Origin of the sequence: Micromonospora sp. CPCC 206171, assembly GCF_036906755.1 — a bacterium.
Taxonomy (GTDB): Bacteria; Actinomycetota; Actinomycetes; order Mycobacteriales; family Micromonosporaceae; genus Micromonospora; species Micromonospora purpureochromogenes.
Map to the genome: position 1 here is coordinate 1 of NZ_JBAKHT010000041.1, position 40,725 is coordinate 40,725.

30 protein-coding genes and 2 pseudogenes are annotated in these 40,725 nt (G+C 72.0%); 11 read left to right on the plus strand and 21 right to left on the minus strand.

Annotated features, from left to right (window positions below; all coding sequences use genetic code 11):
* Positions 1-117: 117 nt before the first annotated feature.
* The 3 genes from V6U89_RS28410 to V6U89_RS28420 all read right to left on the minus strand — a co-directional run bounded on the left by V6U89_RS28410 (position 118) and on the right by V6U89_RS28420 (position 4,526).
* On the minus strand, positions 118-1,431 hold the full coding sequence (locus V6U89_RS28410) for an MFS transporter (protein WP_334575883.1): 1,314 nt from the start codon (positions 1,429-1,431) through the stop codon (positions 118-120).
* A complete protein-coding gene (locus V6U89_RS28415; protein ID WP_334575887.1) occupies positions 1,431-2,006 on the minus strand; it encodes an ArsR/SmtB family transcription factor in 576 nt (191 codons plus the stop codon). The genes V6U89_RS28410 and V6U89_RS28415 overlap by 1 nt, the downstream gene beginning before the upstream one ends.
* A 1,293-nt stretch (positions 2,007-3,299) precedes the next feature.
* Positions 3,300-4,526 carry an epoxide hydrolase family protein gene (locus tag V6U89_RS28420; protein ID WP_334575892.1) on the minus strand — a complete coding sequence of 409 codons (1,227 nt, stop codon included), beginning with the start codon at positions 4,524-4,526 and terminating at the stop codon, positions 3,300-3,302.
* Between the two features lie 378 nt (positions 4,527-4,904).
* Between V6U89_RS28420 and V6U89_RS28425 the strand changes: the two genes are divergently transcribed.
* On the plus strand, positions 4,905-5,252 hold the full coding sequence (locus V6U89_RS28425; RefSeq protein WP_334575895.1) for a DoxX family protein: 348 nt from the start codon (positions 4,905-4,907) through the stop codon (positions 5,250-5,252).
* 84 nt (positions 5,253-5,336) lie between these two features.
* On the opposite strand, the gene V6U89_RS28430 is transcribed toward V6U89_RS28425, so the two are convergent.
* The 3 genes and pseudogenes from V6U89_RS28430 to V6U89_RS28440 all read right to left on the minus strand — a co-directional run bounded on the left by V6U89_RS28430 (position 5,337) and on the right by V6U89_RS28440 (position 10,110).
* Positions 5,337-6,773 carry a PKD domain-containing protein gene (locus V6U89_RS28430; protein ID WP_334575896.1) on the minus strand — a complete coding sequence of 479 codons (1,437 nt, stop codon included), beginning with the start codon at positions 6,771-6,773 and terminating at the stop codon, positions 5,337-5,339.
* A gap of 462 nt (positions 6,774-7,235) precedes the next feature.
* Positions 7,236-7,682, minus strand: a pseudogene (locus V6U89_RS28435) (SRPBCC family protein); the annotation flags it as partial.
* A 157-nt stretch (positions 7,683-7,839) separates the two neighbouring features.
* On the minus strand, positions 7,840-10,110 hold the full coding sequence (locus tag V6U89_RS28440; protein ID WP_334575900.1) for a right-handed parallel beta-helix repeat-containing protein: 2,271 nt from the start codon (positions 10,108-10,110) through the stop codon (positions 7,840-7,842).
* Positions 10,111-10,197: 87 nt separating this feature from the next.
* On the opposite strand from V6U89_RS28440, the pseudogene V6U89_RS28445 reads away from it, so the two are divergent.
* Positions 10,198-10,866 (plus strand): annotated as a pseudogene (locus tag V6U89_RS28445) (calcium:proton antiporter); the annotation flags it as partial.
* 102 nt (positions 10,867-10,968) lie between these two features.
* Here the strand turns inward: V6U89_RS28445 and V6U89_RS28450 are convergent.
* Both V6U89_RS28450 and V6U89_RS28455 read right to left on the minus strand, forming a co-directional pair.
* A complete protein-coding gene (locus V6U89_RS28450; RefSeq protein ID WP_334575904.1) occupies positions 10,969-13,587 on the minus strand; it encodes a right-handed parallel beta-helix repeat-containing protein in 2,619 nt (872 codons plus the stop codon).
* A 103-nt stretch (positions 13,588-13,690) separates the two neighbouring features.
* Complete coding sequence (locus V6U89_RS28455) at positions 13,691-14,164, minus strand: hypothetical protein (RefSeq protein WP_334575908.1); 474 nt, start codon at positions 14,162-14,164, stop codon at positions 13,691-13,693.
* Between the two features lie 119 nt (positions 14,165-14,283).
* Here V6U89_RS28455 and V6U89_RS28460 point away from each other — a divergent pair, with 119 nt between their 5' ends.
* Positions 14,284-15,564, plus strand: coding sequence for an MFS transporter (locus tag V6U89_RS28460; RefSeq protein WP_334575911.1), 1,281 nt, complete (start codon positions 14,284-14,286; stop codon positions 15,562-15,564).
* 266 nt (positions 15,565-15,830) lie between these two features.
* On the opposite strand, the gene V6U89_RS28465 is transcribed toward V6U89_RS28460, so the two are convergent.
* Positions 15,831-17,543, minus strand: coding sequence for a bifunctional metallophosphatase/5'-nucleotidase (locus tag V6U89_RS28465; protein ID WP_334575915.1), 1,713 nt, complete (start codon positions 17,541-17,543; stop codon positions 15,831-15,833).
* 317 nt (positions 17,544-17,860) lie between these two features.
* Between V6U89_RS28465 and V6U89_RS28470 the strand changes: the two genes are divergently transcribed.
* Complete coding sequence (locus V6U89_RS28470) at positions 17,861-18,658, plus strand: alpha/beta fold hydrolase (protein ID WP_334575918.1); 798 nt, start codon at positions 17,861-17,863, stop codon at positions 18,656-18,658.
* Positions 18,659-19,112: 454 nt separating this feature from the next.
* Here V6U89_RS28470 and V6U89_RS28475 read toward each other — a convergent pair whose 3' ends face one another.
* Both V6U89_RS28475 and V6U89_RS28480 read right to left on the minus strand, forming a co-directional pair.
* Positions 19,113-19,742 carry a histone deacetylase gene (locus V6U89_RS28475; RefSeq protein WP_334575921.1) on the minus strand — a complete coding sequence of 210 codons (630 nt, stop codon included), beginning with the start codon at positions 19,740-19,742 and terminating at the stop codon, positions 19,113-19,115.
* Between the two features lie 10 nt (positions 19,743-19,752).
* Positions 19,753-20,532, minus strand: coding sequence for a phosphodiesterase (locus tag V6U89_RS28480; protein WP_334575924.1), 780 nt, complete (start codon positions 20,530-20,532; stop codon positions 19,753-19,755).
* 254 nt (positions 20,533-20,786) lie between these two features.
* Between V6U89_RS28480 and V6U89_RS28485 the strand changes: the two genes are divergently transcribed.
* Entirely contained in the window at positions 20,787-22,163 is a 1,377-nt protein-coding gene (locus V6U89_RS28485) for a diguanylate cyclase (RefSeq protein ID WP_442933998.1), read from the plus strand.
* 206 nt (positions 22,164-22,369) lie between these two features.
* On the opposite strand, the gene V6U89_RS28490 is transcribed toward V6U89_RS28485, so the two are convergent.
* On the minus strand, positions 22,370-23,431 hold the full coding sequence (locus V6U89_RS28490) for an aspartate-semialdehyde dehydrogenase (RefSeq protein WP_334575929.1): 1,062 nt from the start codon (positions 23,429-23,431) through the stop codon (positions 22,370-22,372).
* 5 nt (positions 23,432-23,436) lie between these two features.
* On the minus strand, positions 23,437-24,702 hold the full coding sequence (locus V6U89_RS28495) for an aspartate kinase (RefSeq protein WP_210776048.1): 1,266 nt from the start codon (positions 24,700-24,702) through the stop codon (positions 23,437-23,439).
* 250 nt (positions 24,703-24,952) lie between these two features.
* Here V6U89_RS28495 and V6U89_RS28500 point away from each other — a divergent pair, with 250 nt between their 5' ends.
* Positions 24,953-25,738: a hypothetical protein gene (locus V6U89_RS28500; RefSeq protein ID WP_334575936.1), complete on the plus strand. Its 786-nt coding sequence runs from the start codon at positions 24,953-24,955 to the stop codon at positions 25,736-25,738.
* 85 nt (positions 25,739-25,823) lie between these two features.
* Positions 25,824-26,354, plus strand: a complete 531-nt coding sequence (locus V6U89_RS28505; protein WP_334575938.1) for a nitroreductase family protein — start codon at positions 25,824-25,826, stop codon at positions 26,352-26,354.
* A 49-nt stretch (positions 26,355-26,403) separates the two neighbouring features.
* On the opposite strand, the gene V6U89_RS28510 is transcribed toward V6U89_RS28505, so the two are convergent.
* Positions 26,404-27,393 carry an ArsR/SmtB family transcription factor gene (locus tag V6U89_RS28510; RefSeq protein WP_334575941.1) on the minus strand — a complete coding sequence of 330 codons (990 nt, stop codon included), beginning with the start codon at positions 27,391-27,393 and terminating at the stop codon, positions 26,404-26,406.
* 77 nt (positions 27,394-27,470) lie between these two features.
* Between V6U89_RS28510 and V6U89_RS28515 the strand changes: the two genes are divergently transcribed.
* Both V6U89_RS28515 and leuA read left to right on the plus strand, forming a co-directional pair.
* Positions 27,471-28,751, plus strand: a complete 1,281-nt coding sequence (locus tag V6U89_RS28515; RefSeq protein WP_334575943.1) for an MFS transporter — start codon at positions 27,471-27,473, stop codon at positions 28,749-28,751.
* A 236-nt stretch (positions 28,752-28,987) separates the two neighbouring features.
* Complete coding sequence (gene leuA, locus V6U89_RS28520) at positions 28,988-30,739, plus strand: 2-isopropylmalate synthase (RefSeq protein WP_334575946.1); 1,752 nt, start codon at positions 28,988-28,990, stop codon at positions 30,737-30,739.
* A 56-nt stretch (positions 30,740-30,795) separates the two neighbouring features.
* Here the strand turns inward: leuA and V6U89_RS28525 are convergent, their stop codons facing one another.
* On the minus strand, positions 30,796-30,999 hold the full coding sequence (locus V6U89_RS28525; RefSeq protein ID WP_280837376.1) for a DUF1737 domain-containing protein: 204 nt from the start codon (positions 30,997-30,999) through the stop codon (positions 30,796-30,798).
* Positions 31,000-31,051: 52 nt separating this feature from the next.
* On the minus strand, positions 31,052-32,485 hold the full coding sequence (locus V6U89_RS28530; protein ID WP_334575949.1) for an MFS transporter: 1,434 nt from the start codon (positions 32,483-32,485) through the stop codon (positions 31,052-31,054).
* A 107-nt stretch (positions 32,486-32,592) separates the two neighbouring features.
* Here V6U89_RS28530 and V6U89_RS28535 point away from each other — a divergent pair, with 107 nt between their 5' ends.
* Entirely contained in the window at positions 32,593-33,252 is a 660-nt protein-coding gene (locus tag V6U89_RS28535; RefSeq protein ID WP_334575951.1) for an HNH endonuclease family protein, read from the plus strand.
* Positions 33,234-33,695 carry a hypothetical protein gene (locus V6U89_RS28540; RefSeq protein WP_334575952.1) on the plus strand — a complete coding sequence of 154 codons (462 nt, stop codon included), beginning with the start codon at positions 33,234-33,236 and terminating at the stop codon, positions 33,693-33,695. The genes V6U89_RS28535 and V6U89_RS28540 overlap by 19 nt, the downstream gene beginning before the upstream one ends.
* A 51-nt stretch (positions 33,696-33,746) precedes the next feature.
* On the opposite strand, the gene V6U89_RS28545 is transcribed toward V6U89_RS28540, so the two are convergent.
* The 5 genes from V6U89_RS28545 to V6U89_RS28565 all read right to left on the minus strand — a co-directional run bounded on the left by V6U89_RS28545 (position 33,747) and on the right by V6U89_RS28565 (position 39,710).
* Positions 33,747-34,844, minus strand: a complete 1,098-nt coding sequence (locus tag V6U89_RS28545) for an ABC transporter ATP-binding protein (RefSeq protein ID WP_334575954.1) — start codon at positions 34,842-34,844, stop codon at positions 33,747-33,749.
* A complete protein-coding gene (locus V6U89_RS28550) occupies positions 34,841-35,827 on the minus strand; it encodes an ABC transporter ATP-binding protein (protein WP_334575956.1) in 987 nt (328 codons plus the stop codon). Before V6U89_RS28550 ends, V6U89_RS28545 begins: the two co-directional genes overlap by 4 nt.
* A 76-nt stretch (positions 35,828-35,903) precedes the next feature.
* Positions 35,904-36,932 (minus strand): ABC transporter permease, encoded by a 1,029-nt coding sequence (locus tag V6U89_RS28555; RefSeq protein WP_334575958.1) that lies wholly within the window; start codon positions 36,930-36,932, stop codon positions 35,904-35,906.
* Positions 36,929-37,936, minus strand: a complete 1,008-nt coding sequence (locus V6U89_RS28560; protein WP_334575960.1) for an ABC transporter permease — start codon at positions 37,934-37,936, stop codon at positions 36,929-36,931. Before V6U89_RS28560 ends, V6U89_RS28555 begins: the two co-directional genes overlap by 4 nt.
* Before the next feature lie 100 nt (positions 37,937-38,036).
* The gene (locus tag V6U89_RS28565; RefSeq protein WP_334575962.1) at positions 38,037-39,710 is read right to left on the minus strand and encodes an ABC transporter substrate-binding protein; all 1,674 of its coding nucleotides are present in this window, start codon (positions 39,708-39,710) and stop codon (positions 38,037-38,039) included.
* Positions 39,711-40,725: the final 1,015 nt, after the last annotated feature.

Genomic DNA, 40,725 nt, shown 5'->3' on the forward strand with positions numbered 1-40,725 from the left:
CCCGCCGAACCCCAGCCTAGAACACCCCTCTTGATCATCACTTGACACAGAGGGGTGCCAGATGAGTGCACTGGCCGGTTCGTTTGTGCGCCTCTCTGAACGAGAACCACTGCCCGGTCAAGGATTGCATTCCGTCCCTGCCGCAGGCTCGTGGATCGCCGGCGTGTGGCGGTGTTGCTTGGGTTCACGAGGGCGCTGACTCGGCACGGCTGGTCGTGAGTGGTCAGCGCGCAGGGCCATGGCGAAGGTGATCGCGCCGAGGGCGGCCAGGGTTGCTATCGCGGCGAAGACTGTGCGTAGCCCGCTGAGTTGCAACGCCGGTCCGGCGGCGGTGTATCCGACGAATGCCCCCAGGTTTTCAGTGGTCGTCACTGCGGTCATCACGTGAGGTCGGATAGGTGCCGGGGTGCGTAGGGTGACGCGGGTGTTGATCGTTGCGGCTAACAACGGCGTGGCCAGTCCTACCAGGAACAGTCCGCTGGCCATGATGAATGTCTGATCGACGAGTAGTAGCCACAGCGGGGCGCATTGCAGCATGGCGCCGCCGGTGAGGGCGGTGTTGTTCATCCGGCCCAGGCCGGTGACGGCCACCAGGCTGCCGATGGCGAGGCCGGCGCCGTTTGCCGCGATGAGTAGCCCTAGCGTCCGAGGGTCGCCTCCCAGGTCATCCATGACCAGCACTGGTAGGCAGATGAATATGGCAGGGACCGAGATGGTCACCAACGTCAGGGCGAGCACGAAGAGCCGAAGTGCTCGGTGGCGAAGCGCGTGGCGTAGGCCCGCGAACGTGGCGGCCTGCTCGTGGCTCGCACGAGAGGACTCCCTGTCCGTGCCTGCCTCGACGGTGGCGGGCGGCCGGACGAAGGCGGCCAGGATGACGAAGGAGACGAGGTACGTGCCGGCGTCGATCCAGAGGACCTGGGCTGGTCCGAGCAGGGCGATCAGCAGGCCGCCGAGGGCGGGTCCGGCGAGGGCGGCGATTCTGGTCGCACCGTCGATCAGGCTGTTGGCGCGGGCGAGGAGTTTCTCGTCGGTACCCCGTGTCGGGCCGAGGAGGTCGGCCAGGATGAGCCGCTGCGAGGAGACGTAGGGAGCGGTGAACGCACCGAGACTGAACGAGACCGCCAGCAGGGCCGGTAGGCTCAGCCATCCCGTCTGATGCAGCAGCGGGATCAGCGCCATCAGCGGTACGCGCGCCGCGTCGCAGATCAGCATGGTGCGCCGCACACCGAGCCGGGCCACGACCTTGCCGCTGGGCAGGCCCAGTGTCGCGACGCCGAGGAACTCTGCGGCCAGAACCGCGCTCATCTTCACCGGCGAGCCGGTGGTCACCAGAACGAACCATGGCAGCGCCAGGAGGGTGAGCCAGGAGCCGAAGGTGGACAGCAGCTTCGCGACGAACAGGGCGAGTAGTCCCGGTGTGTGCAGCATCAGCTTGGACCGTCGTGCGTGGGGACGGCGTATCCGAAGAAGGCGACGCGGCGGGCGTTCGCCGTGCGGGGCCGTGTGGCGGCGGTGTACTCGCCGATGAGGGCTTTGATGCGCTCGGTTACCTCTACCAGCTCGTCGGGGTCGAGGTAGCCGATGTCTTCGCCGACCCAGGCCGCCTCCTGCCAGGCGGTGTCGAAGTCGTCCTGGTGGCGTTGGTAGGCGTCCAGGGCGGCGAGCCGCTGGGCGATGAACTGCTCTCGCAGCGCCCGAGAGGCGGCGGCGAACTCCGGTGAGCCGTCACCGGTCGCTGACCAGGTGATCCCTCGGCTGGTTGCTCGCCACGGCCGTTCGCGTCCTTCAGCCAGGTCGGGGGCTGGCTCGACGAGGCCCCACTTGGCCAGCTGGCCGATGTGATAGCTGATGGATGCCGTGGACTCGCCGGTCTGATCGGCCAGCTTTCGCCCGGAGGCCGGACCGTCGACGGTGAGCAGTTCGAGAAGCTTGAGCCGGATGGGATGGGCGAGCGCGCGCAGCGCCTGTGGGTCGGTGAGTTGCTTCTTCTGACCGGACGACATTGACCCAACATAGCTTGGCCAACACTTCTTGGCCAAGCTATGTTGGGAGCATCGCAGCGAAGCTGGCTACGACTTGATCCGTTCGGGCGTGGGGCCCAGCAGCGTCGTTCGTCGCCGCCCGCGCGGCGATCAACGGAGAGCAGGCCCACCGAGGGTTGCCGATGCGGCGCGCGAACATCCAGCTGCTACTCGAGTTTCGGGGACTGCGCCCAAGATGGGGGCCGCCGAGGGCACCGGCGAAGGCTCGTGATCGATGTCATCCGTTGCGCATCCTCAGCCGAGTTCGGCGCACTCATCTCGGCAGAAGCGGATGTCGCCGCATCCGCGTCTTCGGCCAGAGGTTCACAGTCGGTAGCCCAGCGGATCGGGGACCGCGCAACCCATCAAGCGGAGTCAAGGTGTAACGCATCAACCGGAGTTGGACATCGCCGCCGGTTCGCCGCCGGTTCGCCGCCGGTTCGGCCCGGTGAGAACTTTCCATACGTCTTCAAGGCGGGCCGCAAGCGGCCCGCTGCGCGCCGCTCGGGGCACGCCGCGCCTTGCCGCTTCGCTACCGGCGCGGCGACCCCGGCTGCGCGCGACCACCAGCGGGCATGACGGAGCCCGGCACCGCCGAGGTTCAGCGATCGCCGGGCTTTCAGGTCAGCGCGTCGAGGACTACGGCGGCGAGCTGCCCTGCCGCTCCGGCCAGCCAGACGACGACCGCGCCGCACGGGTCCGGGCCGACCGGCCGGGGGCGGCAGCGCACCGCTCCGGCCGGTCGGGGCCGCGCCGATCCGTGGCCGCAGGGGCGATGCCTCCGGCGGGCAGGGCCTCCGGCCCTACGACCCGGGGATGGCCTCCGGCGGCCGGGGCTACTCGCCCCGGACCCTCGGCGACTCTGGGATGCCCCGGCCGCGACCGGGGACCCGTCGCACACCAGAGGCCACCAGACCGCGCCGACCTGGTCCAGGTCGTACGTCCAGTGGGGCGCTCCACCTGGACCAGGTCGGCGCGGCCCGGCAGGGCGGAGCCTGCGCGACGGGATGCCGGTACCGGTAGGAACCAAGTACAGGCCCCTCCTCCTGGGAGAGAACGGGGAGACGATCTTGCCTGCGGACGCTGCTTACACCTCGCCAAACCAACAAGCACCAACGCTCTGAACAGCACGAATAGGCAGACGTGCATCTCGCGTACGGAACTTGACCTTGTTCGGGACGAAGAGGTCGTCGGTTCGAATCCGGCCACCCCGACCAGAGGTAAGCAAAGATCAAGGCCCCTCCACCGAGGGGCCTTGATCCGTTCCTGGGTCGGTCAGCGCAGCGACCGGAAGGCGGTGCGCAGCTCTTCGGACAAAATCTGCGGCTGTTCCCAGGCCGCGAAGTGCCCACCCTTCTCCACCTTGTTGTAGTGGATGAGATTGGGATACGCCTGCTGTGCCCAGCTCTTCGGGGCCTGGTACATCTCCGTCGGGAAGACGCTCACGGCAACCGGGACGGTGACGCCCTTGGCGGCGAAGAACGAGAGCTTGTTCTCCCAGTAGATGCGGGCCGCGGAAACTCCCGTGTTCATCAGCCAGAAGAGCGTGACGTTGTCGAGGACGTCGTCCCGCGTGAGGCCGACGTTCTTCCCGGCGAAGGCCTGGCAGATCAGGTCCAGGCTGGCCGCGTCATGGTCGATCATGTAGCTGGCCAGCGCGATCGGTGAATCCGCGAACCCGGTCAGCGTCTCCGGACGCGTCCCCATCATCAGGGCGTAGGCGGAATGCTGCCAGAAGAAGGCCAGCTTCTCGCAGCATCGCTTCTCCTCGTCGGAAAGGTTGGCCGGCAGCGAGGCCAGCGGGTCGGTGGCTCCGGAGATGCCGCTCTGGAGCAAAGTGTCGATGTCGGGCGGGACGACACCGGGCATGTTGGTGTGGACGCCAGCCAGTTCCGGCGGCCTCTGCAGGGCGATGACGTCCGTGATGAGCGCTCCCCAGTCGCCGCCCTGCGCGACGAACCGCGAGTAGCCGAGCCGCCTCATCAGCTCGATCCAGGCGCTGGCGATGCGCTCCGGGCCCCAGCCGGGCTCGGTCGGCTTGCCGGAGAAGCCGAAGCCGGGCAGCGACGGGATCACCAGGTGGAAGGCGTCCGAGGCGTCCGCGCCGTGCGCCGTCGGGTCGGTGAGCGGACCGATGATCTTCAGCTGCTCGATGATCGAGCCCGGCCAGCCGTGCGTGACGATGAGCGGCAGCGCGTCCTCGTGCTTCGACCGGATGTGGAGGAAGTGGATGTCCAGCCCGTCGATCTCGGTGATGAAGTTCGGTACGGCGTTCAGCCGCGCCTCGACCTTGCGCCAGTCGTACTCCTTCTCCCAGTAGCGGGCGAGCGCCTGGCTGGTCTCGAGCGGCACGCCCTGGGACTGATCGTCGACGGTCTGCTTCTCCGGCCAGCGGGTGGCCGCGATACGCGCACGTAGCGCCTTCAGATCCGCCTCGGGCACCTCGATGGTGAACGGCCGGATCTCCGCGGTCCTCGTGCGCGCTTCGGTCTTGACAGCCATGTGGCCACCTTCCGTTCGAGGTGATGAGAGGTCGAGCGGGAGCCTTCTGACCTCGTGTGGCGACAAACGGCAAAGCACCCCGCTCCTGCCTCGCGAGGGCAATTTCGATGACGGCACTACCCGGACTTGCGGCAGGTCACAGAGGTGCGCGGCCCATCTGCCCAGAGCGTAGGACGGCTCTTTACAGGGCGCGGGCCATACCACCGATCCGGCCCGACGCTGTGGGCCGAGTCCGCCGGGGTGTCCGAATACCGGTCCCGCGGCGCTGATCCGTCGCGTTTCCTGGCGCTTGTCACAACCGCGCGCGGCCCGGTGTCAGTGCGGTGAGGGACCCCGGACGACCCGCCCGGGTGAGCCGCACACCGAGGAGATCTCCTGATGTCCACCACGCACGTCGTCGTGACCCTGCTGGCCGCCGCCATGGTCGGCTTCTCCGCCGCCTCCGTCTTCCTCCGCGCCCCGTGGGTCGTGCAGCCGCTGGCCGACTACGGCGTACCCCGCTCGTGGTGGCCCTGGCTCGGCACCGCCAAGGCGGCCGGCGCGGCCGGTCTGGTGGCCGGCCTGTTCGTGCCGGTCGTCGGCGTGCTGGCCGGGATCGGCCTGGTGCTCTACTTCACCGGCGCCGTCGTCACCGTGCTCCGGGCGCGCTCGTACTCGCACATCCCGTTCCCCCTGCTGTACGCGGCGCCGGTGGTCGGCTCCCTGGCGCTGCTGGCCGCCTCCTGAGCGGCGCGGAAGCCCCGGACAGACCCCGGACGGGCCCCGGACGGCGCGGTCGCGGTGCGACCGGCCGCCCGGGGCGTCGACGGTTCAGGCGACCTTGACCGGCGCCGAGCGCAGTTCGTTGTCGTACGGGAGCGCGTCCCGGGCGTCGAGCAGTTCGGCGACCGCCCGGAAGGAGACCTTGCCGACGGCCAGGTCCTCCGCCGTGACCGGGTAGTCGATGACGAAGCGGGTGGTCTTCCCGCTGTCCGACGCCGGTACCGGACGGGTGGACGAGCCGACCGACACGTAGCCGGTGGGGGTGCTCCGCTCGAGGTCGACCCGGACGTTCTCGTCGTACCGGGTGTTCCGGACCTGGACGGTGACCCCGATGGTCTGCCCCACCCGCGCCGTCGCCGGCACGGTCAGCTTCACGACGGCGACGTCGTGGGTCCGGACCGACACGACGTGGCTGACCGACGCGGTGCGCCCGTCCACGGTGCGCACGGAGAGCCGGACGGTCCAGTCGCCGTCGCCGGGGAACCGGTGCACCGGGTACGGCTCGGTCGACGTCGTACCGTCGCCGAAGTCCCAGGCGAAGGAGGCGATGCCGGCGCCGGCCGGGTCGTAGGCGGAGCTGCCGAGGCTGACCTGGTCGTACGAGCTGGGTTCGCTCGGGTAGTGGTAGAAGTCGACGGTCGGGTCGGCCGCCACGTCGAGCTGGAAGGTGTGCGCGGAGCTGCCGTCCGAGCCCACCTGGAACAGGTACGTCCGGCCGGCCTGCGCCACGAAGGTCAACGGGTCGTAGTCGTAGAGGGACGTGTAGCCCACCAGGGACAGCGTGGTCAGCGAGGAACCGGTGTAGGCGGCGATGCCGGCGTAGCCCGGGTTCGTCCGGGCCGTGACCGAGCCGGTGCTCGTCGGCGTGTACGCGTACCAGGCCGTGTGGGCGGAACTGACGTGGAACGAGGGCTCGCCGGTCTCGGCGGTCGCGCCGGCGTAGTTCCGGGTGTCGGCGTACGGCAGTGCGCCGACCGTGATCGCGTCGGCGAAGTCGTCGTTCGCCGGGGCCACGGCCTGGTCGAGCGAGAACCGCAATGAACCGCCGATGCTGTCGCCGAAGCCGCCGGTGCCGACCATGAGGTGGTACGTCGTACCCGCGGTGACCGCGAAGCGGATCCTCGACCGCTGGCTGCCGTTGTCGTCGTTGCAGGCCACCCGCGTGAGGGAGCCCTGCTCACCGGTCCAGGCCGAGAGCACGCTGTAGTAGTCGCTGCCGTACGTGTGGGCCTCGACGCGGCCGTCCACGGTCGGCGTGAAGTTGAACCACACGGATCCCCGGTTGGCGCACCCGGTCGGGTCCGTCGGGTCCGTGGTGGCGCCGGTGGTGTCGATGGTGGTGGTGAAGGGAGTGGTCCCCACCGTCGTCGCGGCGGAGAAGTCGTCGTTCGTCGGTGCGGCGTAGGCGGCGGTCTGCCCTGCGACGAGCAGGGCGACCACCCCCGTGCACGCGACGGCGAGCCGGGCGACACTGCGTCTGATCACTGGAATCCTCCTGGGCCCCGTATCCCAACCTGGATGGTGACCGTCCGACCGTACGGCGGAGGACGCAGCGCGATAGTTAAACGGATCACTGGTTTCGGTTAAGGAGCACAGGCGCGGGGCCGGGCGGTCCGACCGGGTGGTCGGTCCGCCGGGCCCCGCATGGGTACGTCAGAGCGGGCGGTTCGGCTCGCTGACCGGGCCACCGGGGTACGTGGTGGCAGCCGGGTCGGGCACGACCTCGACGTCGGTCACCACGTACTCGGTCTCGGTGGTGGTGGTCGGCGTCCGGTCCTCGTCGTCGCCCGTGCGGTGCTTGGCGGCGGCGATCCCGGCGGCGGCAGCGGCGCCCGCGGCGGCAGCGCCGGCCGCGACCGCGGTGCCCGAGACACCGGCCTTGCCGCTGTCACCCGCAGACGAGGCCGCGTGCGCGACGCCCGGCGTGCCCACGCCGTGCCCCTCGCCGACCGAGCCGCGCCAGGCGCCGGTCTCGGCGCCCCGGGACTCGATGAAGCTCTTGAACTTCTCCAGGTCGGACTCGGCCTGCTTCTCGACGATGTTCAGCTTGTCGCCGGCCTTCTCGACCAGCCCCTCCGGCTCGTACTCCAGGTGCAGCCGCACCATGGTGCGGCCCGCGCCCACCGGCTGGAAGTAGACGGCACCGGCGTTGGTCGCGCCCTCGGTCGCCGCCCAGGCGACCTTCTGGTCCGGCACCTGCTCCAGGACCCGGGCGTCCCACTCACGCTTGACGCCGGCGATCTGGGCGACCCAGTGCATCCGCTGGTCGTCCAGCTGGCGCACCTCCTGCACGCCGCCCATGAAGCGGGGGAACTCCTCGAACTGCGTCCACTGGTTGTAGGCGGTGCTGACCGGGACGTCGACTTCGATCGACTTCTCGACCACGGTGGTCATGGCAATCCTCCTCGTTCCGGTCGACCTCCCTCCACGCGGGAGGGAGCAGCGTTTCTCGTCCACCAGAATCCCTACCCACCGTCGGACGGCTGAACCGGAAAATGCCGGAGCCGGCGACATCCCGCTGGTCACGGGGGTCGCCGCCTCCGGCCGTACGTCAGGACGCGGGTGCGATGAAGTAGCCCGCCTGGTCGACGATGAGGTCGGTCCAACCACTGCTCTGGTGGTACGCGCCGACCTTCATGCCCGTCCCGGTCCGCACGATCGCCAGGTTGGCGGCCGTCTCGCCGGCCACGAAGTTGACGTTCGACGCGGTGGGCGGTGCCGCCCCGGTCTCCGGGTACACGGTGAGCACGCCCGCCGCGCTCGGCCTGGTGACCGTCAGGTTGAGCACGGCGGCGGTGACCGCCGGGCAGCCGCCGGGGCAGCCGGTCCGCTGGGACGCGGGCAGGAGGGCGACCTTCTCGGCCGGGTTGAGCTGGCCGGTGAGCGTCCGGCCTTCCAGGCCGATGGACTGCCGGGTGTCGACGATGCGCTGCGGGCCGAGCGGCACGTAGGTGTCGGTGGCGCCGGAGGCGACCGAGCCGTAGAAGCCGGCCAGGTCGGCCACCACGTGGGTGGTGCCGGAGCTGGCATTGTGGATGCTCACCCTCCCGGCGACCACCGGCACGATCACCAGGTTGGGGATGGTCTGCCCGGCGACGAAGTTGAGGTTCGACGCCACCGGCACGGCGGCGCCCGCCGGGAAGACCTTCAGCACGCCGTTCGCGGTCGGCTTGGTCACCGTCACGTTGAGGATCGCCGCGGTGGCCCCGGCCGGCAGGCTGCCGGAGAGGTCCAGCTGCCGGGTGGTGTTGGCCGGGAACGGGCCCGCGGTGCCGGCGCGGGTGTCGAGCGCCCGGCTCGGCGCGAGCGTCTTCAGGCCGCTACCGCTCGCGCCGTACCAGCCCTGGAGATCGGCGACGACGTGCACGGTGCCGCTGCCGCTGTTCCGTACCCGGATCTTCCCGTTGCTCATCGGCACGGTGACCAGGTTCGGCACCGTCTCCTTCGCGACGAAGTTGACGCTGGAGGCGTTCGGCAGCGGGGTGCCGTCCGGGTACACGGTCAGGAAGCCGGCGGTGGTCGGCTGGGTGGCCGTCACGTTCAGCACGACGGCGGTGATGTCGGCGGCCGGCACGCCACCGATGCCGGGGATGGCGAGCTCGATCTCCGAGTTGCCGGGCACCGGCGTCCGGGTCGGCACCCCGATCGCGGCCCGGGTGTCCAGCACCCGGGTCGGGTCGACCGGCCGGTACAGCGCCCCGACGGCCGTGGACAGCTGCCCGAGGTTGACGTCACCCGCGGCGGCGACGACCGCCCGGTCCGCCTTGCGGAAGCCGAGGTAGTTGACCCAGGCGCTCACCGAGACCGGGCCGGCCCGCCGGAAGGTGTGGGTCGCCGCCGGGTCGTTGCCCACCCGCCAGAACCGTTCGTCGCTGAACTTGAAGGCGACCGTCCCGCCCGGACCGTCGGTCGGGTACGGCAGCTTCGGCGTGACCGTCGCGGCCACCTCCAGCGGGCTGCCGCCGACCGTGCGGCGGAAGCTCTGGCCCGCGACCGAGCCCGTGCCGACGTACTCGACCGCGCCACGGTCGTGGTAGCCCGCGCCGGTGCCGGTGTTGGCCACGTCGGGCAGGTCGGCGTGCGGGTTGCGGAGCAGGTCGGTGCCGAGGGCGCCGGGTGCCGTCGCGTCCGCCGAGTCGATCGCCGGCGACGCCGGGGTGGGCCAGTACCAGCCGAACGAGGTGCTCGCCGAACCGTCGATCCAGGCCCGCGCCACGATGTCGTGACCGCCCTGCCCGCTGGCCGCCTGGAACGCGGCGAGGCTGGCGTGGGCGGTGCCGGCCCAGTCGTACGGGGCGCCGCCGCCGGTCGGGTCGATCAGGTTGTGGTCGACCACCGTCCCGGCCGTGGACCCGGCCGACACCGTGATCGCTGTCGCCGCCGACGGGGTGGCGCACCGGGTGGGCGCGTTGGTCGCGCCGGCCGCCGCCTGGACGATGTTGTTGCGCACCGAGACCCCCGTCGAGGCCCCGGTGACCACGATGCCGACGTCGCAGCGGGTGACGATGGTGTTGCCGGTGAGAACCGTGCCGGGCGCGTCGGTGACCACCAGCCGGCTGTCCCGGAACGCGTTGCCGGTCACCACCGTCCCGGTGACGCCCGGGTCGACGGCGACGCCCGCCGACCCGCCGTAGAAGGCGAGGAAGCTCCGGCTGACCGTGACGTCACGCGACTCGCCGGTGATCCGTACCAGCGCCTTGGCGTCGAGGTAGTTGCGGACGGAGAGCCCGTCCAGGGTGATCCGGCTGGAGCCGTCCACCACCACGGTGTCGCCACTGCCCCAGGCGCTGACGTAGAAGCCCTGCAGGACGATGTCGTGCACCCGCCACAGGTCGAAGACCGTGTCGCCACCACGCCGAGGTGGTCGCGCACAAGGTCGGCGAACCGTACGGCTCGCTGGTGCTCGCCCCTCGCCACCCTGAGCCTGGTGGTGCCGAGCTTCACCACCAGCCGCCCCGGCCCCGAGTTCTCCCCCGCCCAGCTGACCTTCGCCGCGGTGGCCTCACTCGCGCTCTACGGGCTCTTCGTCATGGTGCAGACCGGCCGGCACCGCGACTACTTCCTCCCCGTGACCAGCGCGGGCAGGCTGCTGGACGCCGACGCGCACGCCGACCCCCCGTCGACGCGGACCGCGCTGGCCAGCCTGGGCCTGCTGCTCGTCTCGCTGGTCGCCGTGGTCGGCCTGGCGAAGACCGTCTCCCCCGCCATCGAGGCGGGCGTCGCCGCCGCGAACCTCCCACAGGCCTTCGTCGGCGTGGTCATCGCCCTGCTCGTGCTGCTCCCCGAGACCCTCGCCGCGGCGCGGGCCGCCCGCCGGGACCGGGTGCAGATCAGCCTCAACCTCGCCCTCGGCTCCGCGATGGCCAGCATCGGTCTCACCATCCCGGCGATCGCCCTCGCCTCGATCTGGCTGGAGGGGCCGCTGCTGCTGGGCCTCGGCGGCACCCAACTGGCCCTGCTGGCGCTGACCGCGGTGACCGGGGTGCTCACCGTCGTCCCCGGCCGCGCGACCGTCCTGCAGGGCGGGGTCCACCTGGTACTGCTGGCCGCGTTCGTCTTCCTCGCCGCCAGCCCCTGACCGCGCCTTCGGCCGTCGTCGGTGGCGGGGCAGACGCCGAACGGGCGCAGCGGCCGCGTCCGGGTCACGAGGCCGGGCGCGGCCGCTACGGGGCCGGGCTGGTCAGGGGGCAGCGATGAAGTAGCCCGCCTGGTCGACGACGACGTGGGTGCTGCCGCTGCTGTTGTTGTACGCGGCGATCCGGCCGTCGGCGCCGACCTTCACCACGGCCAGGTTGGACGCGGTCTCCTTCGCGACAAAGTTGACGTTCGACGCGGTCGGCACCGCCTGGCCGGCCGGATACCCGGTCAGCACCCCGGCAGCGGTGGGCGCGGTGACGGTCAGGTTGAGCACCGCCGCCGTCGGCTCGGGACATCCGCCGGCGCACTGCTGACTCACCAGGACGTCGGTCGACGCCTTCGCATACTTCGTGAACGGCCCGTCGTAGGGCTTGATCCAGCCGGTGCGGTTCCGGCTGTCGGCGATCCGGTGCGGTCCGTGCGGCAGGTAGGTCTGGTCGGCGCCCGACGCGGCCGAACCGAAGTACCCGGCCAGGTCGGCAACGACGTGGGTGGTGCCCGAACTGGCATTGCGGATCATCGCCCTGCCGCCGACGACCGGCACGATCACCAGGTTGGGGATCGTCTGCCCGGCCACGAAGTTCAGGTTCGAGGCCACCGGCACGGGTGACCCGTCCGGGTAGACCTTGAGAACGCCGCTCGCTGTCGGCCTCGTGACGGTGACGTTCAGGATCGCGGCCGTCGCGTCCGCCGGCACCCTCCCCGACAGGTCCAAGCGCCGCTCACCGTTCGCGGCCAGCGCCGCGCCGGTACGGGTGTCCAGCACGCGGGTCGGGGTGAACGGCTTCAGGCCCGAGCCCTGCCGGCCGTAGAACCCCTGCAGGTCGGCCACCAGGTGCACCGTCCCGCTGCCGGTGTTGCGCAGGCGGATGCGGCCGTTGGCCATCGGCACCGTGACGAGGTTCGGGACGGTCTCCCCGGCGACGAAGTTGACGTTCGACGACTGTGGCGCGCCCACGCCGTCGCCGTCCGGGTAGACGGTGATGAACCCGGCCGCGGTCGGCCTGGTGACCGTCACGTTGAGCACCACCGCGGTGATGTCCGCGGCCGGCGTGCCATTGATGCTGGGAATCGGGAGCACGATCTCGGAGTTCGCGGCGACCGGTGTGGTGGTGGCGGTGCCGACGGCCGCACGGGTGTCGAGCAGCCGCGTCGGCGTCACCGGCTGGTAGAGCGCACCGACCGTGGTGCAGTGGTAGTAGGTGTGTTCCGCCCCGTTCCGGAAGTCGGTGAAGCTGGCGTGCGTGGTGACGCAGGCCTCCCCACCCCGACGGAACGAGTGGTCCAGCGTCCGCGCGGCGGTGACCCGCCAGAACGGCTCGTCCCAGAACCGGTAGGCGATGGAGCCGCCCTCGCCGTCGGTCGGCCAGGCGTACCGGGGCGCGGCGATCGCGGTCACGGCGAGCGGGTCACTGCCCCGCTTGCGCTGGATGCCCACCTGACCGCCGTTGACGCCACCCTGAGCCTCCACCGCGCCCCGGTCGTGGTAACCCGGACCGGTGCCCGTGTTGGAGACGGCGGGGTTGTCGCTGTGCGGGTTGAGCAGCATGTCGGTGCGGGTGAGCCCCTTGGCGGCGGCGTTCGCCGAGTCGACCGCCGGTGAGGCCGGGTCGATCGGGAAGTACATCCGGGCTGCTCCCTGCCAGTTGCCGATGCGCGGGTCGGCGGCGATGTCGTGGCCGCCCTGCCCGGTGGCGGCGCGGAACGACGGCAGGTCGGGGTAGGTGGTGCCGGCCCAGGAGTAGGGGGCGCCGCCGCTGATCGGGTCGATCAGGTTGTAGTCGGCGACGGACCCCTCGGTCGACTGCGGGGAGACCGCGATCGCGGTGGCGTTCTCCGTGGTGGTGCAGGCCGCGCGGAGCCGGTTGGTGCGCACGACGTTGTTCTGGATCTCCACCCCGGGGGATGCCCCGGCCACGTCGATTCCCCGGGTGCAGTAGGTGAGCATCGTGTTGTTGGTGATCACCGTGCCGGGGACGTCGGTGGCCAGCAGACCCCCGTAGTAGAGCTGGTTGTGGACGACGACACTGCCGGTGACGCCGGGGTCGATCCGCACCGCCGGCTGCGGAGTCGCGGCGACGTTGCTGAAGAAGCCCCGACTGATGGTGACGTCGCTGGACCCTCCGGCGATGCGCACGACCTCGGGGCCGCGCGAAACGGAGGCCGTGACGCCGTCGATGGTGACCCGGGTCGAGCGGTCGACCACGAGGGGCGTCTTCTCCGGCTGGGTCGCCAGCCGGAAGCCCTCGATCACGACGTCGTGCACCCCGGTCACGGTGAAGACCGTGCCGATGGTGGCGTTACCGTCGAGGCTGCCCACGTCGACCCGGCCCTCCGGCCCGTTGACGGCGCGGAAGGTGATGGGCGCGTCCGCCGTGCCCGAGCGGTTGAAGGTCACCGCCTCCGCATAGGCACCGGGCTGCACCAGTACGGTCTGGCCCGGCTGGGCCACGGCCGCCGCCGCCGAGATCGTGCAGAACGGAGCGGTCATGCTGCCGTTGCCGCCCGGCGCGCATTGCTTGTTGCTCACGTACAGCTCGTCGGCCACCGCCTGGGTGACCGGTGCCGGCGCGGCGACCGCCGCGGGTGCCGCCGGGACCACCAGGCCCGCGCCGCCGACCAGTGGTACGACCGCGAGCCGCACCCATGCACGTCTGTCCATCAACCGCCCCCGTGACAAGTCGATTTGTGGGCGGAGCGTACCGCGACGTCGACCGATGTGAGCAGCGCCGATCGGTCGATGCCCCCGACTGTTCGTCCCGTCGTCAGTCCTGTCGTTCGGTGCGTTCGATCTCGGTGAACGCCGCCCCCAGGTAGCCCTCGACCGGCCGGCCGGTCACCGCGAGCAGGTCGGCGACGAGCAGCGGGGCGTGCCGGGCGATCGCCGCCGGATCGGGCGGGGAGTCGTCCTCGCCCGGGTCGTACACGCCGAGCGCGGAGGCCAGCAGGACCAGCACCACGTGCGGGTCGACCTCCGGCCGCCACGGGGCCGCCGCCCGGACGCAGTGCTCCAGCACCTGCCGGACGTCGTCACCGTCCAGCCCGTCCGGGTGGGTCTCCTCGAGCAGCAGCCGCACCACGGCGCCGAGGACCAGGCCGGTCCGCTCGGCCCCGCCGAGCCGCGCGGTCGCCGCCTCGTACGCTTCACCGTCGCGAACCCTCGTGGCCTCGACGGCGTCGGTGGCGGCGACGGCGATCTCGCGGGCCGATGCGGGCAGGTGTCGCCAGGTCACGCTCACCGGGCCAGCATGGCAGAGCCGACCGACAGCGCCCGTGGACGTGCGCTTGATCACGTGGCACGCGCGAGCGGCGGCAAAATGCGTCGCGACCTGTCAGACCCGGTGGAAAGAATCGCAGCATGCTGCGCCGATCCCTCCCCCGCCGTCCGGAAGCCCGACGCATCCTGCTCGGCACCCTGCTGTCGGCGATCGGTCGCGGCCTCACCCTGCCGTTCCTGTTCATCTACCTGACCGACGTGCGCGGGCTCTCCGATCCGCGCGCCGGCCTGGTCATCGGCTGGTACGGCGCGGTCACCCTGGCGCTCTCCCCACTGGGCGGGACGCTGATCGACCGGTTCGGCGCCCGCCGGGTGGTGCTGCCGTCCCTGCTGATCGAGGCGATCGGCACCGGGTCGCTCGCGCTGGTCGACTCGACCGCCTCCGCGTTCGGGGTGGCCACGGTGATCGCGATCGGCAGCTCCGCGATCTGGTCGGGGCAGAACACCATCCTCGCCTCGCTCACCGCCGACGACGAGCGGCAGCGGGTGTACGGGCTGAACTTCGCCCTGCTCAACCTCGGCATCGGCGTGGGCGGCCTGACCTCCGGCGCCATCGTCGACGTCGCCCGACCGGTGACCTTCCAGGCGATCTACCTGCTCGACGCGCTCAGCTACCTGACGCCGGCGGTCATCCTGCTGACCCTGCCGCACGTCGGGCACCGGCTCGCCGCCGGCGCGGCCGGCGCGAAGACGGGCGGCGGGGGTTACCTCACCGTGCTGCGGGACCGCCCGTTCCGCCGCCTGGTGATCTTCGGCCTGGTGCTCACCACCTGCGGGTACGCCCAGATCGAGGTCGGTTTCACCGCGTACGCGGTCCGGGTGGCCGAGGTGACCCCGCGGGTCGTCGCCTGGGCACTGGCCGGCAACACCCTGATGATCGTGCTCGCCCAGCTCCTGGTGATCAGGCGGATGGAGGGGCGCAGCCGCACCGGAGGGCTCGCGGTCGTCGGCGCGGTCTTCGCGACCGCCTGGCTCACCCTCGGCGCGGCCGGCTTGATCGGCACTGGCAACGCCCTGGTGGCGGCGCTCGGCGTGGTGGCCTGCGCGGCGATCTTCGGGTTCGGCGAGACCCTGCTGTCGCCGGTGATGCCGGCGCTGACCAACGCGCTGGCCACCGACGAGCTGCGCGGCAGGTACAACGCGATGAGCTCGATGATCTTCGGGATCAGCGGGGTGATCGGCCCGGTCACCGCGGGCCCGCTGATCGGCGCCGCCGACGGCAAGGTCTGGGTCGCCGTCGTGGTGGGTGGCTGCCTGGCCGCCTCGCTGATCGCCCTCTCGCTGCGTCCCCTGCTCACCGCCATCCAGGACGGCCGGCCCGCCGCCACCGCCGACCGCACCCCCGAACCCGCCCCCGCCTGACCCACCCCCACCTCGCCCCCCTCACCCCTCACCCCGCGCCCCTCACCCCGCAAACCCGCGCACTTTCACGGAAAGCGGGCCTATGGAGCGCGCCATAGCCCCGCTTTCCGTGAAAGTGCCGGGGCGGGGCGGGGCGGCGCGGGGCGGGGCGGGGCGGGGCGGGGGCGGGGGGCGCGGCGCGGCGGGTGGGGAAGGAGCGGGCGCGGGAACGGGGACGGGCCCCGGAGCGGGTGCTCCGGGGCCCGTTCGTGGGCGGGCTCCTGCCGTCAGGCGGCGGGGACCTCGGCGGTGGTGCGGATGCGGTCCAGGGCCGGCGCGCTGACCGGCGAGGACGCGGTCAGGTACGCCACGAAGGCATCCAGGTCGATCATGCCGGTGACCTGGTTGGTGCCGCTCTTGAGCGCGGTGAACCCGTCACCGCCGCCGGCCAGGAAGTTGTTCACCGTGACCCGGTAGGTGCCGGCGTCGGTGACCGTCACGCCGCCGAGGGTGAGGCTGCCCCGGACGACCCGGGTACCGGCGCACGGGTCGGCGGTGGTGCCGGTGGTGCCGTTCACGTCGACGGTGTAGCGGACCGTCGAGGACGGGTAGAGCGTGCGGCCGACGACGAACTGCTGCTCCAGCACGCAGTAGAGCTGCGCGCCGGTGAGGTCGAGCGTGACCAGGTTGTTGGCGAACGGCTGGACCGTGAACGCCTCCTCGTAGGTGACCTGGCCGGCGTCGAGGTCGGCGCGGACACCACCGGGGTTCATGAAGGCGCCGAGCGCGCCCTGCTCGTTGTCGGTCGCCGCGAACTGCGCGTCAGCGATCACGTTGCCGAGCGGGGACTCGCCCTTGGCCGTACCGAACAGGGTCTCCTGCACGCGGTTCAGCGGCTCGGCGGTCTCGCCGACGACCTTGGTGGCGACCGGGCCGAGCGCCGTCTTGTAACGGGTGATCAGCTCGGTCTGCGCCGCGTCCTTGGTGACGTCCCGGGTGACCACGACGTTGTTGGCCTTGGCGGTCAGCACGTCGCCGGTCTTCCGGTCGATCTGCAGGTCGATGTCGGTGACCAGGCGACCGAACGAGCTGGCGCTGGTGACCAGCTTGCCGTTGATCTCGCAGTTGTACGCCTGGTGGGTGTGCCCGCTGACCACGACGTCGATCGACGGGTCCATCCGGTTGGCGATGTCGACGATCGGGCCGGTGAAGCCCTTGCAGTCGTTGATGCCGCCGGTCGCCTCCTGCTGACCGCCCTCGTGCAACAGCACGACGATGGTCTGCACGCCCTGCGAGCGCAGAATGCGGGCGTACTTGTTGGCGGTCTCCGCCTCGTCGCTGAAGGTGAGGCCGGCGACGCCCTCCTGGGAGACGATCTGCGGAGTGCCCTCCAGGGTCATCCCGATGAAGCCGACCTTGACGCCGTCGACCTTCTTGACCGCGTACGGCGGCAGCAGCGGCTGGCCGGTCTCGGTCTTGAACGCGTTGGCGGAGAGGTACTGGAAGCCGGCGCCGGTGTACGGGGTGCCGTCGGCGCAGCCGTCGACCGGGTGGCAGCCGCCGTTCTGGATGCGCAGCAGCTCGTTGGCGCCCTCGTCGAACTCGTGGTTGCCGACGCTGGCGAAGTCCAGCCCGGCCATGGTGAGCGACTCGATGGTCGGCTCGTCGTGGAACGCGGCGGAGAGCAGCGGGGAGGCGCCGATCAGGTCACCGGCGGCGACCGTGATGGTGCGCTCCTGCTCCTCCTCGGTGGCGCCGCGCAGGGCGGCGAGCTGGGTGGCGAGGTATTCGGCGCCACCCGCGGGCTGACCGGCGATGGTGCCGCTGGAGCCGGTCGGCGGTTCGAGGTTGCCGTGGAAGTCGTTGAGGGCGAGCAGCTTGACGTCGACCGGCTTGGGGCCGGCCTCGGCCTGGCTCGGGTTGACGGCGACCGTGCTCAGCGCGGCCGCGGCGAGTGCGGTCAGGCCGATGGCGGCCCGACGCATCCCGGGGACGGACATGGAACTCCTCGTGAGGTTCGGCGTTGGACGCGGCACGGGCGATGGTTCGCCCGGCCACCCTGATCCGTGCCGTGACAGGGGGCGATCGCGGATGGCGGCGGTCGGGGGTCGCCGCTCCGTCAGGGGACAGCCTCTCATCTCCGCCACCGCCGGTCGACTGGGGAAGTCGAACAGAGCTGCGGATACGTGAGGTGACCCGGCCTGGACGTTCGGACCATTCCGACATGACGGGTAGGTGACGGCGGTACGGCGGTCGGCGTCGGATTCGCGTCGGTGGCACCGACCAGGATGGGAGACGACGAGGAGAGGATCCATGGATGACTGACGCGACCCTGGCGGTGGGCACGGTGCGCTCCGCCGACGGCACGACCATCGCGTACGAGCCCAGCGGCGACGGGCCGGCGATCGTGCTGGTGGGCGGCGCGTTCAACGACCGGACCACCACCCGCGCGCTGGCCGCCGCGCTGGCCGAGGACTTCACCGTGTTCGGGTACGACCGGCGCGGCCGGGGCGACAGTGGCGACACCGCCCCGTACGCGGTGCAGCGGGAGATCGAGGACCTGGCGGCATTGATCGGGGCGGCCGGTGGCAGGGCGTACCTCTACGGGATCTCGTCCGGCGCGATTCTCGCCGCCCTTGCGACCGCGGCCGGGCTCCCGGTCGCGGGGCTGGCCCTCTTCGAGCCGCCGTTCCGGGTGGGGCCGCACGACGGGGCGGGCGCGGCGCTCGCGCCCCGGCTGGCCGAGCTGGTGACGGCGGGCCGGCGGGGCGACGCGGTCGAGTGCTTCCTGCGCGACGCGGTGGGCCTCCCCGACGACCAGGTACGCGGCATGCGTGACCAACCGATGTGGCCCTGGCTGGAGATGCTGGCCCCGTCCCTGGTCCACGACGCCACGGTCACCGGGGACGGCACTCCTCCCGCCGACCGGCTCGCCAGCATCACCGCGCCGACGGTCGTGCTGGACAGCACGGGCAGCCCGCAGTGGCTGCGCGACGCGACGGGCGCGACCGCCGACGCGGTCCCGGGTGCCCGGCGGGTGAGCCTGCAGGGCGGTTTCCACGAGGTGCCCGCCGACCGGCTCGCCGCCGAGCTGCGCCGACTCCTGCTCGGCTGACCGCCCGCAGCGCCGGCCACCGGCCGAGGGGCGATCGCCCAAGACGTGGTCGGCCGCCCCGGGCAGGGGCGGCGGCTCCCGGTGCGGAGGAGCCGGCGCCCGCTGCCCGGGGCGGTCGGATGGCGTGCCGACTCCCGCCCCTTTTCGGGATGCCGGCCGCCCGGCCTGCGCGCGGTTCGGTGGCCCGCCCGGTGGTTGGTCAGCAGTCGGGCCGATCTCGGGGGTCGGCCGCGAAGTGGGCCGAGGCTATCGATGCGATGCGGCAATTGTGGACCGTGAAACCTCTGCGCCGGCAAACAGATCCGTGAGTCCCGGTGGGTCGAGACTGGACGGTGAGCCAGGTCAGCGCGATCGTCGGCCTCGGAGCAGCCCTTCCGCCGACGCCCGCCCGCCGACCGGCCGGCGACGCGACCCGATCGGCGCACCGTCCGTCGGCTGCCCGACGGCGATCAGGTCAGCGTGCCGGCACGGCCGCCACCAGGTCGGTCAGGTCGGCGCGGGTCCAGTGCCCGGTCACCCCAGGGCGGTCGGCCAGGTAGGCGACGGTCCGCGCGACCGACCAGCCGTGCGCCGCCCGCAGCCCGGCCGCGATCATCCCCAGGTAGACCGGCGCGGGCGCGGTCCACGCCACCTCGCCCGCCCGCCAGGGCGCGGTGAAGGTCAGCATCGGCACCCCGTCGCGCACGCCGACCCGCAGCAGCGTCTCGTACCGGCCGGGGCCCAGAGTGGCTCGCCCGGTCTCGACGGCCACGGCGATCAGGTCGAGGTCGGCGCCGGGCGGGCGGTACATCTCCTGCGCGGCGATGTCGGCGAACTGCCCGGCGGTGAGCAGGTAGCCGCGCGCCGCCGCCGTGCCCGGCAGTTCGGGATCGTAGAACGCCATCCCGCCCGTCCAGGCCCGGGACTCCCCGGCGAAGTAGACGCCGCCGGGGACCAGCACCGCTTCCGTCCGGCGCGGTGGCCGGCAGTCCCGACACCCGGGGTACGACCGCAGCCCGCCGGGTGGCCGGCCGCCGGAGAGGTACCAGCCGAGCCGTGCCGGATCCATGTTCGACCCGTACGCGACGTACCAGAGGAGCCGCACCCGGCGAGGATCAGTAGCCGCAGGTCTGACCGGCGGCGTGGCTGACCTGCACGGTGTGGGTGACGCAGCCGCCGTCGTCCACCGCGTGCAGCAGGAAGGCGGTCGGCTCGTCGACCCAGCCGATCTCGTCGTCGGCGTTCATGGTCAGCGACGCCTGCCGCCAGGTGCTCGGCGCGACGGTCAGCACGGTGCCGGCGTACCCGGTGGTCACCGGGCGGTGCAGGTGGCCGGCGGCGACGCGTACCACGTGGGGGTGTCGGCGGACGACCTCGGCGAGCGCGTCACCGTCGGCGAGCCGGACGGCGTCGGCGGCCGGGACGCCGACGGCGACCGGCGGGTGGTGCAGGCAGACCAGGGCGGGCACGTCCGGGCGGCCGGCCAGCACCCCGTCGAGCCAGCCGAGCTGGTCCTCGCCGAGCCGGCCGCCGCCCTCCCCGGGGGTCAGCGAGTCCAGCACCACGACGGTCACGTCCGGATGATCGACGTGGTAGTACGCGGAGAAGCCACCGCCCAGGTACGGGGTGCCGCCGAAGGCGTCCAGCAGCGACTCCCGGTCGTCGTGGTTGCCGGCGACCAGGTGCACCGGCAGCGGGTACCGCCCGATCACCTCGCGCAGCGTCGCGTACTCGTCGGGACGACCCTGGTCCACCAGGTCGCCCGTGATCACCACGCAGTCCGGGCGCGGGCGCAGCGCCAGCACCCGGCCGAGGGCGCGGTGCAGACCGGCGGCGGGGACGGCGCCGAGCACGCCGTTGGTCAGGTGCGGGTCACTCAGCTGGGCGATGAGCATGGCTCCTCCACTGCGACCGGGACCTTCACGCTAACCCGGCGAGCCGTCGCGGGCGGGCCCGTCGCGCAGCCCCACAGGCCGTGTCCACAGCCTGTGGATGGCACATGTGTACGAACAGGAGATGATCTTTCGCGTGGCGGACCGCCGTCGGCTGAGTACGCTTGATCGCAGCCCCGGCGCCGGCCGGGCCCACCCCCACCTGGAAGAACGTGGATCACGAGCGAGTCGTCCGCGACGTCACGGTCCGCCTGCCGATGGCGTCGACCGCAGTCGAGGCGTGCCAGTGGACCGTGACCGCGCTCGCCCGGTACGCCCCCGCGACGATCTCCGTGCTGCTCCAGGTCCACGACCGGCTGCGCTGCGTCGCCGCCACCGGATCATGGCAGGTCTTCTCCACCGTGCCGCCGAAGTCCGGCATCGTCGGCCGGGTCTACGCCTCCGGCGAGGGGGCCACGGTGCCCGACGTCAGCGCCGACCCGGACTACCTCCCGCTGCGCCCGGACGTGACCGCCGAGATCTGCGTACCGGTGCTCGACCCGGCGGGCCGCCCGATCGGGGTGCTCGACCTGCAGTGGAGCGGGCCGGCCGAGCTGGGGCGGTGGCGGCAGACCGCGGAACGGCTGGCCGGCCGGCTGGGCGCACGGATCGTGGCCCTCGGCGGACCGCCGGCCGAGAGCCGCAGCGAGAAGCTGCTGCGCCACGCCACCGCGTTCGCCGCCGCCCCGACCGGCCGGGACCTGATGGCCGCGGCGCTCACCGCGGCCCGGGACGTCTCCACCCTCTCCTGCGCGGTGCTGGTGCTCACCGGTCGCAGTGGTCCCCGCCTCGGCGACCCGACCGGTGCGCCGGGCGAGTTGGAGACGCGCATCCGGGCCGAACTGACCGAGGCCGGGGCCGGACCGCTCAACCGGATGGTGGCCCGGGCGCACCGGCACGGCACCGCGTACACGCTGGGCGAGGCGGATCATCCGCCCACGGACGAGTACGCCCCGCTGGCCCGGGCCGGGGTACGCACCCTGGTGTCGGTGCCGTTCGGCCGGCCCGACGCGGGCGGGGTGCTGCTGGTCGCCGACGAGCGGCTGCTGCGGCCCGACCCGACCACGGTCAACCTGATCGAGTTGCTGGCCGGGCAGGCCTGGGGTGCGCTGGACCGGCTCCGTACGCTGGCCCGGCTCCGCGAGCAGGCCAGCTCCGACCCGCTCACCGGGCTCCGGCACACCGGGCCGTTCGGCCAGCGGATCAGCGCGGCCACGCCGGGGCGTACCGCCCTGCTCGCCATCGACGTGGACGGGTTCAAGACGGTCAACGACACGTACGGCCACCAGGCCGGCGACCGGCTCCTGGTCGGACTGGCCCGGGCGCTGGAGGGCGCGCTGCGGCAGGGCGACGAGCTGTACCGGGTCGGTGGCGACGAGTTCGTCGCGGTGATCGAGGTGAGCCGCCCCGAGGAGGCGGTCCGGATCGCCGAGCGGCTGACCGAGGCGGCCCGACGTACCGGACGCACCATCAGCGTCGGGGTGGCCCTCCCCCAGGCCGGCGAGTCCCCGGAACTCACCCTCCGCCGCGCCGACCAGGCCCTCTACGCGGTCAAGCGCCACGGCCGCGACGGCGTCCGCCTGGCCGCCGCCTGACCCACCCCACCGCCCCCCACCGCCCCGCCCCAGCGACTCCCCGCCGCACTTTCAGAGAAAGAGGCCCTATCCAGGCGCGGATAGGGCCTCTTTCTCTGAAAGCGGCCGTCCTCGGGCGGGGGCGCGGTGGACGGGGGCTTGGTGGGCGAGGCCCGGTGGGCGGGCCGCCGGTGGGCGGCGCTCGGGGCGAGGCCCCGGGGGCGGGGTCAGGGGCGGGTCAGTTCCTTGGCGAGGAGCTCGGCGATCTGGGCGGTGTTCAGGGCGGCGCCCTTGCGGAGGTTGTCGCCGGTGACGAAGAGGTCCAGAGCGCGCGGGTCGTCCAGGGCGCGGCGGATCCGGCCGACCCAGGACGGGTCGGTACCGACCGCGTCGATCGGCATCGGGAACTCGCCGGCGGCGGGATCGTCGACCAGGATCACGCCGGGGGCGTTGCGCAGCGCCTCCCGGGCGCCCTCGGCGTCAACCTCGGTGGCGAAGACCGCGTGCACGGCCACCGAGTGGCCGGTCACCACCGGCACCCGTACGCAGGTCGCGGAGACCTTCAGGTCGGGCAGCCCGAGGATCTTGCGCGACTCGTTGCGAATCTTCATCTCCTCGGACGACCACCCGAAGTCGGCGAGCGAGCCGGCCCACGGCACCACGTTGAGCGCCAGCGGCGCGGGGAACGGGCCGAGCTCGTCGCCGACGGCCTGGCGCACGTCGCCCGGGCGGGAGCCGAGCACCCGGTCCCCGGCGATCTTGCCGAGCTGGAGGTGCAGCGCGTCCACGCCGGCCTGACCCGCCCCCGACACCGCCTGGTACGAGGAGAGCACCAGCTCGCGCAGGCCGTACTCGCGGTGCAGCGGGGCGATCGCCACGATCATCGCGAGCGTGGTGCAGTTCGCGTTGGCGATGATCCCCTTGGGCCGGTTGCGTACCTGCTCGGGATTGATCTCCGGGACCACCAGCGGCACGTCGCGGTCCATCCGGAACGCGCCGGAGTTGTCGACCACGACCGCCCCGCGGGCCACGGCGACCGGCGCCCACTCGACGGACACCTCGTCCGGCACGTCGAACATGGCGACGTCGACGCCGTCGAACGCCTCCGGGGTGAGCGCCCCGACGGTCAGCTCCTCGCCCCGGCAGCGCACCTTGCGACCGACGGAGCGTTCCGAGGCGAGCAGCCGGATCTCGCCCCAGACGTTGCGCCGGGAGGAGAGCAGCTCGCACATCACGGTCCCGACGGCGCCGGTCGCTCCGACGACGGCGAGCGTGGGCTGCGCCGACACGGGCGCTACCGTCCCGTCCCCGCGTAGACCACGGCCTCGGAGTCGCCGCCCAGCTCGAACTGGTCGTGGATGGCCCGGACCGCCTTGTCGAGGTCGGTGTCCCGGCAGACCACGGAGACCCGGATCTCCGAGGTGGAGATCATCTCGATGTTGACCCCGGCCGCGCCGAGGGCGGCGAAGAAGCCGGCCGCGACACCGGGGTGCGACCGCATGCCGGCGCCGATCAGCGACACCTTGCCCACGTGGTCGTCGTAGAGCAGGCCGCGGAACTTGACGACTTCCTGGATCTTGCTGAGCGCGGCCATGGCGGTGGGGCCGTCGGTCTTGGGCAGCGTGAACGAGATGTCCGTGCGACCGGTGCCCTCGGTGGAGACGTTCTGCACGATCATGTCGATGTTGATCTCGGCGCCGGCCACGGTGTCGAAGATCCTGGCGGCGGCACCCGGCTCGTCCGGCACGCCGACAATCGTGATCTTGGCTTCACTGCGGTCGTGGGCGACCCCGGTGATCAGTGCCTGTTCCACGGGAAGGTCCTCCATCGATCCGGTGACCATGGTGCCGGTGTTGGTCGAGTATGACGAACGGACGTGGATCGGCAACCCCGCGCGCCGCGCGTACTCCACGCTGCGCAGGTGCAGCACCTTGGCGCCGCAGGCGGCCAGCTCCAGCATCTCCTCGTAGGTGATCTGCTTGATGTGCCGGGCGTTCGGCACGATCCGCGGGTCGGCGCTGAAGATGCCGTCCACGTCGGTGTAGATCTCGCAGACGTCGGCGCGCAGCGCGGCGGCGAGCGCCACGGCGGTGGTGTCCGAGCCGCCCCGGCCCAGCGTGGTGACGTCCTTGGTGTCCTGCGAGACGCCCTGGAAGCCGGCGACGATCACCACCGCGCCCTCGTCGAGCGCGCCCTTGAGCCGGCCCGGGGTGACGTCGATGATCCGCGCCCGCCCGTGTACCGAGGTGGTGATGACACCGGCCTGCGAGCCGGTGAACGAGCGGGCCTCGTACCCCAGGTTGTGGATGGCCATCGCGAGCAGCGCCATGGAGATCCGCTCGCCGGCGGTGAGCAGCATGTCCAGCTCACGGCCCGGCGGCAGCGGGCTGACCTGGTTGGCCAGGTCGAGCAGCTCGTCCGTGGTGTCGCCCATCGCGGAGACCACCACCACGACGTCGTCGCCGGCCTTGCGGGCGGCGACGATCCGCTCCGCCACCCGCTTGATGCGCTCGGCGTTGGCGACGGAGGACCCGCCGTACTTCTGCACCACGAGTGCCACGACGGTGCACTCCCTCCCAGCGACGACCCTGAGCGTGCCGACGCCGCCGGTCAGATGGTCCGGCGGCGCGTGTCAGACCTGTCCAGGGTATCGGGCGGTACGCGAGGTCGGGTCGGGTGATCCCACCATCCGGCGGAAGCGCCCGGTCGACGCCCTGCCCAGGGCGGTCGCCCCGGCGCCCGCCGACACGCCGGGCGCCGTCGGCGGCACGGGTCCGTGGGCGGGGGGGCGGGCGGCGCAGAATGACCCGGTGCCTGCCCATCTGCGCGCGACGTACCGGTCGACCGGCGTCCTGGTCCTGCTCCTGCCGGCGCTGCTCACCGCCTGCACCGCCGACCGGCCGGCCCCGCCACCCACCGCCGGATCCGCCGACCCGGCACCGGCCGAGGTGGACGCGGCCCGGGACGAGCTGGCCGCGCTGGCGGCGGCGGCGCGGGACCGCCACCTGACCGCCCGCTACACGCTCACCGGCACCGACGGGCCGACCCGGGACGTCACGGTGACCAGCGCGGCGGACGGCACCTGGCGGGTCGACGTCCCGGGCGGCGCGCTCGGCGGCACGGCGGACGTCTCGCTGGCCACCACCGTCGACGGGCTCTTCCAGTGCGGCCTGCCGTCGGCCGGCCGCCCCGAGGCAGCCGGCTGCGTCCGCCTCGGCGACCGGGACGATGCGGTGCCGCGCCGACTGGACCCCCGGGTGCAGCACCCGTTCACCGACTGGCTGGAGGTGCTCACCGACCGACGCACGCCACTGGCGGTCTCCCCCGCCACCACGCCGGCGGGCGTGGCCGGCACCTGCTACGCGGTGGAGACCACCTCCGCCTCGCTCAACCCGCCGCTGGACGTCGGGATCTACTGCTACGAGCCGGACGGGACGCCCACCTACGTCCGGGCCGCCCTCGGCACGCTCACCCTGGCCGGGCCGCCCGGACCGGGCCCGGCCACCGCGCCGCTGGCCGGGCCGGTGGTGAACGCCGAACCGCTCGGCGTGGAGGCACCCGCGCCGAGCGACAGCACGGGCGCGGGAACGCCCTGACCTGGCGCGGCGTTACGGGTGCGATTGACCACATTTGCCCCCACCCGCCCTTCGGGGCGAATCACCTATACGGGACGCTCTTCGCATGGTCGACCTCACCCCGCTGCTCGCCTTCCGCTGGAGTCCCCGGGCCTTCGACCCGGCCGCCGAGCTGACCGGGGAGGAGGCGTCCTCGCTGCTGGAGGCCGCCCGCTGGGCCCCCTCGACGGGCAACGCCCAGCCCTGGCGGTTCGCCCTCGGCCACCGCGACGACGAGACCTGGAAGCGGACCCTGGTCAGCCTCCCGGAACCCGACCAGCGCTGGGCCCGGCACGCCGCCGCTCTGGTGGTCGGCGCGCACGCCGGCACCGACCCCGAGCGGGCCGCGTACGACCTGGGGCAGGCGATGGCCCACCTCACCGTGCAGGCCACCGCGCTCGGCCTGTACGTGCACCAGCTCACCCGCTTCGACCGCGCCGCGCTCTGCGCCGACCTCGACCTGCCGCCCGCCGTACGCCCGCTGGTGGTGGTGGCGGTGGGCCGGCTCGGCGACCCGCTCGACCTGCCGGAGGAGCTGCGCCGGCGGGAGATCGCGCTGCGCCGCCGACACCCGGTGCACGCCCTGCTGCTGCGCTGAGGCATCCACCGCCACCCGTCGGTCGGCGGCAGAACCGCCCTCGGGCGGGTCACTCTCCCCGGCTGGCCCGCAGCAGCACCGCCGCCGCGTCGGTTCCCCGGTAGAGCACGTGCCGCCCCTGCCGGACCCGGGAGACCAGCCCGGCGGCGTGCAGCGCGGCCAGGTGCTGAGAGACGTTTCCCGCCGACATCCCGGTCCGCCGGGCCAGGTCGCTGGTGGTGGCCGCGCTGTCGAGCAGGTGGAGCAGCGCCGCCCGGCCTGACCCGATCACCCGGGCCAGCGGGTCGCCGGATGGTGCCGGGGCCGCCTCCCAGAGGGTGGCCACCGCCCGCACCGGGTACGTCCCGCCGGGCGGCGAGTCCTCCAGCAGGTTCCACAGCACCCGCTGGGGCGTGAAGACCCCCGGATTCAACGCGATACCGCGACCGCCCAGGTGGAAGTCGAGCCGCCACGGGTCGTCGCTGACCACCCGGTCACCGGCCCAGCGCACGGTGGGGTGCAGCCCGGCGAGGGCCAGCCCGGCACCGCCCTCGGCGAGTTGGCTGCCCCGGTGCGCGATGTCCGCCTCCAGCAACGCCCGCATCCTCGGCCAGTCCGGGGCGATGGCCACGTCGTGCCACACCCGCAGCGCGGTGACCAGTGCCGGCAGCATGGCCTTCGGGTCGGTACGCAATGCCTGGCCGAACGGACCGAGCGGCCGTTTCGGGGTGGTGGCCAGCAGGTCCCGCACCACCACCGCCGGCGGCGTCGCCCGGACCTGCTCGAGACTCTCCTCGAAATCGACGTCCGGGCCGGGCGGGGGTGGTGTGAGGAAGTCGGGCAGCCAGGCGCGCGGGCGGGTCAGCTCCCGCAGGGGGCCCACCGCGACGGCCACCTCCGGACGTGCGACGAACGTCCGGGCCCGGTCGATCCAGGGCAGGTGGAGGGCGCTGCGGATCGGGTCCCGCAACACCCACAGGCTGGAGACCGTCTCCCACACGGGAGAAACCGCGAACCGCACCCCCGCGACGTCCGCGGTCTCGAACCGCAGCTGCGACATCCTCCACCCCCGTCGAGAATTCGGCCCAGCCTAAAAGGCTCGACCCGCGAGCGGGGGGCACGGTTGGCTCACCGGCCATGGGAACCAGGGACACCATCCGCACTGCCGTCCGGCACGTCGTGCCACCCGCCGGCCTGACCCGGGCCCTCGCCGTGCAGGCCATGGTCTACGCGGTCGGTAACGGCCTCTTCCAGGCGGGCAGCGCGGTCTTCTTCACCCGCGCGCTCGGGCTCAGCGCGACGCAGGTCGGGCTCGGCCTGTCCATCGCCGCCGGGGTGTCGCTGCTCGGCACCGTGCCGCTCGGCGGGCTCACCGACCGGTACGGCCCGCAGCGGGTCTGGCTGGCCGGCCTGGTGCTCGACGCGGCGCTCTTCTCGGCGTACCCGTTCGTGGGCGGTTTCGCCGGATTCCTCGCGGTGGTGGTGGCGCTGGCCGCGGTGGACGCCGCCACCGGGGTGGCCCGGCAGGTCTACTCGATCAACGCGCTGCCCCCGGCCGAGCGGGTCACCGCGATGGCGTACCAGCGCTCGTCGCTGAACGTCGGATTCGGGCTCGGGGCGGTGATCAGCGGCCTGGTGCTCGCGGTGGACACGACGGCGGCGTACCGGGGGATGGTGTGGTTCATCGCGGCGGTGTTCCTGGTCACGGCGGCCTTCGTCCGCCGGCTGCCCCGGCTGCCCGAGGTGGCCCGGCCGGCGGAGCCGATGAGCCGGCTGGCCGTGCTCCGGGACCGCCCCTTCATGGCGGTGTCCCTGCTCTCCGGGCTGCTCACCGCGCACCAGACGCTCTACCTGACGGTCATGCCGTTGTGGATCCTGACCCACACCGACGCCCCGAAGACGGTGATCGCCGGGCTGGTGCTGCTGAACACGATCCTGATCGTGCTGCTCCAGGTACGGGCCAGCCGGGGCGCCGACACCACCTCCGGCGCGGCCGGGGCGTCCCGCCGGGGTGCCCTGCTGATCGCCGGGTTCTGCCTGGTCCTGCCGCTCTCCGGGGTGACCCGCGGCGGGCTCACGGTGGTGGTGCTGGTGGCTGCCGCGACGCTGCTCATCGTGGCCGAGTTGATCGAGTCGGCGGGCACCTGGGGGCTGACCGCCACCCTGCCGCCCGCCGCCCAGCGCGGTGCGTACGTCGGGGCGTTCCGGCTCGGCACGCAGTTGCAGTACCTGATCGCGCCGGCCGGGCTGACCGCGCTCGGCGTCGCCACCGGCGGCTGGGGCTGGTACCCGACGGCGGCGCTCTTCGTGATCATCGGGTTGGCCGTGGTGCCGGTGGTCGCCTGGGCCGAGCGGACCCCTCGCCTCGGCGAGGCCGCCCCGGAGCCGGCGGTGGGTGCTGCGACTCCGATCTCATAGTCCGGACCTGCCTTCCCACCCCCCGTCTCACCACGTAGGGTGACCCTGTCATGTGGCAGGCGTACCTCCTCCTTGGTCGCCGCGACGAGGCCTGACCGGCCGGCACCTCGTCGCGGAGTCGAACCGCGCCGTCCAGCACATCCGAACTTCTCTGGCCCACCGGGCACCGTCGCCCGGCAGCAGGCCGACACCTTCCGATTGCTGACGCCCGACATGACCCACGGGAGCACTCCGCCATGGCTCAACCCGCCACTGACGCCGAGACCGATCCGATCGCCCGGCAGCGCCCCAGCCGGATGCCGTTCCACCGTTACCAGCCCTACCAGCAGCAGTTCCGGATCGACCTGCCGGACCGTGCCTGGCCGACCCGGCACGTCGACGTGGCACCGCGCTGGTGCGCGGTCGACCTGCGCGACGGCAACCAGGCCCTGATCGACCCGATGTCCCCGGAGCGCAAGCGCCGGATGTTCCAGCTGCTGGTGCAGATGGGCTACAAGGAGATCGAGGTCGGCTTCCCCTCGGCCAGCCAGACCGACTTCGACTTCGTCCGGCAGCTGATCGAGCAGGACCTGATCCCGGAGGACGTCACCATCCAGGTGCTCACCCAGTGCCGGGAGCACCTGATCGACCGGACCTTCCAGTCGCTGCGCGGCGCGCGCCGGGCGATCGTGCACTTCTACAACTCCACCTCGACGCTCCAGCGCCGGGTGGTCTTCGGGCTGGACCGCGACGGCATCACCGACATCGCCACCCAGGGCGCCCGGCTGTGCCAGAAGTACGCCGAGATCCACACCCCGGACACCGAGATCCACTACGAGTACTCGCCGGAGTCGTACACGGGCACCGAGCTGGAGTACGCGCTGGAGGTCTGCGCGAAGGTCATCGAGGTGGTCGACCCGACCCCCGACCGCAAGCTGATCGTCAACCTGCCGGCCACCGTCGAGATGGCCATGCCGAACGTGTACGCCGACTCGATCGAGTGGATGCACCGGCACCTGCCCCGGCGGGACAGCCTGGTGCTGAGCCTGCACCCGCACAACGACCGGGGCACCGGGGTGGCCGCCGCCGAGCTGGGCCTGCTGGCCGGCGCCGACCGGATCGAGGGCTGCCTGTTCGGCAACGGCGAGCGCACCGGCAACGTGGACCTGGTGACCCTGGGCCTCAACCTGTTCTCCCAGGGCATCGACCCGATGATCGACTTCTCGAACATCGACGAGGTCAAGCGCGCCGTCGAGTACTGCAACCAGCTGCCGGTGCACGAGCGCCACCCGTACGCGGGCGACCTGGTCTACACCGCCTTCTCCGGCTCGCACCAGGACGCGATCAACAAGGGCTTCGACGCGCTGGCCGCCGACGCGGCGGCCGCCGGGGTGCCGGTCGACCAGCAGCCGTGGGCGGTGCCGTACCTGCCGATCGACCCGAAGGACCTGGGCCGTACCTACGAGGCGGTCATCCGGGTCAACTCGCAGTCCGGCAAGGGCGGCGTCGCGTACATCATGAAGACCGAGCACCAGCTCGACCTGCCGCGCCGGCTCCAGATCGAGTTCTCCGGGGTGGTCCAGCAGGTCACCGACCACGACGGCGGCGAGGTCGACCCGGGCACCATGTGGGAGATCTTCGCCCGCCACTACCTGCTCGACCACCAGAGCGACCCGGCCGTCACGCTGTCCGGTTACTCGATCGGCACCGTCGACGGCAAGGTCGAGATCGAGGCCGAGGTGGAACTCGGCGGGGAGCGCCGCGCGCTCGCCGCGGTCGGCAACGGCCCGATCGACGCGTACGTCAACGCGCTCCAGGCGGTCGGCGTGGCGGTACGCGTGCTCGACTACCACGAGCACGCGCTCTCCTCCGGTGGTGACGCGCAGGCCGCCGCGTACGTCGAGTGCGACGTCGACGGTCGGACGGTCTGGGGCGTCGGGATGGACGCCAACATCGTCACCGCCTCGGTGAAGGCGGTCACCAGCGCGGTCAACCGCGCCCGTGCCTGAGGCTGAGGCGTTGCGGCAGGGTCCGGCTCCGGCCGGGCCCTGCCGTACCCGCCCGCTCAGACCGGGGTGACCCCGGCCGACCAGCCGTCGCCGAGCACCACCGCCTGGGCGACGACCACCCGCTCGCCGTCGAACGTGATGGCCGGGGAGCCGTGCAGCCGGTAACCGTCGGCCAGCGCCTCGCTGACCCGGCGACAGAAGTCGGCGTCGTCCGGCCCGGTCAGCAGCCGGTAACGCAGCCGGTCGTCATGATCATTCATCCGCCGACCGTAGCAACCGGTCTGCTGGGTCGAGGCGGCAGCGAGGGGCCCGCTACGACGGCGGGGCCCGCCGGGGTGGCCGGTGCACGAGCAGGCCGGCCGTCACCGCGCCGGCGAGCAGCAACCCGGCGCACCAGGCCAGCGCCCCCCGGTACGCGTGGGTCAGCTCGGCCCGCTGCGCGTACCCGGTGCCGGTAAGACCGACCAGCAGCGGCAGCGCGGCCACCGCGAGCAGGCCACCCACCCGGGACGCGGCGTTGTTGAAGCCGCTCGCCACCCCGGCGAACCGGTCCGCGACGGCGGCCAGCACCGACGCGGTCAACGGCGCCACCACCAGCGTCAGCCCCAGCCCGAAGAGGAGCACCCCGGGCAGCACGTCCACCCAGTACGACGCGCCCGGGCCGACCCGGCGCAGCAGCAGCAGGCCCGCGGCGGCGATCACCGGGCCGACGGTCAGCGGCAGCCGGGGGCCGATCCGCGCCGACAGGGCGCCGGCCCGGGCCGAGCCGACCAGCAGCAGCACGGTCATCGGGACGGTGGCCAGCCCGGTGCGGACCGCCGACCAACCGACGACGTTCTGGAGGTAGACGGCGAAGAAGAACATGAAGCCGCCGAGCGCCGCGTAGACCACCACGGTGAACAGGTTGAGCGCCGAGAAGAGGCGGCTGGTGAACAGCCCGGTGGGCAGCATCGCCGCCTCCCCCCGGCGTCGCTCCACCAGCACGAAGGCCACCGCGCCGAGAACGCCGACCAGCACGGCCAGCAGCACCGGCAGCGAGCGCACGCCCCGCGCCGGGGCGTCGATCAGGGCGTACGTGATTCCGGCCAGGCCGAGTGCGCCGAGCAGCGCCCCGGTCACGTCGAACCGCTTCCCCCCGCTGCGCGAGGCGTCCTCGTCGCGGCTCTCCGGCACCCAGCGCAGCGCGGCCAGGATCACCGCGACCGCCAGCGGGAGGTTGATGAAGAAGATCCACCGCCAGGAGAGCGCGTCGATCAGCCAGCCACCGAGGAAGGGGCCGAGCGCGGTGGTCACGCCGGCCAGCCCGGACCAGGCGCCGATGGCCCGGCCCCGGTCGTCGGGGTGGAAGCTCGACTGGAGCACGGAGAGCGAGCCGGGGGTGAGCAGCGCCCCGCCGGCACCCTGGAGGAACCGGGCGACGACCAGCCAGCCGGTGTCCTGGGCCAGGCCGCAGAGGACGGAGGTGACGGCGAACCCGACCACCCCGACCAGGAAGACGCGGCGCCGGCCGAAGCGATCCCCCAACGCCCCGCCGAGCAGCACGAACGCGGCCAGGGTCAGCAGGTAGCCGTTGACCGTCCATTGCAGACCGGCGACGGTCGCCTCCAGTTCGGCGCCGAGCCGGGGCAGTGCCACGTTGACGACCGTGCTGTCCAGGAAGACCATTCCGGAGGCGAGGATCGCCGCCAGCAGCGTGCCCCGACCCGCGCCGCTGCGGAGCCGGAGCGCGTGCGCGGGTGCCGTCATGGGTACCAATGTGCCCGCGCCGCGTGGGAGATTCCACGAAACGCCGAAACGGTGCCCGGGTACTGTGCGGGATCGCCGGGAGCCCGCAAGCTGGAGAGGTGTCGTCTGTGCGTACCAGATCAGGAGCCCGTGGGACGGCGGCCGCCGCGCTCGCCGCGGTGCTCGCCCTCGGCGTGGGCGGTTGCGAGGTTTCCCTCGACGAGCCGGAGGCGCCGCCGAGCAGCGCCGGCAACGTCGGTGAACAGCTGGCCGAGCTGACCGTCGCCAAGGCGGGCTCGATGCGGGGCTACAGCCGCGAGCGGTTCCCGCACTGGCGGGACACCGGCACCAACTGCGACGTCCGGGACAGCGTGCTCAAGCGCGACGGGGAGGACATCCGCCTCTCCGGCTGCAACGTGGTCGCCGGCCACTGGGAGAGCGTCTACGACGGGCGCACCTTCACCGATCCGTCCGACGTGGACGTCGACCACATGGTGCCGCTGGCCAACGCGTGGCGCTCGGGAGCGAACGAGTGGGACGACGCCAAGCGCGGCGACTTCGCCAACGATCTGACCCGACCGCAGCTCATCGCGGTTTCCGCGACCTCCAACCGGGCAAAGGGTGACCAGGACCCGTCGCAGTGGAAACCGGCGAACCGGTCGTACTGGTGCAAGTACGCGGAAAGCTGGGTGACGGTCAAGCATCACTGGCGGCTGACGGTGACCAGCGCCGAGAAGGCCGCCCTCAGCGACATGTTGGAGGGTTGCACATGGGCGAACAAGCCGTGACCGGTGCCGGGCCGACTCCCGCGCCGGAGCAGATGCCGGACGCCGGCGGGGACGACGCGGCCGCCGCCACCGGCAGCGGTGGCGGCACCGGCACGACGGCCGCGACCGCCGGAATGACCGCGGACGGCCACCCGGCGGCACCCGTCGCCGTGCCGGGAGCCGGGATGAGCGCCGATGACCGCCCGGACGCGTCACCCCGGGAGCTGACCGCCGACCTGGTGGCCGGGCCCGGCGGGGTGATGACCGACGAGGCCGGCGTGGTGACCGGCGAGCTGACCCTGAAGACCCGGTACGCCGACGGGCAGGTAACCCTCTCCGTGCAGTACAAGGACGCCGACGAGTGGTACGCGGTGACCGGCGGGAAGGCCGCGCTGGCCGACCCGGCCGGGTTGGACGCCGTCCACGCCGTCGCGGTCGCCCTCCTCAACCGCCCGGAGGGCTGATACACGCCGAGGCCCCCGACTCCCGCGGAGGTTGGGGGCCTCGGCACGCGCTCACGGCGTCGGGATCAGCTCACCGGTGTCGCCCGGCGCCCCGCCGTCGTCCGGCCGGACCAGCTCCGGCTCCACCTCGTGCGGACGGATCCGGCCGGCCGCGATCTCCTCGGCGTAGTGGCAGGCGACCTTGTGCCCGCCGACCACCTCGCGCAGCGCCGGCCGCTCGTCGGCGCAGCGGGTCGGCTGCGCCCACGGGCACCGGGTGTGGAAGCGGCACCCGGACGGCGGGTTGGTCGGCGAGGGCAGGTCGCCGGCGAGCAGAATCCGCTCCCGACGGTCCTCCACCAGCGGGTCCGGCACCGGCACCGCCGACATCAGCGCCCTGGTGTACGGGTGCATCGGCTCCCGGTAGAGGTCGTCGCTGGACGCCTCCTCCACCAGGCCACCCAGGTACATCACGCCCACCGTGTCGGCGATGTGCCGGACCACCGCCAGGTCGTGCGCGATGATCAGGTACGTCAGGCCGCGCTCGTTCTGAAGGTCCTCCAGCAGGTTGAGCACCTGCGCCTGGATGGACACGTCGAGCGCCGACACCGGCTCGTCGGCGACGATCAGCTCCGGGTTGAGCACCAGCGCCCGGGCGATGCCGATGCGCTGGCGCTGGCCGCCGGAGAACTCGTGCGGGTACTTGCTCAGCGCCGACGCAGGCAGACCGACCGCCTCCAGGGTCTCCCGCAGCCGCCGGCTCGTCTGCGCCTTGTCGTTGGCGAGGCCGTGCGCCTTGAGCCCCTCGACCAGCAGCGACTCCACCGACTGCCGGGGGTCCAGGCTGGACAGCGGATCCTGGAAGATCATCTGCATCCGGCGGCGGGCCAGGCGCATCTTCTCGCCCTTGAGCTGCCGGACGTCGGTGCCGTCGAAGAGGATCTCGCCGTCGGTCGGCTCGACCAGCCGCAGCAGGCCCCGGCCCAGCGTCGACTTGCCGCAGCCCGACTCGCCGACCAGCCCGTACGTCTCACCGGCCCGGATGGCGAGCGAGACACCGTCGACGGCGTAGACGTACCCGACGGTGCGGTCGAAGAGCAGGCCGCTCTTGATCGGGAAGTGGACCTTGAGGTCGCGCAGTTCGACCAGTGGTCCGGTCCGTTCGGTCACGGGACCGCCACCTCCTCGGAAACGGGGTTGTTGCAGCGAAGGTCGCCGCCGGTGGCGGTGGGCTCCAGCGGGGGCGGGCCCTCCAGGCAGGCGTCCACGACGTTGTCGCAGCGGGGCGCGAAGGCGCACCCCTCGACCCACGGGATGTTGTCGGCCACCGAGCCGCGGATGGCGTGCAGCCGCTCGCCGCGCGGCGAGTCCAGCCGGGGCACCGAGCTGAGCAGCCCGTGGGTGTACGGGTGCCGGGCCCGGGCGAACAGCTCGTGCCGGGCGGCCCGCTCGACCACCTTGCCGCCGTAGAGCACGTTGACCGTGTCGCAGAGGCCGGCCACCACGCCGAGGTCGTGCGTGATCATGATGAGCGCGGTGCCGGTCTCGTCGACCAGTTGCTTGAGCAGGGTGAGGATCTGCGCCTGGATGGTCACGTCCAGGGCCGTGGTCGGCTCGTCCGCGATCAGCAGCCGGGGCTTGCAGGCCAGTGCGATGGCGATCAGCGCGCGCTGCCGCATGCCGCCGGAGATCTGGTGCGGGTACTCCTTCAGCCGCCGGTCCGGGTCCGGGATGCCGACCGCGTCGAGCAGTTCCCGGGCCTCCCGCAGCGCCTTCTTGCGGTCCATCCCCTGGTGCCGCTCCAGCACCTCGGCCACCTGCACGCCAATCGGGATCACCGGGTTCAGCGAGGAGAGCGGGTCCTGGAAGATCATGCCGATGTCCCGGCCACGCCGGTCCCGCATGTCGTCGGCGCGGAGCTTGAGCAGGTCGGCGCCGTCGAAGAGCACCTCGCCGCTGACCTTGTTGCCCCGCTTGGGCAGCAGACCCATGATCGCGAGGCTGGTGACGCTCTTGCCGCAGCCGGACTCGCCGACCAGGCCGACCGTCTGGCCCGGCTCCACGCTGAAGCTCACCTTGTCCACGGCGGTGAACGGCCGCTCGCCCCGCCGCTGGAAGACCACGCTCAGGTCGCGTACGTCGAGCAGGCTCATCGGGTCACTTCCTCACTGCGCTGATGCTTCGCTCGCCGGCAGCCGACGCCGGCCGTGCTGGTCGGACGCACCGCCCTCACCGCCGGTTCTTCGGGTCGATGGCCTCGCGCATCGCCTCACCGAGCAGGGTGAAGCCGAGCGCGACCACGATGATCGCGAGCGCCGGGTAGTAGGCCAACTCCGGGCGGACGTCGAAGTAGCGCGGGCCGTCCACGCCGAGCATCAGACCCCACTCGGCGCGGTTGATGTCCGGGTCGCCCAGGCCCAGGAAGGAGAGCGCGGCCGCGTCCAGGATCGCGACCGCGAAGGTGAGCGTGGCCTGCACGATCACCGCGGTCAGCGAGTTGGGCAGCATGTGCCGCAGCACGATGTTGCGCTCCTTGACCCCGAGCGCCCGCGCGGCCAGCACGTGGTCGCTCTCCCGCTGGGCGAGCATCGACCCGCGCAGCAACCGGGCGAAGATCGGCACGTTGACGATGGCCACCGCGAGGATGACCGTCCACTGGCTGGACTTGCTGGCCATGGCGACCAGGGTGATCGCCAGCAGCAGGCTGGGCAGCGCCAGCATCACGTCGGTGAGTCGCATCAGAACGACGTCGACCCAGCCGCCGAAGGCACCCGCCACCGCGCCGAGCAGCACGCCCAGGCTGAGGCCGATCAGGGTGGCGAGGACGCCGACGAAGAGAGTCTGCCGGCTGCCGTGGATCAGGCGGGACAGGAAGTCGCGGCCCAGCGGGTCCGAACCGAGCGGGTGCTCCGCGCTGCCACCCGGGATGCTGTCGACGGTCAGGTTCTTGGTCAGCTCGTCGAAGCGCTGCACCGGGTCGTGCGGGGCGATCAGCGGGGCGAAGACCGCCACCAGGATGAACAGCCCGACGATGGTGCCGCCGACGATGGCGACCGGGTTGCGCCGGAGCCGGCGCAGCGCGTCGCGGACGAGGCTGACGCCGCCCTGGTCGGCGGTGGCCCGGGCCAGCTCGTCCAGCCGGGCCTTCTTCCGGTCGCCGAGCCGACCGAGGTTCCGCTGGCTCACGCCGCCGGGACGCTCGTCACCGGTACGGGGCGCCGGCGCGGTGGCGCCGGCCTGGGTGGTCGGATCGGTCATCGGACACGCACCCTCGGGTCGATGAACGCGTAGGAGAGGTCGACCAGGAGGTTGACCATCACGAAGACCAGCGCGGCCAGCAGGATGATCGCCTGGAGCACCGGGTAGTCCCGGCCACCGCTGATCGAGTCGGTGATCAGCGTGCCGATGCCGCCCCAGTTGTAGACCTTCTCGGTGAGCACGGCGCCGGAGAGCAGCGCGCCGGTCTGCAGGCCGATGGTGGTGACCACCGGCAGCAGGGCGTTGCGCAGGATGTGCCGGCCCCGGATGGTGCGGTGCCGCAGGCCCTTGGCCTCGGCCGTGCGCACGTAGTCCTCGTTGAGCACGTCGAGCACGCTGGCCCGGGTGATCCGGACGATCACCGCGAGCGGGATGGTGGCCAGCGTGACCGCCGGCAGGATCAGGTGCCAGAGCGCGTCGGCGCTGGCGTCGAACTCTCGGGTGAGCAGGCCGTCGAGGACGTAGAACCCGGTGATGTTGGTGTTGTCCAGCCCGGTGCTGACCCGCCCGGACGGCGGGAACCAGTGGATGTTCTGGGTGAAGACGTCCTTGAGCAGGTAGCCCAGGAAGAAGATCGGGATCGAGACGCCGAGCAGGGTGCCGGCGATGGTGAGGTTGTCCAGCGAGCGACCGCGCCAGCGGGCGGCGAGGTAGCCGAGTGGAATACCCAGACCGACCGCGATGATCATCGCGGCGAGAGCCAGCTCGATGGTGGCGGGAAAGGCGCGCCCGAGCACCTCGCTGACCGGGTCACCGGTCCGGATCGAGTTGCCGAAGTCTCCGGTCAGGACCCGCTGCATGAACTTGCCGTACTGGACCAGGATCGGCTGGTCGTAGCCGAGCGCCTTGATCAGCAGGGCGCGGCGCTCGGGGGTGGCCCGCTCGCCGAGCAGCGCCTCGACCGGGCCGCCGGGCAGGTTCCGCAGCCAGATGAAGATCAGCGCCGAAAGCGCTATCAGGGTCACCACCAGCTGCAGCAGGCGGCGGACTATGACTCGCAACATCTCTCACACACCAGACTCTCGATGTTCGCGGAATCGGCCCGGGCCGGGATGGACCCCCGGACCCGGGCCGATTCACGCCTACGGCGTCAGCCGACGTACGTCACTTGGTGACGCTGACCGTGTTGAACCGCTCGTCGGTCAGCGGGCTGGCGACCAGACCCTTGACGTCCTTGGTGACGACGATGGCCGGCGGGGCGTGCCAGATCGGCACGGCCGGCAGCCACTTGGTGGCGATGTCCCGGTTGACCTGCTCCCAGGCCGCCTTCTTGCCCGCCTCGTCGACGGTGGCGTCGGCCTTGGCGATGGCGTCGAACATCTCGGTCATCGACTGGTCGCCGAACTCGACCTTGCCGCGGCCGAAGAACGTGCCGACGAAGTTGCCCGGGTCGTTGTAGTCACCGGTCCAGCCCAGGATGTGCAGGTCCTGCTTGCCGAACTGCTGCACGTCGTCCTTGAAGCCACCGTTCCACGGACGCGGCACACCGTTGACCTTGATGCCCACGGCCTGCAGGTCGTTGGCGAGAACGGTGAAGATCTCCTGCGGGTTCGGCATGTACGGCCGGGAGACGTCCGGCGGGTAGTAGAAGTTGAGGGTCAGACCCTCGGCGCCGGCCTCCTTGAGCAGCTGCTTGGCCTTCTCCGGGTTGTACTCGTACTTCTGCACGTCCGGGGCGTAGCCGAGCACGGTGTCCGGCATGAACTCGTCGGCGACCTTCGCGCCACCCGGGCCCTTGGTCTGCACGAGCTGCTGACGGTTGAGGGCGTAGGCGATCGCCTGGCGCACCCGCAGGTCCTTCAGCTTCGGGTTCTTCTGGTTGATGCCCAGGTAGAGGATGTTGAACGCCGGCCGGGCGACGACCTGGAAGCCCTCACCCTCGAGCGCCTTGCGGTCGGCCGGGGCGGGGAAGTCGATGCCCTGGACGGTGCCCGCGCGCAGCTCCTGCTTGCGGGTGTTCTCGTCCTTGATGATCTTGATGATCAGCTTGTCGACCTTGGCCTTCTCCCCGAAGTAGTCCGGGTTCCGGTTCAGGGTGATCTCGTTCTTGGCCTTGTCCCAGCCGCCGAACGTGAACGGGCCGGTGCCGACCGGGCCGCTGGTGGCGAACGAGCTGTACTCGAAGGAGTCGCCGTTCTGCTTGACCGTGTCGGCGTCGCCCTTCTTCAGGGCCTCCGGGCTGGCGATCGAGAGCGCGGTCAGCGCGAAGGCGCCGGGGAACGCACCCTTGTACTGGTTGAGGGTGACGACGGCGGTGCCGTCGTCCTTGGCCTCACACTTGTTGTAGACCGGCTTGCCGGCGTCGGGGTTCTCGTTCTTCGCGAAGCCGCCGAAGACGTCCATGTAGTAGATCATCTGCGACTGGGCGGCGGCGCCCTTCATGTTGTACCAGCGGTCGAAGTTGAAGCAGACCGCCGCGGCGTTGAAGGGGGTGCCGTCGTGGAACTTCACGCCCTGGCGCAGCTTGAAGGTCCAGACCTTGCCCTCGGGGTCGTGCTCCCAGCTCTCCGCCAGGCCGCCCTGGAGCTCGGCCGTGCCGGGCTTGTGCTGGATGAGGGTGTCGTACATCTGCCGGATCGGCCGGAACGACTCACCGTCGTCGTTGAAGATCGGATCGAAGTTCTTGGGGTCACCGGCACCCGCGAAGATGAAGGTGCCGCCCGTCTTGGCCTCGCCGCTGTCGTCGCTGCGGTCGCTTTCCGCACAGCCGGCCGCGCCGACCGCCAGGGCTGCAACGGCCGCGAGGGTCACGGCCGTTCTAAGCCTTCTCGCCTGCATCTCTCACCTCTGTCATCCGCGTGACCACGCCGGTTTCATGGCCGGTCCGTGAGCGGGAGGCTATGACAGGACTCACCCGCAGCGGAACGGCCGTTAGGCAATCGCTATCAAGCCGACACCAAGCAGCCGGGTCTGACAGCCCCGGATCCGTCGACAAACGGGACTGTCACACCCGGCACCCCGGCCCGGGCCGTTCCCGTACTGCCGGCCAATACCCACCACAACCCCCCAAACCACCCTCCGGGCCACCGCCCGCCCCCGCCGGCTCCTCTTCGGGTACGCGGACACCCGCCCCATCCGCCGCCAGGCGGACGGATGGCACCCGCCGCCGCCGACTCGAAACGGTCCTCATCCGTCGACGTCCGGGTGGGTCGGCGTCCGGGTGGGTCGGCGGTGGTGGGGCCTCAAACCCGATGTCGCCGCCGCGGCGGTGTCGGATCGGCGTGGAGACCGCTAGCTCGGCGAAACGGTGACGGTCGAGGTCCGGGTCGTATCGTCGTGCGGCGACCACCACTGATCCGGGACGGACGGGCCGATGGTCCGGGCCGCGGTGACCTGCGTTGGATGTCCGCATCGCGGCCGGGTGGGCACCTGCCGCGATGTCCGGTTCATGCCCGGATCGCGTCCCGGGTCCCGTGACCGGCGGCACCCCCACCCCGGAATGGTGGCCGGGCCGGCGTCGTTACATCACCTGGACGATCGCAGCAGCACCCGCTGGCCTGGCCCCATCGAGTGGCCGGCCCGGGATGCCGGGCCCCCGGAATGATGGTGGGCCGCCGGTCGTTACACATGGACCCGGCGCCGAGCCCCCCGCTCGTGAAGCCTGCCGGGCGAAGACTTTCCCCCTTGAATTCTTTGAGCGCCGTCGTGGTGCTTGCACCCGCTCGACCCCCATCGAGCCGGGTGCCGACCCCCGAATGGAGCCATCCTGATGAACACCACCATTCTGCGGAAGAGCGTGCTGGGTATCGCTGGTCTGGCCTTCGCCGGTGGCGTCTTCGCCGGCCCCGTCACC

What these genes read in the sequence shown, in the direction of transcription:
- V6U89_RS28410 (WP_334575883.1), bottom strand. Translation starts at nt 1,431, where the DNA reads ATGCTGCACACACCGGGACTACTCGCCCTGTTCGTCGCGAAGCTGCTG.
- V6U89_RS28415 (WP_334575887.1), bottom strand. Translation starts at nt 2,006, where the DNA reads ATGTCGTCCGGTCAGAAGAAGCAACTCACCGACCCACAGGCGCTGCGC.
- V6U89_RS28420 (WP_334575892.1), bottom strand. Translation starts at nt 4,526, where the DNA reads ATGGCTGTCAAGACCGAAGCGCGCACGAGGACCGCGGAGATCCGGCCG.
- V6U89_RS28425 (WP_334575895.1), top strand. Translation starts at nt 4,905, where the DNA reads ATGTCCACCACGCACGTCGTCGTGACCCTGCTGGCCGCCGCCATGGTC.
- V6U89_RS28450 (WP_334575904.1), bottom strand. Translation starts at nt 13,587, where the DNA reads ATGGACAGACGTGCATGGGTGCGGCTCGCGGTCGTACCACTGGTCGGC.
- V6U89_RS28460 (WP_334575911.1), top strand. Translation starts at nt 14,284, where the DNA reads ATGCTGCGCCGATCCCTCCCCCGCCGTCCGGAAGCCCGACGCATCCTG.
- V6U89_RS28465 (WP_334575915.1), bottom strand. Translation starts at nt 17,543, where the DNA reads ATGTCCGTCCCCGGGATGCGTCGGGCCGCCATCGGCCTGACCGCACTC.
- V6U89_RS28470 (WP_334575918.1), top strand. Translation starts at nt 17,861, where the DNA reads ATGACTGACGCGACCCTGGCGGTGGGCACGGTGCGCTCCGCCGACGGC.
- V6U89_RS28480 (WP_334575924.1), bottom strand. Translation starts at nt 20,532, where the DNA reads ATGCTCATCGCCCAGCTGAGTGACCCGCACCTGACCAACGGCGTGCTC.
- V6U89_RS28485 (WP_442933998.1), top strand. Translation starts at nt 20,787, where the DNA reads ATGGCGTCGACCGCAGTCGAGGCGTGCCAGTGGACCGTGACCGCGCTC.
- V6U89_RS28505 (WP_334575938.1), top strand. Translation starts at nt 25,824, where the DNA reads ATGGTCGACCTCACCCCGCTGCTCGCCTTCCGCTGGAGTCCCCGGGCC.
- V6U89_RS28510 (WP_334575941.1), bottom strand. Translation starts at nt 27,393, where the DNA reads ATGTCGCAGCTGCGGTTCGAGACCGCGGACGTCGCGGGGGTGCGGTTC.
- V6U89_RS28515 (WP_334575943.1), top strand. Translation starts at nt 27,471, where the DNA reads ATGGGAACCAGGGACACCATCCGCACTGCCGTCCGGCACGTCGTGCCA.
- leuA (WP_334575946.1), top strand. Translation starts at nt 28,988, where the DNA reads ATGGCTCAACCCGCCACTGACGCCGAGACCGATCCGATCGCCCGGCAG.
- V6U89_RS28525 (WP_280837376.1), bottom strand. Translation starts at nt 30,999, where the DNA reads ATGAATGATCATGACGACCGGCTGCGTTACCGGCTGCTGACCGGGCCG.
- V6U89_RS28530 (WP_334575949.1), bottom strand. Translation starts at nt 32,485, where the DNA reads ATGACGGCACCCGCGCACGCGCTCCGGCTCCGCAGCGGCGCGGGTCGG.
- V6U89_RS28540 (WP_334575952.1), top strand. Translation starts at nt 33,234, where the DNA reads ATGGGCGAACAAGCCGTGACCGGTGCCGGGCCGACTCCCGCGCCGGAG.
- V6U89_RS28550 (WP_334575956.1), bottom strand. Translation starts at nt 35,827, where the DNA reads ATGAGCCTGCTCGACGTACGCGACCTGAGCGTGGTCTTCCAGCGGCGG.
- V6U89_RS28555 (WP_334575958.1), bottom strand. Translation starts at nt 36,932, where the DNA reads ATGACCGATCCGACCACCCAGGCCGGCGCCACCGCGCCGGCGCCCCGT.
- V6U89_RS28560 (WP_334575960.1), bottom strand. Translation starts at nt 37,936, where the DNA reads ATGTTGCGAGTCATAGTCCGCCGCCTGCTGCAGCTGGTGGTGACCCTG.
- V6U89_RS28565 (WP_334575962.1), bottom strand. Translation starts at nt 39,710, where the DNA reads ATGCAGGCGAGAAGGCTTAGAACGGCCGTGACCCTCGCGGCCGTTGCA.